The following is a 57,671-nucleotide window of genomic DNA, read 5'->3' as shown; positions in this document are numbered from 1 at the left end:
CGGAACGCCGCGATCCCGAACGGGATGCCGATGACGGTGATGCACAGGAGCACGCCCGCGGCCAGGTAGGCGAGGAACAGCCAGAAGCCGCTGAGGACGAGCCAGATGATGTTGAGGATGGTCTTCATCGGTGATGGCCTGCCATCTTCTCTAGTCGGGCGATGCGCTCCGCCATCGGCGGGTGCGTGGAGAACATCTTCGAAACCCCCTGGCCCGGCCGGAAGGGGTTGGCGATCATCATGTGGCTGGCGGTCTCGATCCGCGGCTCCGGGGGAAGCGGCAGTTGCCTGGTGCCGGCGTCGAGCTTGCGCAGCGCGCCGGCGAGGGCGAGGGGGTCGCCCGTGAGCTGCGCGCCGGAGGCGTCCGCCTCGTACTCCCGGGAGCGGCTGATCGCCAGTTGGATGAGGCCGGCGGCGAGCGGGCCGAGGAGCATGATCAGCAGCATGCCGAGCAGTCCGGGGCCGTCGTCGTCGTCCGACCGGCCGATCGGGACGAGCCAGGCGAAGTTGACCAGGAACATGATCACGGAGGCGAGGGCGCCGGCGACCGACGAGATCAGGATGTCGCGGTTGTAGACGTGGCTGAGCTCGTGGCCGATGACACCACGCAGCTCGCGCTCGTCGAGCAGGCGCAGGATGCCGTCGGTGCAGCACACGGCCGCGTTGCGCGGGTTGCGGCCGGTGGCGAAGGCGTTGGGGGCGTCCGTCGGGGAGATGTACAGGCGCGGCATGGGCTGGCGGGCCTGCGTGGACAGCTCCCGGACCATCCGGTACAGCCCCGGGGCCTCGAACTCGCTCACCGGGCGGGCCCGCATCGCGCGCAGGGCCAGCCTGTCGCTGTTCCAGTACGCGTACGCGTTCGTCCCGAGGGCGACGAGTACGGCGACGACGAGCCCCGCCCGGCCGAAGAAGCTGCCGATGACGATGATGAGCGCGGACAGTCCCCCGAGGAGTACTGCGGTTCTGAGCCCGTTGTGCCGGCGGTGCACGGTACGCCCTCCAACTCGTGCAGCAGGGGAACCTTCGCTTGCTTCTCTCGCTCGCTGTGGTTGCTTCCCGTGACTGATGCCCCTGGTCGTGCTGTCACGTCCAGTGGACCCTTCCGTACTGGTCAACGCCAGGCGGAGGCGGCCGGTTCCCCGGCGGGTACGGGCCCCGCGCGTACTCCCTCCGGGTGACGGGCCCGGTGCGCGGCACGCGCGTAGGGGGGCGGGTGCCCCGCGCGCGCGTGCCGATGCGCGTCCGGCGCTCAGAACAGGCCGGTGCCGGCGAAGCGCAGGACGAGCTGGGGCGCGCCGGAGAGGGCGACGGCGATCACCGCGGTCAGGCCGATCGCGGCCGTGATCGGGGCGGGCAGCCGGTGCCGGACGGTGCCGCCCTCGGGGGCGCGGAACAGCAGGGCCGTCCACTGGAGGTAGTAGAACAGCGCGATGACGACGTTGGCGGCCATGACGACGGCCAGCCAGCCGAGGCCCGCGTCGACGGCCGCGGAGAAGACGGTGACCTTGGCGAAGAGGCCGATGAGGCCCGGCGGCAGTCCGGCGAGGCACAGCAGGAAGAACGCCAGGAGCAGGGCGGTCAGCGGGCGGGACGCGTACAGGCCGCGGTAGTCGGCGACGCGGTTCAGGGACCGCGTACGGCCCACCAGGGCGGCCACCGCGAAGGCGCCGAGGTTCACGGCGGCGTACATCAGGGCGTAGGCGACGGTGGAGCCGATGGGCCGTTCGGGGTCGTCGGCGTACCCGGCGGCGGCGATCGGCACCAGGAGGTAGCCGGCCTGGCCGACGGACGACCACGCGAGCAGCCGTACCGCGCTGTACGCGCGCGTGGCCCCCTGGCGCAGGGCTCCGACGTTGCCGACGGTCATGGTGAGCGCGGCCAGCGCCGCCAGCGCCGGGCCCCAGGCGTCGGCGTAGGACGGCAGGGCGACGACGGTGACGAGGATCAGGCCGGAGAAGCCGACCGCCTTGCCGACGACGGACAGGTAGGCGGCGATCGGCAGCGGAGCGCCCACGTAGGTGTCGGGCACCCAGAAGTGGAAGGGCACGGCGGCCGTCTTGAAGGCGAAGCCGACGAGGGTGAGGACGACGCCGGTCTGGGTGAGGGTGGTCAGCTGCCCGTCGACGTGCTGGACGCGCTCGGCCACCTGGGTGAGGTACAGGGTGCCGGTGGAGGCGTACAGGAAGCTGATGCCCATGAGGCTGACCGCGGTCGCGGTGACCGAGGAGAGGAAGAACTTCAGGGCGGCCTCGGAGGAGCGCCGGTCGCCGTGCCGCAGGCCGACCAGGGCGAAGGCGGGCAGGGAGGCGACCTCCAGGGCGACGACCAGGGTGGCGAGGTCGCGGGAGGCGGGCAGGAGGGCCGCGCCGGCCGCGGAGGACAGCAGCAGGAACCAGAACTCGCCGTCGGGGAGTCCCCGGTCGGCGTCCTTGAGGGCGGTGACCGACAGCAGGGCGGCCAGGAGGGCGCCGCCGAGGACCAGGAACTGGATGGCGAGGGTGAAGGTGTCCGCGGTGTAGCTGCACACGCCGGGGTCGCCCGTGAGGCAGAACGTGGAGCGGTCGTCGTTCACCAGGGGCAGCAGCATGAGCGCGGAGGCGGCGAGTCCGGCGACCGCGATCCAGCCGAGCAGGGGCTTGCGGGCGTCCTGGACGAACAGGTCGGCGACGAGGACGACGAGTGCGACCACCGCGGCGACGGTGGGCGGCGCGATGGCGAGCCAGTCGACGGACTGGACCAGGTTCTGCGCCAGTGGCTGTGCCAGGGTCTCGGCCGGGAAGCTCATCGGGTGCCTCCAGAGAGGAGCTGCTGCACGGCCGGGTCGGTCAGCCCGAGCAGGGTCTTGGGCCACAGACCGGCGACGACGGTGAGGACGACGAGCGGGGTCCAGGCCGCGAACTCGTAGGTGCGTACGTCGGTGAGCTTCGGGGCCTCCCGTTCCGACGCGCCCATGCAGACCCGGCGGACCACGATCAGCATGTACGCGGCGGTCAGCAGGGTGCCGAACGCGGCGATCGCCATGAAGGTGAGGAACGCGGGGCGGCTGAGGTCCGCGTGCGGGTCGAACGCGCCGAACAGGGCGAGCATCTCGCCCCAGAATCCGGCCAGGCCCGGCAGGCCGAGGGAGGCGACGGCGGCGAAGGCGAGCAGACCGCCGAGGCGGGGTGCCTTGCCGTACAGGGCGGCGCCGGTCTCCTCGGCGAGGGTGTCGAGGTCGGTGGTGCCGGTGCGGTCCTTGAGGGCGCCGACCACGAAGAAGAGCAGGCCGGTGATGAGACCGTGGGCGATGTTGGCGAACAGGGCGCCGTTGACGCCGGTCGGGGTCATGGTGGCGATGCCGAGCAGGACGAATCCCATGTGGCCGACGGAGGAGTAGGCGATGAGGCGCTTGAGGTCGCCCTTCGCGCCGCGCTTGGCGAGGGCGAGGCAGGCCAGGGAGCCGTAGATGATGCCGACGACGGCGAAGGCGGCGAGGTAGGGCGCGAAGGTGCTGAAGCCGTCGGGCGCGACGGGCAGCAGGATGCGGACGAACCCGTAGGTGCCCATCTTCAGCAGGACGCCGGCCAGCAGGACCGAGCCGACGGTCGGCGCGGCGGTGTGGGCGTCGGGCAGCCAACTGTGCAGCGGCCACATCGGGGTCTTGACCGCGAGTCCGATCCCGATCGCCAGAACGGCGATGACCTGCACCGATGTGGTGAGCGACCGGCCGTTGTCAGTGGCGAGTGCCACCATGTCGAACGTGCCCGCCCTCAGTCCGATCAGGAGCAGGCCGAGCAGCATGACGACGGAGCCGAGCAGCGTGTAGAGGATGAACTTCCAGGCGGCCCCGGTCCGTCCCTCGCCGCCCCAGCGGGCGATGAGGAAGTACATCGGGACGAGGACGGTCTCGAAGGCGAGGAAGAACAGGATGAGGTCGAGGACGGCGAAGGTGGCGAGGGTGCCGGACTCGAGGACGAGCAGCAGGGCGACGAACGCCTTCGGGGAGGGGCCCGCGGGCATCCTGAAGTACGAGTAGAGCGCGCACAGGAAGGTCAGCAGCGCGGTCAGGACCAGAAGGGGGAGGGAGATGCCGTCGATGCCGAGGTGGATGCGCACGTCGAGTGCGGGGATCCACCTGATGTCCGTGCTCGCCTGCATCTTCGACGGGTGGTCGTGGTCGAAGCCGAGCACGAGGACGATCGCGGCGAGGAGCACGGCGCCGGTGACGGTGACGCCGTGGCGGAGCACGGCCTGGTCGGGTGACTTCCCCTTCAGTCCGGGCGGGGCGGGCAGCAGAGCGGCGGCGGCACCGAGGAGCGGGCCGACGACGACGAACGCCAGAAGGAACTGCATCACGGACTCGTTGATATCGATCACGCCTGCTCACGCTCCCGTGGCGACGAGGACGGCGGCGACCGCGAGGACGACGGTGCCGGCGAGCAGCGCGCTCACATAGGTCTGCACATTGCCGGTCTGGGCCCGGCGTACGGCGGTCCCCAGCCAGCGGGGCAGGGTGCCCGCCCCGCGTACGTAGGTGTCGACGACCTCGCGGTCGAGGAACCGCACGAGGCTCGCCCCGGCCCGCACCGGGCGGACGAAGAGGGCCGTGCAGAGGGCGTCGAGGTGGAAGCCGGCGGCCGCGTGGCGGTGCAGCGGGCCGAGCAGCAGCCGTCCGGGGTCGGCCGGGTCGGGGGCGAGGGCCACGTCTCCGTAGGCGGGCCGGTGGCTGGCGATGGCCTCGGCCTCGACCTGTCCGGCGTCGGCCTCGGGGTGGGCGGCGACGGCGCCCAGCGGGACGCGGGCCGCGAGTGCGGTGGTGTGCCGCCAGGCGGCGTAGGTGACGATGCCGCCGATCAGGGCCACGCCGGTGCCGAGCACCGCGGTGGTGAGGGTCGGGGTGAGGTCGCCGCCGTCGAACCAGTCGGGCAGCAGGCGGAAGGCGAGTCCGCCGAGGGCGAGGGAGGGGATGGCGAGCACCCAGAGCACGGCGTTCATGACCAGCGGCTGCCTGCCGTGGTCGGGGACCTCGGCGCCCCGGCCGCGGAAGGCCAGCAGCCACAGGCGCGTCGCGTAGGCGGCCGTGAGCAGGGCCGTGAGCAGGCCGGCGACCAGGACGGTCCAGCCGGCGGCGGCGGGCGCGTGCGCGCTGTGTCCGCCGGCGGCGTGCTCGGCGGCGACGAGGACCGACTCCTTGGAGAAGAAGCCGCTGAACGGCGGGATCGCGGCGAGCGCGAGGAGCGCCACGGTCATCGTCCAGTAGGCGTCCGGGACGCGGTCGCGCAGGTTGCCCATGCGGGACATGGCGGCCAGCGAGTTGGTGCCGGCGGCGTGGATGATCACGCCGGCGGCGAGGAACAGCAGCGCCTTGAAGGCGCCGTGGGACAGGAGGTGGAAGACGGCGGCGCCGCGGTCGCCGGCGGCGAGGGCGCCGGTCATGTAGCCGAGCTGGCCGATCGTCGAGTAGGCGAGGACGCGCTTGATGTCGTCCTGGGCGAGTGCGGCGAGCGCCGAGCCGGTCATCGTGACCGCCGCCATCACGGCGAGGACGATCATCGCCGCCTGGGACGCCTCGAAGAGCGGGAGGAGCCGGGCGACGAAGTAGACGCCGGCGGCGACCATCGTCGCGGCGTGGATCAGCGCGGAGACGGGCGTGGGGCCCGCCATCGCGTCGGGGAGCCAGGTGTGCAGCGGGAACTGCGCCGACTTGCCCGCGACGCCGGCCAGGAGCAGCAGGGCGATCGCGGTCGGGTGGTCGAGCGAGCCGGAGGCGACGGCGCCGAGGATCCGTGTGATGCGGAAGGAGCCGGTGTCGGAGGCGAGCGCGAGCAGGCCGATGAGGAAGGGGACGTCACCGAGCTTGGTCACCAGGAAGGCCTTGAGGGAGGCGGCGCGGGCCTCCGGGGTCTCCCAGTAGTGGCCGACCAGGAAGTACGAGCAGATGCCCATGATCTCCCAGCCGACCAGCAGCACCATCAGGTCGCCGGAGTAGACGACGAGGAACATGGCGGAGGTGAACAGGGAGACGAGCGCGGCGTACGAGGGGTAGCGCGGGTCGTGGCGGAGGTAGCCGGTGGAGTAGAGCTGTACGCAGGTGGCGACGCAGCCGACCAGGACGGCGACGAGGGCGGCGAAGCCGTCGATGTGCAGGGCCAGCTCGATCGGCACCGAGCCCGTGGGCGTGAGTTCCGTGGCGGCGTCGACGGCCGGCCCGCCCCCTTGGCGGGCGGCGACCAGGGCCGCGAGCACCAGGGACGCCAGGGTCGGCAGGACGGCGAGGGGCCGGACGAAGCCGGGTGTCCTGCGGCCCAGGAGCAGGCCCGCGGCCGCCCCGAGGAAGGGCAGGAGGGGGACGAGTACGGCGAGGGTGGTCGTGGTCACGCGGTGGCCTCAGCCTTCTCGGCCGTCCCGGTCGCGGCGGCGTCGGTGTCGGGGCCGTCCGGCTCATGGCCCTCGGCGGTGTCGCGGAGCTTGTCGATGTCCGCGGTGCCGCGGTTGCGGTGGACGGCGAGCACGATCGCCAGGCCGATGCCGATCTCGGCGGCGGCGATGGCGATGGTGAACAGGGTCAGGGCCTGGCCGGAGTGCAGGGGCTCCTCGGCGGTGCGGCTGAGCCAGACGTCGAAGGCGACCAGGTTGAGGTTGACGGCGTTGAGCATCAGCTCGACCGACATCAGCACCAGGATCGCGTTGCGGCGGGCGAGGACTCCGTACAGGCCCGTGCAGAACAGGAGGACGGAGAGGGCGGCGGGATAGGCGAGGTGCATCAGCGCTCGCCTTCCTTGCCCGCGGCGCTCGGGGTGGTCGCCCGGCCGGCGCCGGCGGCCGGGCCGGGGTCGGGAGCGGCGGCCCGCTCGGGCCCGGGGGCGCCGGTGGAACGGTCCGCCTTGGCCTTGCGGGACAGGACGATCGCGCCGACCAGGGCGGCGAGGAGGAGGACGGAGAGGGCCTCGAAGGGGAGGACCCAGTTCTGGAAGAGGCTCGCGCCGGTGACGGCGGTGGTGCCGGGGGTGGCGCCGTCGAGGTCGATCCATGTGGTCCGGAAGGCGTCGGCGACGACCCAGACCAGGGCCGCCGCGGCGGCGACGGCCACGGTGAGGGCGGCCCAGCGGTTGCCGGAGTCGGCGTCCGGGGAACGGCCGATGGGCGCCCTGGTGAGCATCAGGCCGAAGAGGATGAGGACGACGACGGAACCGACGTAGATGAGGACCTGCACCCAGGCGATGAACTCGGCGGTGAGCAGCAGGTACTCCACGGCGAGGCCGCCGAGGGCCACCACCAGCCACAGGGCGGCGTGGACGAGCTGCCGGGTGGTGACGGTGACGACGGCGGCGCCGAAGGTGACGAGGCCGACGAGGAGGAAGGCGATCTCGACGCCGGTCGGCGAGAGGAAGCCGGGGTGTGCGGCGGCGAGGGTCACGAATCTCCTTCCCGCGCGGCCTGCTGCTGGGCGGCCAGCTTGTCGGCGGTCTTGCGGGCGGCGGCGAGTTCCTTCGGTTCCTCCGCGCCGGGGTCGAGGGCGGGCGGTGCCGGGACCGTCCACATCCACTCGCGGAGCTTGTCGCGCTCGTGGGTGAGGTCGCGAATGTCCGTCTCCGCGTACTCGAACTCGGGGGACCAGAACAGCGCGTCGAAGGGACAGACCTCGATGCAGATACCGCAGTACATGCACAGGGAGAAGTCGATGGCGAAGCGGTCGAGGACGTTGCGGCTGCGCTCGCGGCCGCCGGGGGCGGCGGCGGGGACCGTCTCCTTGTGGGAGTCGATGTAGATGCACCAGTCGGGGCACTCGCGGGCGCACAGCATGCAGACCGTGCAGTTCTCCTCGAACAGGCCGATCACGCCGCGGGTGCGGGGCGGGAGGTCGGGCTGGGTGTCCGGGTACTGGTCGGTGACCGACTTCCTCGTCATGGTGCGCAGGGTGACGGCCAGGCCCTTGGCGAGGCCGCTGCCGGGGATCGGGGCCATTACTGGATCACCACCTTCACGACGCCGGTGAGGGCGATCTGGGCGAGGGAGAGGGGGACGAGGACCGTCCAGGAGAGTTTCTGGAGCTGGTCCTCGCGCAGACGCGGGTAGGTCACGCGCAGCCAGATCACGACGAAGGCGAGGAGGGCCGTCTTCAGCAGGGTCCACACCCAGCCGAGGCCGTCGGCTCCCCACGGCCCGTGCCAGCCGCCGAGGAAGAGGACGGTGGTCAGTCCGCACAGCACGACGATCCCGGCGTACTCGGCGAGGAGGAACAGGGCGAAGCGCAGGCCGGTGTACTCGGTGTAGGCGCCGAAGATGATCTCCGAGTCGGCCACCGGCATGTCGAACGGGGGGCGCTGGAGCTCGGCGAGGCCGGCGACGAAGAAGACGATCGCGCCGACGATCTGCCAGGGCAGCCACCACCACTCGAAGGCGTCGAGGATGCCGACGAGCGAGACCGTGCCGGCCGCCATGGCGACGGAGGCGGCGGTGAGCAGCATCGGGAGTTCGTACGCGAGGAGCTGGGCGGCGGTGCGCAGGCCGCCGAGGAGGGAGAACTTGTTGGCGGAGGCCCAGCCCGCCATGAGCGAGCCGAGGATGCCCACGCCCATGACGGCGAGGACGAAGAAGATACCCGCGTCGACGACCTGGCCGACGGCGCCCTCGCCGGGGCCGACGGGGATGGCGAGGAGGACGAGGAGGTAGGGCAGGAGGGCCACGGCGGGGGCGAGCTGGAAGACGCGGCGGTCGGCGTCCGCCGGGACCACGTCCTCCTTCTGCGCGAACTTCACGCCGTCCGCGACGAGCTGCGCCCAGCCGTGGAAGCCGCCGGCGTACATCGGGCCGAGGCGGCCCTGCATGTGCGCCATCACCTTGTGCTCGGTCTGGCCGACGATCAGGGGGAAGGTGAGGAAGACGGCGAAGACGATCAGGAGGCGCAGGGTGACGTCGAGAGCGTCGTTCACTGCGGGCCTCCTGGTCGGTCGTCGTTCGGGGGTTCGGTGCGGGCGGGGGGCCGGGGTCCGGCCTCCGGTGCCTGTGCCGCGTCGCGGTCCTCCGGGGTTCCGGGGGCTTCCGGGGCATGCGAAGCGTCCGGGGCCTCCGGGGCTCCGGGGGCCTGCGAAGCGCCCCGGCGCTCCGGGGTTCCGGGGGCCTGGGCGGCATCCCGGCGCTCCGGGTCTTCCCGGCTCCCCGGCGTCGCCGGAGCCTCGGTGGCCTCCGACGCCCCCGGGCCTTCGGGGGCTCGTGGGGTCTCCGAGCGCTCGGGAGCCGTGGGGCTCTCGGGGCGCTCCGGAGACTCCTGGGTTGCCGAGGTCGCCTCGTCGTCCTCCGTGCTCCCCGGGCCGCCGGGCTTCTCGACGGGCTCCGTGGGCTCGTCGAAGGCCGGACGGGCGTGGTGCCACGGTGCGTCGGAGCTGCGTGGGGGCGCGGCTGCGGGCTTCGGTGCGGCGGGCGTCTCCTCGCCGGCGCCGGACGCGCCCGCGGCGGAGCCGGTCCGCTGCGACGCCGACCCCTCACTCACACTCCGCGCCGGACGCGCAGGCCGCGCACCCGAACCAGCCGCATCCCCCGCCTCACCGGCACCCGAACGCTGCGACGCCGACCCCTCGCTCACACTCCGCGCCCGACGCGCAGGCCGCGCACCCGAACCAGCCGCATCCCCCGCCTCACCGGCACCCGAACGCTGCGAAGCCGACCCCTCGCTCACACTCCGCGCCCGACGGGCGGTCGGTGTGGGCTCGGTCGACGGGGGTGTCCGGCCGGCCGGCGTACGCGTGCGGCGTGCCGGGCGTTCGCCGGCCGCGCGGGCGGCGCCGCGGGCCGGGGCGGGCGGTAGCTGGCCCTTCAGGGGGCCCCATTCGTTGGGGTCGGGGACGCCCGGCGGCAGCATCTGCCTGCGCCGGGGCCCTCCGTGGTCGGACTCGCCGGGTTCCTTCGCCCCGGGCCAGGCCTTGGCGACGCGCGCCGCGAGGACGAAGTCCTTGCGCAGCGGGTGGCCCTCGAAGCCCTCGGGCAGCAGCAGGTGGTCCAGCGCGGGGTGGTCCTCGAAGACGACGCCGAACATCTCGTGCGTCTCCCGCTCGTGCCAGGCGGCGCCCGCGTACACGCCGACGGCGGTGGGCAGGGCCGGAGACTCGTGCGGCACCGTCGTACGCACCAGCAGCCGGCGCACCGGCCCGAGCGCGGCGACGTGCGCCGCGACGCGGAAGCCCGTGCCCGGTTCGTCGACCGCGCTCAGCCAGTCGAAGTAGGTGCAGCCCAGCCGGTCGCGGGCGGTCTCCAGGGCGGAGATCCACGCCTCGGCCGGTACGTCCACGGTCAGGACGTCGTACGACTCCTCGGCCGTGGCCCCCGCTCCGAAGAGTTCCTCGGCACCGGCGGGCAGCCAGCCGACGGTGGTCATCGTCCCTCCCCGGGAGCGGGCGGCCGCACCAGGTCGCTCTGGAGCGCGGCCGCCGACGGTCGCGGCGCCGTTCCGTACCGCTCCCCCAGGGACTCCCGCGCGATCTTCTCCTGGAGCTTCAGGATGCCCTGGAGCAGCGCCTCGGGCCGGGGCGGGCAGCCGGGGACGTAGACGTCGACGGGGATGATCTGGTCGACGCCCTTCGTCACGGAGTACGAGTCCCAGTAGGGGCCGCCGCAGTTGGAGCAGGCGCCGAAGGAGATGACGTACTTCGGCTCGGGCATCTGCTCGTACAGGCGCTTCACGGCGGGCGCCATCTTGTCCGTGACCGTGCCGGACACCACCATCAGGTCGGCCTGGCGGGGGCCCGGCGCGAACGGGATGACGCCGAGGCGGATGAAGTCGTGGCGGGCCATCGACGCGGCGATGAACTCGATGGCGCAGCAGGCGAGGCCAAAGTTGAAGACCCACAGCGAGTAGCGGCGGCCCCAGTTCAGGACCACCTTCATCGGCTCGGGGGCGAGACGGGCCAGCGCGCCGAGCCGCTTGGGCTCCGGGAGCGGGACGGGCTCGGTGGCGGGGGCGGCGGGGTTCACGTCCATGACAGGACGCCCTTCTTGTATGCGTACAGCAGGCCCACGGCGAGGAAGCCGAGGAAGACGAACATCTCGACGAGCGTCGTGGCGCCGTATCCAGGGTCGGCGAAAACCGTCGCCCATGGGAACAGGAAGATCGAGTCGACCGCGAAGACGACGTAGAGGAACGCGTAGACGTAGTAGCGGACCTGGGTGTGCGCCCAGCCCTCGCCGACGGGGTCCACGCCGCACTCGTACGTCAGGAGTTTCTCGGGGGTGGGCACGACGGGCCGCAGCAGCCGCCCGGCGCCGAAGGCGACGGCGACGAAGAGCACGCCGACGACGGCGAGCAGTCCCACGACCGCGTAGGACTGGAAGTACTCCGCCGCGACGACGGTCGATTCCCGCACGTCCGTCCCTCGCTCCCTGTCCGAACCTGCACGCTGGTTCGACGATCTGTACGCACGGGAGTCTAGGGCCTGATAAGGAGCCGGTAAGCAGCCCGTCGGACCTCGGGACGCGGGGGTGGGGTTTTCCCCCGGGGCGGGCCGCCGGTCCCCCTCATGGCGCGGTGGCTCGGAGCCGGGCACTCTGGCCCCTATGACCGAACCTCTCCCGCCCTCGCCCACGGCCGGGGACGGTGCCGCCGCGCCGTTGCCGCCGGCCCGTTTCGCCTACGACCGGCACACCTGGAAGGAGATCGCGCATCTCCTGGCGAACATGCCGATCGCGGTCTTCGGCTTCCTCTACGTCGCGGCGACGCTGTTCACGAGCTTCGCCCTGACCGTCACGGTGATCGGGTTCCCGCTGCTGGCGGCGGCTCTGATGGGCGCCCGGCAGCTCGGGAAGCTGGAGCGGGCGCGGGCCCGGGCGCTGCTCGGGGTGCACGTGGACGAGCCGAGTCCGCTGCCGCTGCGCCGCCGGGACGGGGACGGCGGCGGTTTCTTCGCGCAGTTGTGGATGGCGCTGAAGGACCCGGTGGGCTGGCGCACGGTGCTGTACGACTTCATCCGGCTGCCGTGGGGCGTGTTCACGTTCGCGATCACGCTGACGTCGCTGTTCGTACTGTGGCCGGTGCTGCCGTTCATCGCGCGGGGCATGGCCAACGTGGACCGGGCGATGGTGCGCGGGCTGCTGTCGCCGTCGGACGAGCTGGAGCGGCGCATCGCGGAGCTGGAGTCGGACCGCGGGGTCGTGGTGGACACGGCGGCGGCGGACCTGCGGCGCATCGAGCGCGACCTGCACGACGGGGCGCAGGCCCGCCTGGTCAACCTGGCCATGGGGCTGGGCCTGGCCAAGGAGAAGCTGCTGGAGGACCCCGACGCGGCGGCGGCGATGGTGGACGAGGCGCACGGCGAGGTGAAGCTCGCGCTCCAGGAGCTGCGGGACCTGGCCCGCGGCATCCATCCCGCCGTGCTCACCGACCGCGGCCTGGACGCGGCGCTCTCCTCGGTCGCCTCCCGCTGCACGGTGCCGGTGAAGGTGACGGCCGACCTGCCGGCGAGGCCCGCGGCGGCCATCGAGGGCATCGCCTACTTCACCGTGTCGGAACTGCTCCAGAACGTCAGCAAGCACAGCCGGGCCGCGTCCGCGTCCGTGGAGGTGTGGCGGTCGGCGGACCGGCTGCTCATCCAGGTGTGGGACGACGGCCGCGGGGGCGCGCGGCTCGACGGCGGGACGGGGATGAAGGGCCTCGCGGAGCGGCTGAACGCCGTCGACGGGCTGCTGGCCGTCCAGTCGCCCGAGGGCGGACCCACGGTGATCACGGCGGAGCTGCCCTGGCGCGACCGCTCGGCGCAGGACGACGCCGCCGGCGCCCCCGGCAGGCGGTAGGGACCTGTCCCGCGCCACGCCCCGACGTTCCCGCGTCGGGGCGTCCCCGTGTCGGGGCCCGGCCCGCCGGGGGTGGGGAAAACCCCCCTCCCGGAACGCCGACGGGCTCCATGGCCGCCGTACGCGCGGTCGAGGAGGGTGGAGGCAGGACGGCACAGCCACCAGGGCGAGCAGAAGGACGGCACCCATGGCCACGGAGTACGGACAGGATTACGGGTTCGGCGGCGGCCCGGGGCTTTCCGCGGACGGCGGTTCGCGGCGGCACCGGCTGCCCGCGGGGCTGCGCGCGCCGTTCGAGGCGCGGAGCATGCGGGAGTTGGGCTACGTGCTGCTGGGCCTGCCGATCGGCATCACGCTCTTCGTGTACGCCGTCACGATGATGGCGCTCGGCGCCGGTCTGCTGGTGACGTTCGTGGGTGTGCCGGTGCTGGCCGCGGGTCTCGCCGGCTGCCGGGGGTTCGGCGCGCTGGAGCGGGCCCGGGCGCGCGGGCTGCTGGGGCTCGACGTCGCCTCGCCGGAGCCGCTGCGGGTGCCGAAGGCGGGCGCCATGGCCTGGATGGGGGCCGTCCTCAAGAGCGGCGCGTCCTGGCGGAGCCTGCTGTACGGGGTGCTGTACCTGCCGTGGTCGGTGTTCTCCTTCTGCGTCGCCGTGACCTTCTGGACGGTCGGCTGGACGACGCTGACGTACCCCCTGTGGTTCTGGGTCTTCCCGACGTACGTCGGCCAGGACGGGATCCAGCTCTACGGTGACGAGACGCACCGGATCTACCTCGACAACCCCTTCGAGATCACCGTGACCGCGCTGGTCGGGCTGCTGATCACCCTGGTGACGCCGTGGATCGTCCGCGCCCTGACGACGGTGGACCGCGTGATGGTGTACGGGCTGCTGGGCCCGTCGCGGCTGGCGACGCGGGTGGTGGAGCTGGAGTCGGACCGGGGCGTCGTGGTGGACACCGCGGCGGCGGACCTGCGGCGCATCGAGCGCGACCTGCACGACGGGGCGCAGGCCCGGCTGGTCAGCCTGGCCATGGACCTGGGGCTGGCGAAGGAGAAGCTGCGCGAGGACCCGCAGGCGGCGGCGCGCATGGTGGACGAGGCGCACGGCGAGGTGAAGACGGCCCTGCAGGAGCTGCGGGACCTGGCCCGCGGCATCCACCCGGCCGTGCTCACCGACCGCGGCCTGGACGCGGCGCTCTCCTCGGTCGCCTCGCGCTGCACCGTGCCGGTGCGGGTGGAGGTGGACCTCTCCGAGCGGCCGGCGTCGGCGATCGAGGGCATCGCCTACTTCACGGTCTCGGAGCTGCTCCAGAACGTCAGCAAGCACGCGCGGGCCACGGCCGCCGCCGTGGAGGTCTGGCGCGCGGAGAACCGGCTGATGCTGCTCGTCGTGGACAACGGCGTGGGCGGCGCGGACGCGTCGGCCGGTTCGGGCCTGGCGGGACTGGCCGAGCGGCTCGACGCGGTGGACGGGATCCTCGTGGTGGACTCGCCGGTGGGCGGCCCGACCCGGATCACGGCGGAACTGCCGTGGCGTTCGGAGCCGGTGCGCCGCTAGACCCCGCCCCTCGCGGACCCCGCCGCCGCGGTCCGGCGGACGAGCCGGAGGACGGGCTGCCGGCCGGGCACGGTCGCCCCACCCGGCGCGCCGGCCGGAGGCCCCGCCGTGACCGACGGCCGGTCACAGGGTGGCCGGTTCCCGCCCGGTGCCCCCTGCGTTCCCCTTTCTCGCCCTCCCCCGACCGCGTCCGGCAGCGGATGCTGGGATGCTGGACCCGTCACACGGACGGTTTCACGGCCGCGGCGCTCGCCGCGCGGGCCGTGCGTGGACGATGTCTGGCTGTGGGGGGCCGAGGAACGTGGAGGACAGGGTGCGGGTGGTCATCGCCGAGGATTCAGTGCTGCTCAGGGAGGGCCTGACCCGGTTGCTGACCGACCGCGGGCACGAGGTCGTGGCCGGTGTCGGCGACGGTGAGGCGCTCATCAAGACCATCACTGAGCTGGACGCGCAGGGCGAGCTGCCGGACGTCGTCGTGGCGGACGTGCGGATGCCGCCGACGCACACCGACGAGGGCGTGCGGGCGTCGGTCCAGCTGCGCAAGGCGCATCCGGGGCTCGGTGTCCTGGTGCTGTCGCAGTACGTGGAGGAGCGGTACGCCACCGAGCTGCTGGCCGGCTCCAGCCGGGGCGTCGGCTACCTGCTGAAGGACCGGGTCGCCGAGGTGCGGGAGTTCGTCGACGCGGTGGTGCGCGTGGCGCAGGGCGGTACGGCGCTCGACCCCGAGGTCGTCGCCCAGCTCCTCGGACGCAGCCGCAAGCAGGACGTGCTGGCCGGGCTCACGCCCAGGGAGCGCGAGGTGCTCGGGCTGATGGCCGAGGGCCGGACGAACTCGGCCATCGCGCGGCAGCTCGTCGTCAGCGACGGGGCCGTGGAGAAACACGTCAGCAACATCTTCCTGAAGCTGGGACTGTCCCCGAGCGACGGCGACCACCGGCGCGTTCTGGCCGTTCTCACCTATCTCAACTCCTGAGGGCCGGCGCCCGAGGTCCCCGCGGGCCCCGGGCAGCGGTCCCGCCGGTGCGCGTACGAACGAAGGAGAACCACGGGAACGGCACGGGCGTCCTGTGCGGTGCGGGGGCGCGGGGCCGGGCCCGTCGGTCCGTGTCCATCATGCGAATGTCCGCCGGAAGGCAGTACCCGCGGACGTAGGGTTGATCCCGGGACGGTCGGTGGGAGACCGGTCCCCGGAGCCGCCTCTAGGGAGGTCCAGTTCAGTGACCAGCCAGGTCAGCAGCCCAGCCGAGCAGGCCGACGGAACCGTCGTGGGAGAACAGCGCAAACCCGTCGGGACGAAGGACGTCCGCCGGCTGGACCGGGTGATCATCAGGTTCGCCGGGGACTCCGGTGACGGCATGCAGCTCACCGGAGACCGCTTCACCTCCGAGACGGCGTCCTTCGGCAACGACCTGTCCACGCTGCCGAACTTCCCGGCCGAGATCCGGGCGCCCGCCGGCACCCTGCCGGGCGTCTCGTCGTTCCAGCTCCACTTCGCGGACCACGACATCCTCACCCCCGGCGACGCGCCGAACGTGCTGGTCGCCATGAACCCGGCGGCGCTGAAGGCGAACATCGGGGACCTGCCGCGCGGCGCGGAGATCATCGTCAACACCGACGAGTTCACCAAGCGCGCCATGCAGAAGGTCGGCTACGACACCTCCCCTCTGGAGGACGGCTCGCTGGACGGCTACAGCGTCCACCCGGTGCCGCTGACCACGCTGACCGTGGAGGCGCTGAAGGACTTCGACCTCACCCGCAAGGAGGCCGAGCGCAGCAAGAACATGTTCGCGCTGGGCCTGCTGAGCTGGATGTACCACCGGCCCACCGAGGGCACCGAGAAGTTCCTGCGCGCCAAGTTCGCCAAGAAGCCCGACATCGCCGAGGCCAACATCGCGGCCTACCGGGCGGGCTGGAACTTCGGCGAGACCACGGAGGACTTCGCGGTCTCCTACGAGGTCGCGCCGGCGGCGAAGGCGTTCCCGCCGGGCGTCTACCGCAACATCTCCGGGAACCTGGCGCTGGCCTACGGCCTGATCGCCGCCTCCCGCCAGGCGGACCTGCCGCTGTTCCTGGGCTCGTACCCGATCACCCCGGCCTCGGACATCCTGCACGAGCTGAGCCGGCACAAGAACTTCGGCGTGCGCACCTTCCAGGCCGAGGACGAGATCGCCGGCATCGGCGCGGCGCTGGGCGCGGCCTTCGGCGGCTCGCTGGCGGTCACCACCACCTCCGGCCCCGGCGTGGCGCTCAAGAGCGAGACGATCGGCCTCGCGGTCTCCCTGGAACTGCCGCTGCTGATCGTGGACATCCAGCGCGGCGGCCCGTCCACCGGTCTGCCGACCAAGACGGAGCAGGCGGACCTGCTCCAGGCGATGTACGGCCGCAACGGCGAGGCGCCGGTCCCGGTGGTCGCCCCGCGCACCCCGGCGGACTGCTTCGACGCGGCCCTGGAGGCGGCGCGGATCGCCCTGGCCTACCGCACTCCCGTCTTCCTGCTCTCCGACGGCTACCTGGCCAACGGTTCCGAGCCGTGGCGGATCCCGGAGCTGGACGACCTCCCCGACCTGGCCGTGCAGTTCGCCCAGGGACCGAACCACACCCTGGACGACGGCACGGAGGTGTTCTGGCCGTACAAGCGCGATCCGCAGACCCTCGCCCGCCCGTGGGCGGTGCCGGGCACGCCGGGGCTGGAGCACCGGATCGGCGGCATCGAGAAGCAGGACGGCACGGGCAACATCTCCTACGACCCGGCCAACCACGACTTCATGGTCCGCACCCGCCAGGCGAAGGTCGACGGCATCGACGTCCCCGACCTGGAGGTCGACGACCCGGACGGCGCGCGCACGCTCGTGCTGGGCTGGGGTTCGACGTACGGGCCGATCACCGCGGCCGTGCGGCGGCTGCGGGCGGCCGGGGAGTCGATCGCGCAGGCGCACCTGCGGCACCTCAACCCCTTCCCGTCCAACCTGGGCACGGTCCTGAAGGGGTACGACAAGGTGGTGGTCCCCGAGATGAACCTCGGCCAGCTCGCCACGCTCGTCCGGGCGAAGTTCCTGGTCGACGCCCGCTCGTACAACCAGGTCAACGGTATGCCGTTCAAGGCGGAGCAGCTCGCCGCGGCGCTGAAGGAGGCCATCGATGACTGACGCGGACTCGCTGCTCCAGCTCGTGCCCAAGGCCGAGGCCAAGCAGTCCATGAAGGACTTCAAGTCCGACCAGGAAGTGCGCTGGTGCCCGGGCTGCGGCGACTACGCCATCCTCGCCGCCGTGCAGGGCTTCATGCCCCAGCTCGGCCTGGCGAAGGAGAACATCGTCTTCGTCTCCGGCATCGGCTGCTCCTCCCGCTTCCCGTACTACATGAACACCTACGGGATGCACTCCATCCACGGCCGCGCGCCGGCCATCGCCACGGGGCTGGCGGCCTCGCGCCGCGACCTGTCGGTGTGGGTGGTCACCGGTGACGGCGACGCGCTGTCCATCGGCGGCAACCACCTCATCCACGCGCTGCGCCGCAACGTCAACCTCAAGATCCTGCTGTTCAACAACCGGATCTACGGGCTGACCAAGGGCCAGTACTCCCCGACCTCCGAGCTGGGCAAGATCACCAAGTCGACGCCGATGGGCTCGCTGGACGCGCCCTTCAACCCGGTGTCGCTGGCGCTCGGCGCGGAGGCGTCCTTCGTCGCCCGGACCGTCGACTCCGACCGCAAGCACCTCACCGAGGTGCTGCGCCAGGCCGCCGACCACCCGGGCACGGCCCTGGTCGAGATCTACCAGAACTGCAACATCTTCAACGACGGCGCCTTCGACGCGCTCAAGGACCGGCAGCAGGCGGAGGAGGCGGTGATCCGGCTGGAGCACGGGCAGCCGATCCGTTTCGGGGCCGACGGGTCCAAGGGCGTCGTCCGCGACCGGGACACCGGGGATCTGAAGGTCGTCGCGGTCACCGCGGACAACGAGGCCGACGTGCTGGTCCACGACGCGCACGCCGCGTCCCCGACCACAGCGTTCGCGCTGTCCCGCCTCGCCGATCCGGACACGCTGCACCACACCCCGATCGGTGTGCTGCGCTCCGTCGAACGGCCGGTCTACGACACGCTGATGGCCGACCAGCTCGACACCGCCGTCGACCGGAACGGCAAGGGCGACCTGGCCGCGCTGCTGGCGGGCGGCGACACCTGGACGGTCGTCGGCTGACGGCGGTACCGCTTCACGAGGAGGCCCGGGACGCACGCGCCCGGGCCTCCTGGCGTGCGGGCGGGGTCTGTCGCCGGGCCGCCCGGTCCTCGTCGTACGCCCGGCGGGCCCGTTCGACGTCCGCCATCCGTACGCGCGTCCACTCGGCGAGGCCGCGGACCCGCTCCGCCGCCTCGCGGCCGAGGGGGGTCAGGGAGTAGTCGACGCGGGGCGGGATGACGGGCTGGGCCTCGCGGTGGACCAGGCCGTCGCGTTCGAGGGTCTGGAGGGTCTGCGTGAGCATCTTCTCGCTGACGCTCCGGCCGACCCTGCCGATCGCCCGGCGCAGCTCGCCGAACCGGCGCGGGCCCTCCAGCAGCTCGATCAGCACGAGGACGCCCCAGCGACTGGTCACGTGTTCGAGGACGAGCCGGTACGGGCACATCGCCTCGCCGGCCCCGGGGTCACTTACTGCCACGTGGGTACCTTACTTTGAAGTGGGTACTTTCTCCAGGTTAGCGCTCGCCGTACGGTTGGTGTCATCGCACTTCGCACCCCCCACAAGGAGTCGCCATGAGCATCGTCGTCACCGGAGCCACCGGACACCTCGGCCGCCACGTCGTGGAGCAGCTGCTGGAGAAGGTCCCGGCCGGGGAGGTCACCGCGGTCGTCCGCGACCGCGACCGGGCCGCCGGCCTCGCCGCCCGCGGAGTCCGGCTGGCGGTCGCGGACTACAACTCCCCCGAGACCTTCGACGGGCTGTTCGCGGCCGGCGACCGTGTGCTGCTGATCTCCGGCAACGAGTTCGACAAGGGCCGCGTCGGGCAGCACCGCGTCGTGATCGACGCGGCGAAGGCGGCCGGCGTCGCCCTGCTCGCCTACACCAGCGCCCCCAGCAGCCTGAGGGCCGCGCTCGCCGACGACCACCGGGCCACCGAGGAGGTGCTGGTGGGCTCGGGCGTGCCGTACGTGCTGCTGCGCAACGGCTGGTACCACGAGAACTACACCGAGCAGCTCGCGCCGGTCCTGGAGCACGGCGCCGTCGTGCAGGCGGCGGGCGAGGGCCGGGTCTCCTCGGCCTCCCGCGCCGACTACGCGGCCGCCGCCGTCGCCGTACTGACCGGCGAGGGCCACGAGAACACGGCGTACGAGCTGGGTGGCGACGAGGCGTGGAGCTTCGCCGAGTACGCCGCCGAGCTGAGCCGGCAGACCGGCGAGGAGATCGTCTACCGGCCCGTCTCCGTCGAGGACTACACCGGCATCCTCACCGGCGCCGGACTGCCCGAGCCGCTGGCCGCCGTCTTCGCGGGCGTGGACGCCTCCATCGGGAAGGGGGAGCTGGTCGTCACCACCGGCGACCTGTCCCGGCTGGCCGGACGGCCCACCACGCCGCTCGCCGAGGCGATCCGCGCCGCGCTGAAGGACTGAGCCGGAACCACCCCGGCCGCCTGTCATGACCGTATGACGATACGGGCATGACAGGCGGCCGGGTGCGGCGCTACCTTCGTCCTGGCATGCCTCGTCCCCGGCGTGCCGGAGGCGAGAAGGAGGTGCCCGTGGCCGGGTCGTCGAGGAGCGAGCAGCGCATAGGCCTGCTGAACGGCATCGCGGCGTACGGGATGTGGGGGCTCGTCCCGCTGTTCTGGCCGCTGCTCAAGCCGGCCGGGGCCGCGGAGATCCTGGCCCACCGGATGGTGTGGTCGCTCGCCTTCGTCGCCCTCGCCCTGCTCGTCGTACGGCGCTGGGCCTGGGCCGGGGAGCTGCTGCGGCAGCCGCGCAAGCTGGGGCTGGTCGCCCTGGCGGCCGCGGTCATCACGGTCAACTGGGGCGTCTACATCTGGTCCGTGAACAGCGGCCACGTCGTCGAGGCCTCGCTCGGGTACTTCATCAACCCGCTGGTCACCATCGCGATGGGCGTGCTGCTGCTGAAGGAGCGGCTGCGGCCCGTGCAGTGGGCGGCCGTCGGCACCGGCTTCGCGGCCGTGGTCGTGCTCACCGTCGGCTACGGCCGGCCGCCGTGGATCTCCCTCGTCCTCGCCTTCTCCTTCGCCACGTACGGGCTGGTGAAGAAGAAGGTCAACCTGGGCGGCGTCGAGTCGCTGGCCGCCGAGACCGCGATCCAGTTCCTGCCCGCGCTCGGCTATCTGCTCTGGCTGGGCGCGCACGGCGGCTCCACCTTCACCACCGAGGGCGCCGGCCACGCGGCCCTGCTCGCCACGACCGGCGTGGTCACCGCGATCCCCCTGGTCTGCTTCGGCGCCGCGGCGATCCGGGTGCCGCTGTCCACGCTGGGGCTGCTGCAGTACCTGGCACCGGTCTTCCAGTTCCTGCTCGGCATCGTGTACTTCGGCGAGGCCATGCCGCCCGAGCGCTGGGCCGGTTTCGCGCTGGTCTGGCTCGCGCTCACGATGCTGACGTGGGACGCGCTGCGCACCGCACGCGGAACCGCGCGGAGGCTGCGGGCGCAGCTCGACAAGGCCGGGGACGGGGTGCCGGCACAGAAGCCGGGCACCGCGCGGGACGCGGGCGTCGTGGCGTCCGGAGGGCCGGACCAGGCGCCCGCGCCTTCGGCGGATCCGGCCCCGCCCGCCCCGGTGGCGCACGCCTCCGCATCCGCCTCCGCTTCCGCCGGGCCCGCGGCCTCCGCCGCACCACCGGCCGCGGCGAACGGCAAGCCGTAAGCCCGATATACGCAACCCCGTGGCCGGATAGCGGTCTTGACGGGGGATCAGCTCCGGCCACACCATCCAGGCACCCCATTCACCCGGGCGTCCCCCTCCCGGGGACTCCCCAGGAATTCGGAGCCCCCCACATGAAGCTCCTCGTTTCCGGGCGTGCGCTGGCGGCCGGTGCCGTCGCGGTCGCCACGCTGATGACCGGCGGCGCCGTGGCCGGCGCGGCCCCCGCCTCCGAGTCGGCCGCCGCCGTGGCGCCCGACATCCCGATAGCCAACGTCAAGGCCCACCTGTCCCAGTTCCAGTCGATCGCCGCGGCCAACGGCGGCAACCGCGCCCACGGCCGTGCCGGCTACCAGGCCTCGCTCGACTACGTGAAGGCCAAGCTGGACGCCGCCGGATTCACCACCACCGTCCAGCGCTTCACGGCCTCCGGCCGCACCGGGTACAACCTCATCGCGGACTGGCCCGGCGGCGACGCGTCCCAGGTTGTCATGGCCGGGTCACACCTGGACAGCGTGACCTCGGGCGCCGGCATCAACGACAACGGCTCCGGCTCGGCGGCCGTCCTGGAGACCGCGCTCGCCGTGGCCCGCTCGGGCTACCAGCCCACCAAGCACCTGCGCTTCGCCTGGTGGGGCGCGGAGGAGCTGGGGCTGGTCGGCTCCCGCTACTACGTCAGCAGCCTCACCTCCACCGAGCGCGCGAAGATCAGCGGCTATCTGAACTTCGACATGATCGGCTCGCCCAACCCGGGCTACTTCGTCTACGACGACGACCCGGTGATCGAGCAGACCTTCAAGGACTACTTCGCCGGCCTCGGGGTCCCCACGGAGATCGAGACCGAGGGCGACGGCCGCTCCGACCACGCGCCCTTCAAGAACGCGGGCGTCCCGGTCGGCGGCCTCTTCAGCGGCGCCGACTACCGCAAGACGTCCGCGCAGGCGGCCAAGTGGGGCGGCACCGTGGGCCAGCCGTTCGACCCCTGCTACCACACGTCCTGCGACACGACGGCCAACATCAACGACACCGCGCTGAACCGCAACAGCGACGCCGTCGCGTACGCGGTGTGGAAGCTGTCGGAGTGATTGCGGCGCCGCGCCCGCGGCCGCGCCCGGGTCAGTCGGCCCGGGCGTGGGCGCGGGCGCGCGCGGTGAGGCGGCCCATGCGGGCACGGGCCGACTCGAGCTCTTCGGCGTCGTCGGCGGCCGGTCCGGCCTCGGCGGCGAGGCCGTCCCACAGGTCCAGCAGATCGCGGCCCAGCTCCAGCCCCAGCTCCGGGTCGCGCACGGCGCGCCAGGCGGTGGCCGCGCTCTGGACGTTGCCGTAGGCGGCCTCCGCGTCGTCCGCGCGGCGGTGGATGCGGGCCAGGTCCAGCGAGAGCCGGAAGGCCCGCGCCGGGTCACCCGAGAGGTAGGCGATGTAGGCGGTCAGCTCGCGGAGCCGGAGCACCTCCGGGTGCTCCGGCCCCAACGTGTCCGTGGCCTCCCCCACCGTCCGCTCGGCGAGCCGCGCCGCCTCCTCGGTACGTCCTTCCTTGACGGCCTCGTTGATCCGCGCCGTCGGCCCGGCGAGGAGCGCGGGCGCGGCGCCGTCCCCGGGCGCGGTGAGCGGCACGTCCCCCAGCACGGCCTCCGCCACGGCGTCGAACCCGCGGGCGGGGGTGGGGGTGGGGCGCGATTCGGGCTCGGGATCGGTGACGGGAACGGGAGCCGGAACGGGCGCGGGAGCCGCCGGGGCGGGAGCGGGTCCCTCGGTCATGGGCGCCGGGACGGACACCGGGGCCGAGGCGGGGAGCGCAGGGGCGGGGCGGGGCGCCGGGGCGGGGCGAGGTGCCGAGGCCGTCTCGGGCGCGGAGGCGGGGGCGGGGGCGGGGGCGGGTGCGTCGGTCGCGGGCACCGCGTCCATCCGCGGTGGCGGTCCGAAGACCCCGGTCGGCGGCGCCACCGTACCGGGCGCCACACTCGCGGCCGGCTCCGGCAGGGCGCGCAGCGTGAACGTCGGCGCGGACTCCCCGGCCGGCCCACCCTCCTGCTCGGGCACTTCCTTGCGGTGAGCGGCCGCAGCCTCGGGAGCCACCGAGAGCCGGGCTTCCGGGGCAGCCGGGACCGCCGGGGCGTCCGGGGCCGGGGCGCCGGAGCCATCCTCGGCCTCGGAGGCGTCCGTCGCCTCCGGGGCCGCCGAGAGGCGGGTCATCGGCACCGGGTCGCCCGCGAGGTGGCTGGAGCCGTCCGGGTCCACGCGGAGCCGGATCACGCAGCCGACGCGCTCGTCGCGGATCGTGGCGAGGACGGAGCGGTCCTCGGCGACGGCGAAGCGGTGGAGGCGGTTCAGCACGGCGTGCTGGATCTCCTGCCCCGGGGCGGCGACGACCCGGACCCCGTCGACCGAGGCCTCCCGGACGCCCGTGCCGCCGGCGTCCCGTACACGGACGTCGATCGGTGTCTGCGCGGGGACGGGCGCACGCTCGGCGCGTCGCTGGTTCCGCTGCTCGTCGCGGCCGAGTCGAGACATCGTCCCCCCACTCTTGGGCGGCTTCCGTCGGCGGTGTCGGTTCCCGCGCCGTCCAGAGCCTCTCATGCCCGTAGTTCACCTGCTGTCGAGTCTCTCCGCTCGCCCGCGGTCCTCGCGTCACCGGGGTGTCACAGGCTCGTTCCAGGAGGTCACGGTCGTGCCCGGCCGCCCGCGAACCCCGCCCGTGAGCCCGTCCCCTCGACCCCTGGTGGCATTTACATGCACGTGCATAGAATGCACAGACAGGTATTCGCGCAACGCCGTACACCTCCGGAGGACCCCCATGAGCCGCCGTTTCCTCTTCCTGCTGGGCAGCAGCCGTCCCGACGGCAACACCGAGCTGCTGGCACGCCGCGCCGCCGAACAGCTCCCCGAGGACGTCGAGCAGCGCTGGATCAGCCTGGCCGAGCACCCGCTGCCCGAGTTCCGGGACCTGCGTCACGACAGCGACCACACCCGCCCCACCGAGGGCGCCGAGGGCCTGCTGCTCGACGCCACCCTCGCCGCGACGGACCTCGTGATCGCCTCGCCGCTGTACTGGTATGCGCTGTCCGCGCCGGTGAAGCGCTACCTCGACCACTGGTCCGGCTGGCTGCGCACCCCCGGCCTCGACTTCGGGGCGACGCTGGCCGGCCGCACCCTGTGGGGCGTCACCGCGCTCGCGCACGAGGAGCCGGAGGTCGCCGACCCGCTCATCGGCAGCCTGAACAACTCGGCGGCGTACATGGGCATGCGCTTCGGCGGGGTCCTGCTCGGCAACGGCAGCAAGCCCGGTGACGTCCTCGCCGACACCGAGGCGCTGGCCCGCGCCAAGACCTTCTTCGCCCAGGAGGCGCCGCTCGCCCGCTTCCCGTACGAGCGGGCGGACGCCGCGGCTACGAGGTGATGTCCTTCGTCGTGAACCGCGCCCAGGCCGCCGAGCCGAACACCGCCGCGTACAGGGCCTGGAGGCCGAGGTTCTTCCGCAGGTCGTCCCAGTAGACCGGTTCGCGCATCAGGTCGGCGAAGGACAGCCAGTGGTGCGGGAAGAAGTACGGCTGGACGGCGTGCAACTGCGGGATCTGGTCGAGGATCTGCACGGTGATCAGCAGTCCGACGGTGGTGGCCATCGCCGCGATGCCGCTGCCGGTCAGCGTGGAGACGAACAGGCCGAGGGCCGCGACGCCGACCAGGGAGGCGGCGACGGCCAGGGCGATCAGCAGGGTCCGGCCCAGTCCCTCGGCGTAGCTGATCCGGGTGCCGGAGATGGTGGTCAGGTCCCCGACGGGGAAGAGCAGCGCGCCGACCGCGAGCGCCGAGACGGCGACCACGAGGGTGGCCGCCAGACAGAAGGTGATCACCGTCGCGTACTTGGTGAGCAGCAGGCGGGTACGCCCGGCCGGGGCGACCAGCAGATAGCGCAGCGTGCCCCCGCTCGCCTCGCCCGCGATCGCGTCACCGGCGACGACGCCGACGGCCATCGGCAGGAAGAAGGGCAGGGTCGCGGCGAGCGCGGAGAAGACCAGGAACAGTCCGTTGTTGCTGATCTGCGAGATGAACGCCGGGCCCCCGCCGCCACCGTCCGGTCCTGTGCCGCCGACGGACGAGCCGTCGCTCGTCTCGATCTTCACGGCGATCCCCACCAGGACCGGCACCGCGGCCAGCACGCCCAGCAGGGCGAGGGTGCGCCAGCGCCGGAAGGTGATCAGCAGCTCGCTGCGGAACAGCCCGAGGGACCACAGCCGGCCCGGACGCCCGTCAGCGGCCGGCACCGCCGCGCCCGCCGGTGCCGCCTCAGCCCGCGACATCGAAGCCCTCCCCGGTCAGTGCCACGAACGCGTCCTCCAGGGAGGCCCGTTCCACTCCGAAGCCGCGGACGCGCACGCCCGCGGCGACCAGCGCGGCGTTCAGGTCGGCCGGATCGCCGTCCGGCGGTTCCGCCGTCACCCGGTCCTCGGCGAGGACCACGTCCCCGGCGCCCCGCTCCTTCAGCACCCGTGCCGCCTCTCCCGCGTCGGGCGTGGTCACCACCAGCCGGCCGCGCGCCCCGGCCGCCAGGTCGGCGACCGGGCCCTGGGTGATCAGCCGGCCCCGGGCCATCACGGCGGCGTGCGTGCACACCTGCTCGATCTCGTCCAGCAGGTGGGAGGAGAGGAAGACGGTCGTGCCGTCGGAGGCCAGTTCGCGCACCAGGGCGCGGATCTCCCGCATCCCCTGGGGGTCGAGGCCGTTGGTGGGCTCGTCCAGCACCAGCAGGCGGCGGGGCTGGAGCAGCGCCGCCGCGAGGCCGAGGCGCTGCTTCATGCCGAGCGAGTACGCCTTGGCCTTCTTGCCGGCCGCGGCGGCGAGGCCGACCCGGTCCAGCGCCGCCGCGACCCGCTCGCGCCGGGTGCGGGGGTCGGCGGTCGGGTCGGCGGCGTCGTAGCGCAGGAGGTTGTCGCGGCCGGAGAGGAAGCCGTACAGGGCCGGGCCCTCGATGAGGGCGCCGACCTGGGGCAGTACGGCGCGGGCGGCACGCGGCACGGGCCGCCCCAGCACCCGTGCCGTGCCCGAGGTCGGCTCGATCAGGCCCATCAGCATGCGGATGGTGGTGGTCTTGCCGGAGCCGTTGGGGCCGAGGAAGCCGAAGACGCTGCCCGCCGGGACGGTCAGGTCCAGGGCGTCCACGGCGAGCTGCCCGCCGCGGTAGCGCTTGGTGAGCGCGCGGGTGGCGATCACGGCGTCGTCCGCGCCGCTCGCCACCTCCGTGCGCTGCCGCTCGGCGGCGGGCGGTTCACCCATCGGCTGCCTCTCTCGTCGTACGGGCGTGTCGCGCCCTTTCCTACCGCGCGGCGTCGGCCGCCTTCACCAGGGCGTCCTTGGTGACCGCACCGGCGTAGACCGTGCCGTCGTCGGTGATCAGGGCGTTGATCAGGCGGGTCTTGAAGACGGTGCCCGAGCCGAAGTCGCCCTTGACGCGGTCGCCGAAGGAGCCGAGGAAGCCGCCGAGGTCGCCGCCCTCGGGGGCGGTGGGCAGGCCCTGGCCGCCGGTGTCGAAGGTGGCGATGGAGTTCCAGCCCTCGCCGATGACCTTCATCCCGTCCGGCCCGCCGACGGCCTCGTGGCCCGGCTCCGGTGCCTCGGGCGCCTTGTGGGCCGCCTCGTCGGCCTCGGTGACCTTCGCGCCCTTGGGCGGGGTGAAGTCGAACGTCGACGCGTCCGGCGCGGCGAAGCTGACCTGGGTGAAGCCCGCGTCCACGACGGCGGCCCCGCCGCCGGCCGGGGTCAGCGTGAACTTCAGCGGCATGCCGGTCTTCGCGTCCACGGCCACGCTGATCACGCCGACGGTGGAACCGGACTGCCTGGGCTTGATCACCAGCCGGTAGGCGTCGCGCCCCGCCACCTGGGCGGTGCCGTCGACGGTCACGGAGGTGGTCTCGTCGACCGCCCCGAGGGCCTGTTCGGCGAAGTCCTTCGGGGTGGCCGGCACCTGCCTCTCCGGCTGCCCGGCACCGTCGGGCGCGGTGGAGTGGTAGACCTCGTTGGACCGGCTGTCGTAGCCCCAGACGTCCTTGCCGTCGTGGATCAGGCTGTACTCGGCGGCGTTCTCCATCAGGGAGAGTTTCTGCCGGTCGGGGCCGTCGGCGGCGACGCGCAGCGTGTGCGTGCCGGACGCCAGCGCGGTGAGCTTGGCCGACGGGTCGGCCGCGGAGCCGCCGTCGTCGCCGCCCGCCCGGCCCGGACCGCCGGACACGCCGGACATCAGACCGCTCTCCAGGCCGCCGAGGTCGGGCAGGCCCAGGTCGGTGCTGATCTTGACGGTGCCGGACAGTCGCTGGACGTCCGACTCGGCCATCTTCTGGAGGAGTTGTCCGGCCGTCACCTTCGGCAGGTCCGGGTCGCCGGAGTCGGCGAGCGCGGGGACGAGCCCGATCGTGGCGGCCGCCACGCCCATCACCGCGACCGGGACGACGTACCGCGCGGCCTTGCGCCGTCCGGCGCGCGGCGCCTCGCCCTCCCCGGCGGTCGTGTTGTCGTCGGAATCGAACGGTGCCATGTGTGCCCTCCGTCGTCGGCGGCGGCTGTCGCGGGACCTCGCACGTGTTCACCCGTGAGCCGCCATTCTCACCCGAATCGGTGAGGAGTGGTGGTTTTCCGTGACTCCATCTGACCAAACCGGCCGCGACCAGGCGTCAGACCCCGGACTCAACTCCGCGTACTCCTGCGGGATGAGACGGAGGGGCGGCGACTCCCCCGGCCCGTAGGGGGTGGGGACCCGTCCGGGGGTGGCGGCGGACGGAAAGGGGGGTGCGGGCGACCGGGGCGGGCGGGCCGCCCGAGGCGTCAGCCGGCCCGGTGGACCACGGCGTCGCACAGCTCCACGAGCGCGGACTTCGCGTCGCACTCCCGCAGCGGGGCCAGCGCGGCCCGGGCCTCGTTCGCGTACCGGACGGTGTCGCGCCGCGCCTGTTCGAGCGCGGGGTGGGCGCGCAGCAGGCGCAGCGCCTCGGCGTGCCGGGCGTCGTCGCTCAGGTCGGAGTCCAGCAGCTCGCACAGCGCGATGTCCTCGGCGAGCCCCAGCCGGGCCGCCCGCTCGCGCAGCCGCAGCACGGGAAGGGTCGGGATGCCCTCGCGCAGGTCGGTGCCGGGCGTCTTGCCGGACTCGTGGGAGTCGGAGGCGATGTCCAGGACGTCGTCCGCGAGCTGGAAGGCGACGCCGAGGCGCTCGCCGTACTGGGTCAGCACGTCGACGACGGTCTCGTCGGCGCCGGACATCATCGCGCCGAAGCGGCAGGAGACGGCGACCAGGGAGCCCGTCTTGCCGCCGAGCACGTCCAGGTAGTGGTCGACCGGATCCCGCCCGTCCTGCGGCCCCGCCGTCTCCAGGATCTGGCCGGTGACCAGCCGCTCGAACGCGAGGGCCTGCACGCGGACCGCCTCGGGCCCGAGGTCGGCGAGGATCTGGGAGGCGCGGGCGAACAGGAAGTCGCCGGTGAGGACCGCGACCGAGTTGCCCCAGCGGGTGTTCGCGCTGGGGACGCCGCGGCGCACGGTGGCCTCGTCCATGACGTCGTCGTGGTAGAGCGTGGCGAGGTGGGTCAGCTCCACGACGACGGCCGAGGGCACGATGCCGGGGGCGTAGGGGTCACCGAACCGGGACGCCAGCATCACCAGCAGCGGCCGGAATCGCTTGCCTCCGGCCCGCACCAGGTGCTGGGCGGCCTCCGTGATGAACGGCACCTCGCTTTTAGTTGCCTCAAGCAACCCTTCCTCGACGGCCGCCAATCCGGTCTGGACATCGGCTTCCAGAGCCTGGTCCCGCACGCTCAGCCCGAACGGCCCGACGACGGTCACGAGGGGTCTCCTGTCTGCTGGTGTCTACTGGCGATTACCTGGCTTGTCGATAGGTCGCTGCCACCACTCAAGTCAGCGTATCCGGTCACGTTTCGATCACCGCTAGCGCCCACCGTTACAGGCCGGTCGGTATCGGATCATGCACGGTATGTTTTTGATCAGGTGATATGAGCAGATATCGACCGACATCGTCAGGGACGCATTCAGGACACGGCGCGCCGGGAGCCGCCACCGAAGATCCCACCACCCCTCCCGACGGAGCGCACCCCGGGAGCGCCACCCGTCCGGCACCCGCGCCCCGCCCTCTCGCCCGCACGGTCCACACCCCTTCCCCTCCCCTGCGCACTGGTGCCCGCGAAGCGCGACGGAACACCGGCGCGAGCCGCCCGCGGAGCCGCCGGCGCCGGGCGCCCCACCGGGGACGGACCACCCGCGGGAAGGGCGGCCCGGCCGAGCGGCTCGAGCGCGCCGGAACCGCCCGGACGACCCCCGGCGCCGAAGCCGTCCTCACCGAGGGCCGGTTGGCCACCAGTTGGCCCGAATGCCCGATTTGCCGAGCTTGTTGAGGCCAGTGAGTTGCCTCACGCCACAGCAGTCACACGCGGCCACCACCGAAGTGCCGCCGGCCCTTTGCTCCGTAGGCCAGTTGGCCCTTGCGGCCGCAAAGGATCAAGCACCCCAAATCCCCCAGACCAAGGTCAACTCGCCCGTCGGGTGATTCCTGCACTTGTTCCGGACATGTGCTCTCGCATACGTTCCCGGCCTGTCGGGCGGACGCCGAATCCTGCCACCGCCACGACACACCGACATTTCAGTCATCCACTCGACACACTCGCGGGCAGGAGCGGGGGACCCAGGTAAGTCGCCGCACCGGTCACCACCGGAGCGGCTCGGGGTGAAGCCGTGCCCTTCGGGGCGCGGCCGGGCACCTCCCCGCCCGAACCCGACAGCTCACCTCGCAGGCGTAGGAGAGGGACACACACATGCCTGCCAACGGTCAGAACCGTCACACCCGGACCGCTCGCCTCGCCCGCAAGCTGGCCCTCGCCGGCACCGGCGCGGCCGTGCTCGCCATGCCGCTCGTCGGCGCCGCCACCGCGTCCGCCGCCACCCCGGCCGCCGCGACCACCGCCACCACGGCGGCGACGACGTACCCGGACAACCTCGACGGCTGGATCCGCGAGTCGCTCGACGTCATGGCGCAGCACGGGATCCCCGGGACGTACGACGGCATCCACCGCAACATCATGCGCGAGTCGTCCGGCAACCCGCTCGCCATCAACAACTGGGACATCAACGCCATCAACGGCACCCCGTCCAAGGGCCTGCTCCAGGTGATCGACCCGACCTTCCGGGCCTACCACGTGGCCGGCACCTCCTGGGACCCGTACGACCCGGTCGCCAACATCACCGCCGCCTGCAACTACGCGGCCGACCGCTACGGCTCCATCGACAACGTCTTCGGCGCGTACTGAGCCGTACCACCAGGAAGTGAGCCGTGACCGGCCCCCACCGGGCGGGTCCTAACCGGCTCCGAAGACGCGTTCGAGGACGACGGCCACGCCGTCGTCCTCGTTCGTGAGGGTGACCTCGTCCGCCACCGCCTTGAGTTCGGGGTGGGCGTCCGCCATGGCGACCCCGTGCGCCGCCCAGTGGAACATCGGGATGTCGTTGGGCATGTCGCCGAAGGCGATCGTCCGCCGCCGGGTCAGGCCCAGGTGCTCGGCGGCGAGCGCCAGCCCCGTCGCCTTGGTGACGCCGCACGGCTGGAGCTCCACCGTGCCCGGCCCCGACATCGTGACCGTGGCGAGGGAACCGACCACCGCGCGCGCCGTCGCCGCCAGCTCGTCGTCGGACAGGCCGGGGTGACGCAGCAGCACCTTGCTGACCGGCTCGGCCCACAGCTCGTCGCGCCGCTCGACGCGGACGGCGGGCAGGGTCGGATGGGGCATCAGATAGCCCGGCTCGATGAGCGTCAGCCCGTCGACGCCGTCCTGGTCGACCGCGGCGTACACCTGGCCCACCTCGGCCTCGATCTTGCCGAGCGCCGTCTCGGCCAGTTCCCGGTCCAGGGTGACCGACCACAGCATCCGGTCCGCGCCGGCGTCGTAGACCTGCGCGCCCTGGCCGCACACCGCGAGCCCGGTGCAGCCGAGGTCCTCCAGCAGCGTCCGCACCCTCGGTGCCGGCCGCCCCGTCACCACCAGGTGCCGCGCCCCGGCCCGGGTCACCCGCGCGAGCGCGGCCAGCGACCGGTCGGAGACGGTGTCGTCGCCTCGCAGCAGCGTTCCGTCGAGGTCGGTGGCGACGAGTGAATATGCGGTGCGGTCCATGATCAGAGAATACGGACACCGCACCTGTCGGACTCCCCCACGACCGGTTGCGCACGAGGACGTTCGCAGGTGTCCGAATCCTGACGCAACACCGTCTAAAGGCGGTTAAAGGCCTGTGCACCAGTTGGCAACAACATGGTCTGCCTTCTACCCCGCGGACTGACCCCGGGGGTACCTTCCTGTTGACCAGGGGGACTTGATCGGGGGGTCGGGTTGAGCGCCGGACGTGTACGCGTGCTGAGGCCGGAGGAACTGGGCGAGGGGGAACGGGAACACTGGCGCGCCCTGCGGGCCGGGTCGGCGTCGCCGCGCAACCCGTTCATGGAACCGGAGTTCACCCTCGCCGTGGGCCGGGTACGGCCGCGGGCGCGGGTGGCCGTCCTGTACGACGCCGGTGAGGCGGCCGGTTTCCTCCCGTACGAGCGCGGGCCCCTGGGGGCGGGCCGCGCGATCGGGCTCGGCGTCTCGGACTGCCAGGGAGCGGTGCTGCGGCCGGGGCTGGTGCCGGACACCCGCCGGCTGCTGCGGGCCTGCTCCCTGTCGAGCCTCGCCTTCGACAACCTGGAGGCCGAGCAGGGCCTGTTCCTGCCCTGGGCCGCCGAGGAGCACACCGCCTACGTCATCGACGTGGAGAAGGGCTACGAGGCGTACGAGAACGTGCTGCGCGCCCAGTCACCGAAGTTCCTGAAGACGACGCTCGCCAAGGAGCGCCGGCTGGGGCGCCAGGTCGGGGACGTCCGGTTCGTCTTCGACGAGCGCGACCCGGCGGCGCTGCGCACGCTCATGGAGTGGAAGTCGGCGCAGTACCGCAGGACGGGGCGGCGGGACCGGTTCGCGCAGGAGTGGATCACCCGGCTCGTCGGGCGGCTCGCGGAGACCCGGGCGCCGCAGTGCACGGGCACACTGTCCGTGCTCTACGCGGGCGGCCGGCCCGTCGCCGCGCACTTCGGGCTGCGCTCGGCGTCGGTCCTCGCCTGCTGGTTCCCCGCGTACGACCCGGAGTTCGCGAAGTACTCGCCTGGGCTGGTGCTGCACCTGCGGATGGCCGAGGCCGCCGCCGCGGAAGGCGTCGGCACGCTCGACATGGGGCGGGGGGCGGCGGAGTACAAGGACTCGCTGAAGACCGGTGAACTGCCCGTGTACGAGGGGACGGCGACGCGTCCGGGGGCGGGCGCCGCGCTGCACTGGCTCGGCCGCGAACCGGCCCGCCGCGCGCACGGCTTCGTGCGCGACCGGCCTCGGCTGGCGTCGCTGGCGGCACGCACGCTGAAGGGGGCCGCACGGCTGCGCCGGCCGTGACGGAGGGGCAACCACGAGGGGGGTGGGCGCGTGGCCGGTCGGCGGCGTGCGCGGCAGGAGATCCAGAGGTTCCTGGACACGGAGGCGGTGCAGGTCGCCGAACTGGACCTCGCCGAAGGGGAGGAGCCAGTCCTCAGACCCGGCCCGGGCGGTCCGCCGGTGACGTCCGGGCCGGTGTTCGTCCTGGTCCGCAGGGCGGGGCGGCCCGTGGGCACGCTGCTGGCGCGGGTGCCGGAGGGGGCGGACCCGGCGCGGGAACTGGCCTCGCGGGCCGGGGCACTGGGTGACGGGAGACCCTCCGGGGCGTCCTCCGCGCCCGTCCCCCGTCCGCCGGCCGCCACCGTCGTCGTCGCCACTCGGGAGCGGGCCGCGCAGCTCGGCCGTGCGCTCGACTCGCTGCTCGCCCAGGACCATCCGGACTTCGACGTCGTCGTGGTCGACAACGCCCCGGTGACCGGGGAGACCCGCGAGCTGGTCGAGCGGAAGTACGGCGAACGCGTGCGGTACGTGTGCGAACCGGTCCCCGGACTCGCCGTCGCGCACAACCGGGGCCTCGCGGCCGTACGCGGCGAGGTGGTCGCCTTCACCGACGACGACGTGATCGCCGACGCGCGCTGGCTCACCGAACTGACCGCGCCCTTCACCGCCGACCCGCGTCTGGCGTGCGCCACCGGGCTGATCCTGCCCGCACGGCTGGGCACCCCCGCCCAGGTCCTGCTGGAGAGCCACGGCGGCTTCGCCAAGGGCTTCACCCCGCGCACGTACGACCCCGAACACCCGCCCGCCGACGAACCGCTGTTCCCGTTCACCGCGGGCCGCTTCGGCTCCGGCGCGAGCATGGCCTTCCGTACGGCGGTGCTGCGGGCGGTCGGCGGCTTCGACCCGGCGACCGGCGCGGGGACGCCCGCGCGGGGCGGCGACGACCTGTACGGCTTCGTGCGCGTCCTCGCCCACGGCGGGCGGCTGCACTACACCCCGACGGCCCTGGTCTGGCACCACCACCGGGAGACCTGGCGGGACCTGGAGACACAGGCGTACGGCTACGGCGCGGGGCTCACCGCATACCTCACCGCGATCCTCGTGAACCGGCCCGCGCTGCTGCCGGCGTTCCTCGCCCGGCTGCCGCGCGGACTGGCCCACGCCCGCGGGCTGACGGCCGTACGCGACACGGACGGCGGCGGCGCGCCGGGCGGCCACGACGAACGGACCCACGCGTGGCCGCGGCGGCTGTCGCGGTTGCAGCGCAGGGGGATGCTGTACGGACCGGTCGGCTATCTGCGCGCACGGCACGCCCACCGGGCCGCGGTCAGGGGGACGCGATGAGGACGACGGACCACCGCGACGGGGACGCGCCGGCCGGGGGCGCCGTCCCCGTCTTCCTCTACCACGCCGTGATGGACGACCCGCCGGACTGGATCGCCGAATTCACCGTTGGCCCCAAGGAGTTCGCGGCGCATCTCGACGCGGTCGTCGACAGCGGGCGCACCCCCGTCACCATCAGCGCGGTCGCCGACCACTTCGCCGGGCGGGCTCCGCTGCCGCCCCGCCCCGTGGTGCTCACCTTCGACGACGGCTTCGCCGACCTGCCGGGGCCCACCGCCGAGGCGCTGACCGACCGCGGGCTGCCCGCCACGGCCTACCTCACCACCGGGGCGGTCACCCCGGGCGGCCGCAGCCTGCTGCCGCCCGCCCCGATGATGACCCTGGACCGGGCCGCCGGGCTGGAGGCCGCCGGCATGGAGGTCGGCAGCCACACCGTCACCCACGCCCAGCTCGACACCCTGCGCGCCGAGGACCTGGCGTACGAACTGCGCACGTCGAAGGCCGTGCTGGAGGACGCCCTCGGCCATCCGGTCCGCCACCTCGCCTATCCGCACGGCTACAACAGCCCCCGGGTGCGGGCGATGTCGGCCCGCGCCGGCTACGAGACGGCCACCGCGGTGCGGCACGCGCTCAGTTCGCACCGCGACGAGCGGTACCGCATCGCCCGGCTGATCGTGCGGCGCGGCCACACCGTCGCCGACGTCCAGAGGTGGCTGGCGGGTGAGGGAGCGCGCGTCGCGCCCTATCCCGACGCGCCCCGGACCATCGCGTGGCGGTGGTACCGGCGGGGCCGCGCGCTGCTCCGGGGGCCCGAGTTCGCGGGATGACGAGGGGCGGCCCCGGTCATCCGTGCGGCTGGTTGAGGTACGGGTCGCCGGCCGCCCCGCGCAGCGCGGCCCACGCCTCGTCCCCCGCCACCGACAGATCGCAGTACGGTCCCGGGTCGCGGTAGTTCCACTGGAGGGCGGCCTTGACGCCCTCCAGGTTCTCGAGCACCCGGGGCACCTGCTCGTACCAGCCGGCCTGGCGGTCGGGCCGGTCCGGGTCGGAGGCGGTGCCGAACTCCGAGAGCATCAGCGGCTTGTCGTCGGAGACGTGGCGGCGGATCCAGTCGTGGCTGGCCTGCTGGGTCTCGGCGAAGGTCAGCCACTTCGCCCTGTGGCAGCGGTAGTAGTTGTACTGGTTGTAGCCGATCCAGTCGACGTACCCGTCCCCCGGGTACATGCGCCGGAAGAGGTCGGCGTGGTTCAGGTAGCCGGTGATGATCCAGGTCCACACCACGTTGTCGACGCCCAGCGCGCGGAACCGGTCGTGAACGTGCCGGTAGGCCCTGACGTACTCCTCCGGGGTGCCGTTCTGCGGGGTGCGGGTGTCCATCTCCAGGTCGAAGGAGAGGAAGACCTTCTTGCCGGTGCGCTCCCCGTACTCCTTGACCCGGCGCGCCTGGACGTCGATCACGGAGTCGTCCAGCTCGCCGTCGGCGATCTGCTTCCAGGTGGGCTGCTGCCGCTCCGTGCCGCCCCACCACTTGCTCTCCCAGGACAGCAGCAGCATGCGGTCCTCGCCCACGCGCTGCTCCTGCTCGGTGAGCAACTGGCCCTCCAGGCGGGTGCCGGTGACCGCGGACATGTCGTGGTACGTGTACACGATGTCGAGCCTGCGGCCCACGCGTTCCTCGTAGGCCGCGACCCTGTCGGCCAGGTCGGCCTTGTCGTGCGGCACGAAGGCGCCGAACCAGGCGCCGCAGGGCGGTTCGAGGAGCGCGGTGGGACGGCACCTCGGGTCGTCGGCGGGGCTCGCGGGCCCCGATGCCTCGCGCAGGGCGAGCACCGCGATCAGCACCGCGCAGATGGCGGTGACGGAGGTGACCAGCAGCCGCCGTCGGCCGGCGCCTCGCGGCCCGCGGTGCCGGCCGGTCGTCGTCGGTCTCGGCGGCGTGCGGCGGACCGGCCGGGCGAACCTCACGGAGCGGAGCCCTTCCTCGTCCCCGGCACCGTCTCGGGTGCCGCCTCCGGCGTCGTCTCCGGCGCCGGGGAGGCGCGCAGGCGCGGGCAGAGCATGGCGAGCGTGGTCAGCAGGGTCAGCACGAGCAGCGTGCGGTCCCCGCTGAAGGCACGCGCCGCGATCAGCACCGTCGCGACCAGCACGGCGGCGGCGACGCTGAGGAGGACGGCCAGCATCAGCCGTTCCAGCAGGTCGGAGTGGCGTTCGAAGTCCGCGTCGTGCCGCTCCACGGGCCCCTCGGCCCGGTGCGCGCGCAGCGCGGGGCCGCAGATCCTGACCAGGGCGGCGCCCGGGCCGACGGCCAGGAACAGCGCGACCGCCGCCCCGCGCGCCGGTGACCCGTCGGGCAGGGCGAGCGCGGCCAGCGCCAGCCAGCCGCCGAACGCGGGCAGCACCCGGATCACCAGGTCCTGGGGTTTCATGACCGGCTCCCTTCTCGGCTCGCCGGCTCGGCGCCCGGCTTCAGGACGTAGAGCACGCCGGCGCTGTTCTCCGCCACGCGGGCGAAGCGCGGCGAGGCCGCGACGGACTCGCGGATCCGGGTCAACTGGGCCCGATCGAGCTGCCCGTTCATCTCCGAGTTCGCCATCTGCCCCTGGGTGAGCAGGAAGTAGGCCCGGCCCGGCCGCTCCACCCCGGCCATGTCGCGGGCGAGGGTGGCGGCGGGGTCGCGCACGATCTCGTCGACGTGGCGCCGGTCGTCGTCGAGGAACCAGTAGTGGTCGACGCGCCAGTACGCCTCGTGGGCCAGCGGGGAGTTCCGGTTGGCGGCGACGACCAGGGAGCCGTCGGGCGCCCGGTCGAAGAGCTGCTGGACGAGGGCCACCTCCCGGGGCGGGAAGTAGCTGAGGCGGTCCTTGCCGGAGTAGCTCGGCACGAACGCGAGCGTCCCCGCGAGCAGGGCGAGCAGCGGCGCCCACACGGCGGCGCGCGGGGCGGACACGGCGGGCCGGCTCCGGGTGGCGGCGCCCTCGGCGGGCCGTCCGGCAGCGGCGTCGGCGGTCTCGGCGGCCAGTGTGCGCACCTTCGGCAGCAGCGCGGCGGCGGCGAAGAAGGCGGCTCCCGGCAGCATGAACATCAGCACCCGGAAGATCATCTCGCTGCCGTAGCTGCTGGCCGCGAACATCGGCAGCGGGGCCGCGGCGATCAGCAGCAGCGGCAGCGCCCGGCGCCGCAGCACCCGCTGGCGCAGCACCCCGGCCAGCGCCAGCAGCAGCACGGAGCCGGACAGCAGCCGGGCCGCCCAGGAGGTGGCCACCGCACCGGTGCCGGTGGGCGTGGTCCCGTACCCGGTCTCGACGTTGGCGCCGACGTCGCCGATGGAGCGGATCATGTCCGGCAGCGCGGCGGACAGGAAGGGCAGCGCGGCCGTGAGGCACCAGGCCAGGAAGATCACGACCGCGGTGACCATCGGCACCCAGTCGCGGTAGCGGCGCGCGCACGCCAGGACGACGAGGGAGACGACGAGCATGCCGGGCGTGAGCTGGTGCGAGACGACGATGGCCGTGACCAGCACGGTGAGCAGCACCGTCCACACCGCCTGTCCCTGCCGCCCGCCGGACCCGCCGTACCGGCGCAGGACGACGGCCAGGACGCCCAGGTGCAGGGCGAAGGCGACGGACTGCGGGGAGAAGTAGTCCTGGCCCACCCAGTTGGCGACGAAGAACAGCCACACGGCCGTCCAGATCAGCCTGCGGTCCTGGGTGAAGGTGCGGTAGACCAGCAGCAGCGGGAGCAGCAGCATCAGGCTGGAGACCAGCGGCCACCAGGCCATGTACGCCGCGGCGTCGTCCACGCCCAGCAGCCGCACCAGTGCCGCCTGGGCGGCGAAGAAGCCGGGCCACTGGTCGTAGACGGCCATGTCACCAAGCCGGTCGGCGCCCTGGAGCCGGCCGGAGGTGAGCAGGTGGTCGATCACCGCGTCGTGCTTCCACGCCCAGGCGTACAGCGGGGTCGGATAGAGCACGGCCTGGGTGGCCCGCTCCATCACCAGCAGTCCGAGGACGTACGCGAACGACCAGCCCTGCCCGCGGCGCGGGTCGCGGACCGTGAGCCAGAAGCCGGTGGTGAGCACCACGAGTCCGGCCCAGAAGGCGGGGTGCAGGGCGGTGACGAGTCCGTAGTCGTCGAGGCGGGACACGTCGGTGTGCCGCACCGCGAAGGCCCACAGGGCGAGCGCGGCGAGCAGGGCGACGGCGGGCAGGGCCGCGGAGGCGGCGCGCGCCGTCCGGGCGGCGGGGGCCGGGCCGGGTGCGGACGCCGTGGGCGGCTCGGCGGCGTGCTCCGGACGCGCGGACACGTCGTCCGGCGTCCTGCCGGCCGAGTCGTGCGGACCGCGGGCGGCCCCCTCGTACGCGGAGCCCGCCTCGGGCCGGGAGGCCGTCCCCTTCACCGGCGTGGCCGGGTCCGGGCCCGGCGCGTCCGGGGTCTCCTGCCCGGGCACGGGCTCTGGTGCTGATCTCTCCCGTGAAGTTGCTGGCGGACGCACGACGGTTCCCCCCTGGCGGTTCGGCTCTGTGCTCGATCAGTCCCTGGACGGGTCGTTCGGTCTGCTGCGCTGAGGGTGTCCGGTCACGGCGGCCCGGCGGCGAGGCGACGGGAGCAGGACGGCGAGGACGAGCAGCAGGAACAGCGGCGGAGCGACGGGCGCGAGATCCCGCTGCCAGACCCAGCCCGCCACGGCGGCGAGGTACAGCACCCCCCAGCGCCCCTGCCACGACAGCCGCCCGGCGGCCTTAGCGAGCAGGGGCCACAGCGCCACCGGGCACAGCAGATGGAGGACGAGCGGCGCCCAGCGCAGAAGGGGACCGGGTCCGTCCAGACCCACCGCTTCCGCCAGGAAACCGGCCGTCCTCCCGTACAGCGCCCCGTCGACCGGCTGCGGCTCCCGGCCCAGGGCGACGGGGGCGGCGTACAGGGCGAGTACGGCGGAGCCCAGCGCGGCGCCGGGCAGCCAGGGGTCGGCCCGGGCGTACAGCGTCACGGACGCCGCGAACAGCACGAGCAGGACCGCGCCCGCGACGAGCGCCGCCGGCGGCAGTCCCCGCAGGAGTGCGCGCCCCGTGACTCCGGCTGCCGCCCTCGACCCGTCCGTCAGCCACGGGAGTTCGCGCACGGCGGCCCAGAAGGCCAGGGTGGCGGCGGCGAGCAGGGCCCACAGGGCGTTCCCCAGGCGCCGCTGGGCGCGGGTGCCGGCGTCACCCTCCACGCGGTCGCCGGGCGCCTGCGCGGGCGTGGTCGCGCGGTCCGGGGCGGGGCTCGGCGCCGGGTCCGGTCCGGGGGCGGGGCCCGGGTCCGGGGCGCGGGCCGGGTCCGGCTGTCGTGTCGGGCGGACGACCAGGGCCGGCGTGTCCGCCCGCAACGCCTCGCGTTCGTAGCCGGGGCGGCCGATGAACAGCGCCGCCGTGTCGTCGTCGGGTCCCCTGCCCTCGTACGCGGCCCGGCGCGCCCAGCTCGTGCCGTACCCGGCGCCGGCGTTCAGCCGCGCCCAGCGGGTGCCGTAGTCGGGGCCCTCCGCCTCCCGCCCGCGGCCGCCCGTGCCGTCCCCGCCGCGCAGCGCGGACCGCAGACCGGGCACGCAGCCCACGGCGACCAGGGACATGCTCAACAGCACCGCCCACCCGGCGCCCGCGATCCCGGCCGGTGTGAACAGCACGGCCGCGCTGCCGAGGACGAGGGTGCACATGGCGCCCTGCACGGCGGCGAGCACGCCGGTGCGCCCCTGGACGCGCAGCACGCCGATGTACAGCTCGACGACGATCCTCGGCAGCGCCCCGACGGCGAGCAGCCGCAGCACCGTCGAACCGTGCTCGGCGTAGTCCGCGTCGAAGGGGGCGAGGATCTGCGGGGCGAGGACGACCAGGACCAGCACCACCGGCACCAGCAGCAGGATCATGCGGCGCAGTGCCCCGCGGACGCCGTCGGCGAGGCGGCGGGGGTCGTGCGAGGCGTGGGCGGTGAGCGAGGAGGCCATGTTGATGGCCATGAACTCCATGGTGCCGCCAACGGTGTACGCCACGTAGAAGTAGCCGTTCTCCGCGGCGCTGAAGCGGACCGCGACCATCACCGGCAGCAGGTTGATCATGGCCAGGCTGAACAGCGCGCCCAGCGAGTCCCCGGCCAGGAAGCGGCCCATCTCGCGGATCCTGGGCGGTTCCACGTCGCGGTCGGCGGCGGCCTGGCGCGGGATGAGTCTGCGGAAGATCAGCCAGCCCAGCGGCAGCGTGGAGAAGGCGATGGCCACCGCCCAGGACACGAAGATGCCGAGCACCGGCAGCGCGGAGGCGAACACGGCCAGCAGGATCAGCTTGCCGACCGAGAACACCGCGTTCCCGGCCGGCACCCACTCGGCCTTGCGCAGCCCCGTCAGCACCCCGTCCTGGAGGGTGAGCAGCGCCCACGCCACGCAGGCGGCGACGAACAGGGCCCCCGCGGCGGGCGTGCCGAGCGGCGCGTACGAGGCGCCCCACAGGTCGAGGGTGAGCAGGAAGACGACGGCGGCGAGGGCCACGACCACCGAACTGGCCACGTACGCGCGCCACACCAGCGGCGCGGTCGCCCTCCCGGCGCGCGGCACGAAGCGGACGACGGCACCGATCATCGTGGTCGCCGTGATGCTCGCCAGCAGCCGCATCGCGGCGATGGCGGCCGAGCCCTGGCCGACGGCCTCCTCCGAGTAGTAACGGGCGGCCACGAGCCAGAAGCCGAGGCCGAGCACGGCCGAGACGCCGGTGCTGAGCATGAGGAAGTAGGCGTTCTTGAACAGCGAGTCGGCGCCCTGCCCGCCCACGGCCGGCTCCGGCCCGCCGCCCGCGGGTGCCTCGGCGGCCTCCCGCACCCGCGTCTCAGCCACGGGACGGACCCGGTCCTCGTGGCGCCTCGGCCGGCCGCGCCCCCGACTCCTCCAGCGCCTTCACGACCGTACGGGCGCGCAGCGGATCCACGGGCAGCGCGTGCCGCGCGAACCAGCGCGCCCCCTCGGGGCTGGGCGAGAGGTCGGTGAACTCCGCGCCCGCGTAGTCGTCCAGCGGCGGGTCGTAGAGGTATCCGACGACGATGCCCCGCCGGGCCAGCGCGCCGATCGCCGCGTCCCGGTCCGCCACGAACAGCGGCACCCGGAACAGCGGCTGCGCGCCCTCCGGCCGCCGGCCGCCGGGCGGACGGGCCCAGCGCGTCGACAGCAGCAGTTCGGTGCCCGCGCGGCAGCCCGCGAGCACGTCGTCCAGCCGGTCGAGCCGGCGCCCGACGCGCCCGAGCCGGAAGAGGCCCGACCGCAGCCGGTAGTCGTGCATGTCGACGCGGACCCACGGATCGTGCGCGTCCAGGTCCGGGGCGGCGGCGGCCGCGCGGGCCAGCTCGCGCGGCCGCAGCGGCATCCGGATCTCCTCGCGCTCCACCCTTCCCAGCAGCCGCATCGTGGCCCAGGCCGCCCGCCGCAGCCGCAGCCCACGCACCGCGGCCTCCGCGTACGGGCGTACCGCGTAGGCGGCCTCGGCCGTGGACCGGCGGGGCAGCAGCAGGTCCTCGCAGGACTTCGCCAGCGCCTCCCGGAGCCCCGGGTCGGCGACCGAGAGGATGCCGCCGGCCTTGGCGCCGACGTGCTTGGAGAGGCTGAACACGGACGCGTCGCCCCAGGTGCCGACGGGCCGCCCGCCCACCTCGCTGCCGATGGCGTGCGCCGCGTCCTCGAACAGCGGGATGCCGAGCGCGTCGCAGCGCTCCCGCAGGGCCGGTGCCGGGTCCGGGTTGCCGTACAGATTGGTCGTCAGTACGGCGGACAGCGAACCCCACACCTCCTCGGGCACGGCGTCGACGTCGAGGGACGCGTCCAGCGGGTTCAACGGCGCCTGCACGGGCCGCAGTCCGGCCGCGAGGACGACGAAGAAGATGACGTCGTCGTTGACCGGCGACATCAGCACCCGGCCGCCCGGCGCGCACCAGTGGCGCAGTGCCGCGTACAGCCCGAAACGGCACGACGGTACATACACGCATTCCCGGCCGAGCCGTCCGCGCATGGTCTCTTCCAGCCGCCGTGCCGGCTGCGAACCAGACCGCGCAGGACCCGGACCGGCCTCCCCTGTGGCCATCCGCCCCCCTGATGTGCCATCGGACGGCCCCCTCCCCGAGGCCTCCCGGCACCCGCCCAGAGTCTCCCCGTTCGCACCGCTCCGTCAAGATTGCCTCCCGGCCTGTGGACAACTTCCCGCACACGCGCGGCAGCGGAGCGCGACGTACCCGAATCCCCGTGCGGACGGCGGCGGGCGCCCCGGGGCCCGCCCGCTTCCCCACCCGTAACGGCACCGGCTCCCCCGCGCGCACGCCGGCCCGTCCGTCCCCGGCCGCCCCGCCCGGCGCCGCCACCTCGTCGGACACTGCCCAAGACCCCCGCGGCACCCGTAACGTGTGGCCCGGCCACGGATCACGTGGCGCACGGCGAGCACGAAAGCGAGGCAGCACCCGATGCCCCCCTTCGACGTCCCCGAGGGCGACCCCTTCGGTCCGCACAACCTCCCGTACGGCGTGTTCTCGATCCCCGGCAGGCAGGAGCGGACGGTGGGCGTCCGGCTCGGCGACCACGTCCTGGACGCGGGCGCGGCGGCCCACGCACTGGGCTCGCCGTACGCGTCCCTGCTGGCGCGGCCGACCCTGAACCCGCTGCTGGCGGCGGGCCGCACCGCCTGGTCGGACGTGCGGCGCGCGGTGACGGCCTGGGTGACGGTCCCCGCGCACCGGGAGACCCTGGAGCCCCTGTTCCACCCCCTGTCGTCCGTGACCCTGCACCTGCCCTTCGAGGTCGCGGACTACGTCGACTTCTACGCGTCGGAGAACCACGCCCGCAACGTCGGCCAGATCTTCCGCCCCGACGCCGCCGACTCCCTCACCCCGAACTGGAAGCACCTCCCCATCGGCTACCACGGCCGCTCGGGCACGGTCGTCGTCTCGGGCACGGACGTCGTACGGCCCTCCGGGCAGCGCAAGGCCCCCACCGACCCGGCTCCCGTCTTCGGCCCGTCCGTCCGCCTCGACATCGAGGCCGAGGTCGGCTTCGTGGTGGGCACGCCGTCCGAGCAGGGCCGGCCGGTGGCGCTCGGCGACTTCCGCGAGCACGTCTTCGGGCTGTGCCTGCTCAACGACTGGTCCGCGCGGGACATCCAGGCGTGGGAGTACGTCCCCCTCGGTCCGTTCCTCGGCAAGTCCTTCGCCACCTCGGTGTCGGCCTGGATCACGCCGCTGGACGCCCTGGACGAGGCACGGGTGGCCCCGCCGCAGCGCACCCACGAACTGCTGCCCTACCTGGACGACGCGCAGGAGGAACCGGGCGGCTACGACCTGCGGATCTCCGTCTCGGTCAACGGCCAGGTGGTCTCCGAGCCGCCGTTCTCCACCATGTACTGGACCGCCGCGCAGCAGTTGGCCCACATGACCGTCAACGGCGCCTCGCTGCGCACCGGCGACCTCTACGGCTCCGGCACGGTGAGCGGGCCCGCCGAGCGGGAGCGGGGCTCGCTGCTGGAGCTGACCTGGAACGGCCGCGACCCGCTGGAACTCCTGGAGGGCAAGCGGGCGTTCCTGGAGGACGGGGACGTGGTGACCCTGTCGGCCTGGGCTCCGGGCCCGGACGGCGCGCGGGTGGGGCTGGGGGAGGTGACGGGGCGGATCGTGGGGCGGTGAGCCGCCTCGGGGGGCGCCTCGCCCGCCGCGGCTGTGGCGGGCCGGTGGTCGACGGGTGCCCGGCGTCCGTGCCGAGGCCGGGCGGGCGCCCGGTCCCGGCGTCGTGGACGCCTGGTCCCGGCGTCGCGGGCGCCCGGCGTCGGCGCCGGGGACGGACGGGTGCGCGACCCGGCGCGGACCGGGCGCATCCCGGGCCGTCCGGACGCCGGGGGAGGCTCAACTGCCCCGCGGCTGTGCGGAGATGCCGTGGATTGGTGACCGTCGGGGCCTGACTCGGGTCGCCGGCACCGTCATACTGGGGCGGGCGGTGTTCGCCGGCGGGTCGCGGGGCACCGATCGCGGACCGGCGCCGCGGCACCGCCGAACCAGCACAGCACCACAGCACCACAGCCAGAGCCGCCCCTTCCGACCCAGGATCCGGAGCCCGTGGCATGACCGTCTGCCTGCTCCTGCTGTTCGTCGTCGCCGTGACCGCCGCCGTGCCGGTCCCGCGTGCGCTGACCAGGGCCTCGTGGCCCGAACGGGATCCCGTGGTCGGGCTGTGGGTCTGGCAGTGCCTGGTAGCCACCGTTCTGCTGTGCTGCCTGACGTCCCTCGTGCTCGGCGCCGCCGCCGTGTTCGGCACCGTGCGCGCCCAGCTCTTCGCACCGGCGCCGCCCGCGGTGACCGCCGCCTACAACCTCTCCGCCGGCCCGCCCTGGACGGCACTCCTCACCCTGCTGCTGGCCGGCGGGGCCGCCTGGACCTCCGCGATGCTCGCGCGCGAACTGGTCGAGGCCCGCCGGCGCCGCGCCCGCTCCCGCGCGCACCTGCGCGAACGCGCCCCCGACCTGCCCGCGGGACTGCCCGCGGCCCGCGGTCCCCTGCTGGTCCTGGAGGACGAGTACCCGGACGCCTGGTGGATGCCCGGCAGCCCGTCCCAGCTCATCGTCACCACCGGCGCCCTGCACCGCCTCACCGACCGTCAGCTCGACGCCGTCCTCACCCACGAGCGCGGCCACGCCCGGGCCCGCCACGACTGGCTGCTGCACCTGTCCACCGCCCTGGCCACGGGTTTCCCGCGCGTCCCGCTGTTCGCCCACTTCTGCGACCAGACCCACCGCCTGGTCGAACTCGCCGCCGACGACACCGCGTCGCGCCGCTGCGGCCACCTGACCACGGCCCTCGCCCTGATCGAGCTCAACCAGCACCGGGGCGTCCTGTCCTGCGCCTCCAGCCACCGCCTCCTCGGCGAGCGGGTCGACCGCCTCCTGGAGCCCCGGCCCCGCCTGGAGCCCCGCCACCGGGCCCTCACCACGGCGACGGCCGCTCTGGTCCCCCTGCTCCCCCTCCTCATCACCTTCGCCCCCGGCCTCACCGCCCTGGCCTGACCGGGCCCGCGACGACGGCCGCGACACCCTCCGGGGAAGCGCCGGACACCCCGCGGCGACGCCCGGCCGACTACGTCCAGTCGTCGGGCTCCGGCTCCTCGTCGGGCCACTCGTCCGGCCCGAAGCCGGAATCGGAACCGGAGCCGGAACCGGTATCGGAACCGGCACCGGTATCGGAACCGGCACCGGCACCGGCACCGGCACCGGCCGGAGAGTCCGGCGCCGGTGACGCCTCACCGGCCAGACCGGCGAGCACCGCCAGCACCCCCTCCCCGTACGTCGCCAGCTTCTTCTCGCCGACGCCGCCGACCCCTCCGAGCTGACCGATCGAGGTGGGCCGGACGGTGACGATCTCCCGGAGCGTGGCGTCGTGGAAGATGACGTACGCCGGGACGCCCTGCTCACGGGCCTGCTCCGCACGCCAGACCCGGAGCGCCTCGAAGGCGGGCAGCAGCTCCTCGGGCAGTTCGGCCGCGGCGGCGGACGCCTTGCGCTCCCCGCGGGCCCCCGCCGCCCTGGCGGAGGCCGGCTTCTTCGGCTCCTTGCGCAGCGGCACCTCACGCTCCCGCCGCAGCACCGCCCCGCTGGCCTCGGTCAGCACCAGCGTGCCGTACTCCCCCTCGACCGCGAGCAGTCCCTGGGCCAGGAGCTGCCGGATGACCCCGCGCCACTCCCCCTCGCTCAGCTCCTCGCCGATGCCGAACACGGAGAGCTGGTCGTGGTCGAACTGGATGACCTTGGCGGTGCGCCTGCCCAGCAGGATGTCGACGATCTGCCCGGCGCCGAACTTCTGCCCGCGCTCCCGCTTCAGCCGCACCACCGTGGACAGCACCTTCTGCGCCGCGACCGTGCCGTCCCAGGTCTCCGGCGGGGTGAGGCAGGTGTCGCAGTTGCCGCAGCCCTCCGCGTCCGGGTCCTGGCCGAAGTAGGCGAGGAGCTGGCCCCGGCGGCACCGGACCGTCTCGCACAGGGCGAGCATCGCGTCCAGGTGGGACTGGGCCCGCCGGCGGAACGCCTCGTCGCCCTCGCCCGACTGGATCAGCTTGCGCTGCTGTACGACGTCGTTCAGGCCGTACGCCATCCAGGCCGTGGACGGCAGTCCGTCGCGTCCGGCGCGGCCGGTCTCCTGGTAGTAGCCCTCGACCGACTTGGGCAGGTCGAGGTGGGCGACGAACCGCACGTCCGGCTTGTCGATGCCCATGCCGAAGGCGATGGTCGCCACGACGACCAGGCCCTCCTCCCGCAGGAACCGGGACTGGTGGGCGGCGCGGGTGCCCGCGTCCAGACCGGCGTGGTACGGCACCGCCTCGATGCCGTTGCGCGACAGGAACTCGGCGGTCTTCTCGACGGAGTTGCGGGAGAGGCAGTAGACGATGCCCGCGTCCCCGGCGTGCTCCTCGCGCAGGAAGCTCAGGAGCTGCTTCCTCGGATCCGACTTGGGCACGATCCGGTACTGGATGTTGGGCCGGTCGAAGCTCGCCACGAAGTGCCGCGCCGCCGGCATGTTCAGCCGCTCGGTGATCTCGCGGTGCGTGGCGTGCGTGGCCGTCGCGGTCAGCGCGAGGCGGGGCACGTCGGGCCAGCGGTCGCCGAGCAGCGACAGCGTCAGGTAGTCGGGCCGGAAGTCGTGGCCCCACTGGGAGACGCAGTGCGCCTCGTCGATCGCGAAGAGGGAGATCTTGCCTCGGGACAGGAGGTCGAGGGTGGACTCCAGCCGCAGCCGCTCGGGCGCCAGGTACAGCAGGTCCAGCTCGCCGGCGAGGAACTCGGCCTCCACCACGCGCCGCTCGTCGAAGTCCTGCGTGGAGTTCATGAACCCGGCCCGCACACCGAGCGCCCGCAGCGCGTCGACCTGGTCCTGCATCAGCGCGATCAGCGGCGAGACCACGACGCCGGTGCCGGGGCGGACCAGGGCCGGGATCTGGTAGCACAGCGACTTGCCGCCCCCGGTCGGCATGAGCACGACGGCGTCCCCGCCCGCGACGACGTGCTCGACGATCGCTTCCTGCTCGCCGCGGAAGGAGTCGAAACCGAAGACCCGGTGCAGCGTGGCCAGCGCCTCGCTGTCCATGTCCCTCGTCTGTGCCATCTCGCCGATCACGCCCGTCCCGCCCATCGTCCCGTCCCCCGTACGCCCTGCCTGGTCCGTCCTGGTCCGCCCTGCCCCGACCACTGCCTCAACGATAGGCGCCCGCACCGACAGCCCAGGAGTTGTCCACAGGCTCCACCCGTCGCGTCCCGTGGCCGCCCCGTGGCCCGGAGCGACATCCGCCTGCCGGCGCGGGGAGCCCGTGCGCCCGCACACACGGCGGCGGCCCGGCACCCCCCGAGGGTGCCGGGCCGTCGTCACGGGTGATCCGCGGGCGCGTTGTCAGCGCACGAACACTCCCGCCTGTCCCGCGAGGTCCAGGAAGTACTGCGGTGCCACACCGAGGACCACCGTGACCGCCACGCCGACGCCGATCGCCGTCATGGTCAGCGGCGACGGCACGGCGACCGTCGGACCCTCGGGCCGCGGCTCGCTGAAGAACATCAGCACGATCACGCGGATGTAGAAGAACGCCGCGATCGCCGACGAGATGACACCGACCACGACCAGCGGGGCCGCGCCGCCCTCCGCCGCCGCCTTGAAGACGGCGAACTTCCCCGCGAACCCGGAGGTCAGCGGGATGCCGGCGAAGGCCAGCAGGAAGACCGCGAACACGGCCGCCACCAGCGGCGACCGCCGCCCGAGCCCCGCCCACTTCGACAGGTGCGTCGCCTCGCCGCCCGCGTCGCGCACCAGCGTGACCACCGCGAAGGCGCCGATCGTCACGAACGAGTACGCGGCCAGGTAGAAGAGGACCGACGAGATCCCGGAGGGCGTGGTCGCGATGACACCCGCGAGGATGAAGCCCGCGTGCGCGATCGACGAGTACGCCAGCAGCCGCTTGATGTCCGTCTGCGTGATCGCGACGATCGCGCCGGCCAGCATGGTGACGATCGCCACCGCCCACATCACCGGCCGCCAGTCCCAGCGCAGGCCGGGCAGCACGACGTAGAGGATGCGGAGCAGGGCGCCGAAGGCCGCGACCTTGGTCGCCGCCGCCATGAAACCGGTCACCGGCGTCGGCGCGCCCTGGTACACGTCCGGCGTCCACATGTGGAACGGCACCGCGCCCACCTTGAACAGCAGGCCCATCACGATCAGCGCGGACCCGACGAGCAGCAGCGCGTCGTTGCCCATGGTGTTCGCGAGCGCCGGGGTGATGTTCTGGACGGTGCCGTCGACGACCTGCGCGATCCTTCCGTAGGACATCGAGCCCGCGTAGCCGTACAGCAGGGCGATGCCGAACAGCGTGAACGCGGAGGCGAACGCGCCGAGCAGGAAGTACTTGACCGCCGCCTCCTGCGACATCAGCCGCTTGCGGCGGGCCAGCGCGCACAGCAGGTACAGCGGGAGGGAGAAGACCTCCAGGGCGACGAAGAGCGTCAGCAGGTCGTTGGCCGCCGGGAAGACCAGCATGCCGGCGACGGCGAACATCAGCAGCGGGAACACCTCGGTGGTGGTGAACCCGGCCTTCACCGCCTTCTGCTCGCTCTCGCTGCCCGGCACGGCCGCGGCCTGCGCGGCGAAGGAGTCGACCCGGTTGCCGTGCGCCGCGGGGTCGAGCCGCCGCTCGGCGAAGGTGAACAGGGCCACCAGGCTCGCCAGCAGAATGGTGCCCTGAAGGAACAGGGCCGGTCCGTCGACGGCGATGGCGCCCATCGCCGCGATGCCCGCCTTGGTCGTGCCGTACCCGCGCGCCGCGAGCGCGACGACCGCGGCGAACGCGGCGACCAGCGCGACGGCGGACACGAACATCTGCACGTAGTGGCGGGACCTGCGCGGCACGAAGGCCTCGACCAGGACGCCGACGATCGCCGCGCCGATGACGATGAGCACGGGCGAGAGCTGTCCGTACTCGATCTTCGGTGCGTCGATCTTCGCGATCGGGTCGGCCGCCGTTGCCGCCGTTGTCCACAGGCTGTGGACGGCTGTTGCGCTCACTTGGCCGCCTCCACCTCAGGCTGGGGGTCCTTCTTGTGTACGTCGGACATGGTCTGCTGCACCGCGGGGTTGACGATGTCCGTGAGGGGCTTCGGGTAGACGCCCAGGAAGAGCAGCAGCGCCACCAGCGGGGCCACGACCACCAGCTCGCGCACCCGCAGGTCGGGCATCGCCGTGACCTCGGGTTTCACCGGCCCGGTCATCGTCCGCTGGTACAGGACGAGGGTGTAGAGCGCGGCGAGGACGATGCCGAGGGTGGCGATGATGCCGATCACCGGATAGCGCGTGAACGTGCCGACCAGCACCAGGAACTCGCTCACGAACGGTGCGAGACCCGGCAGGGACAGCGTGGCCAGGCCGCCGATCAGGAAGGTACCGGCCAGCACCGGGGCGACCTTCTGCACACCGCCGTAGTCGGCGATGAGCCGCGAGCCGCGCCGGGAGATCAGGAAGCCGGCGATCAGCATCAGCACGGCGGTCGAGATGCCGTGGTTGACCATGTAGAGCGTCGCGCCCGACTGGCCCTGGCTGGTCATCGCGAAGATGCCCATGATGATGAAGCCGAAGTGCGAGATCGACGCGTAGGCGATCAGCCGTTTCATGTCGCGCTGGCCGACCGCGAGCAGCGCGCCGTAGATGATGCTGACGACCGCCAGCACGAGGATCACCGGCGTCGCCCACTTGCTGGCCTCCGGGAAGAGCTGGAGGCAGAAGCGGAGCATGGCGAAGGTGCCCACCTTGTCGACGACCGCCGTGATCAGCACGGCGACCGGCGCGGTGGACTCCCCCATGGCGTTGGGCAGCCAGGTGTGCAGCGGCCACAGCGGCGCCTTCACCGCGAAGGCGAAGAAGAAGCCGAGGAACAGCCAGCGTTCGGTGCCGGTCGCCATGGACAGCGAGCCGTTGGCCCGCGCCTCGGCGATCTCCGTGAGGGAGAAGCTCCCGGCGACCACGTACAGCCCGATCACCGCGGCCAGCATGATCAGTCCGCCGGCCAGGTTGTAGAGGAGGAACTTCACCGCCGCGTACGACCGTTGCGTGGCCGCCGTCTTCTCGCCGTGCTCGTGAGCCCGGTCCCCGAAGCCTCCGATGAGGAAGTACATCGGGATCAGCATGGCTTCGAAGAAGATGTAGAAGAGGAAGACGTCGGTGGCCTCGAACGAGATGATCACCATCGCCTCGACGGCCAGGATCAGCGCGAAGAAGCCCTGGGTCGGCCGCCACCGGCTGCTGCCGGTCTCCAGCGGGTCGGCGTCGTGCCAGCCCGCGAGGACGATGAACGGGATCAGCAGGGCGGTCAGCGCGATCAGCGCCACCGCGATGCCGTCCACGCCCAGCTCGTACCGGACGCCGAACTCCGCGATCCACGCGTGGGACTCGGTGAGCTGGTAGCGGTCGCCGCCCGGGTCGAAGCGGATCAGGACCGCGATCGCCAGCACGAGCGTGGCCAGCGAGAACAGCAGCGCCAGCCACTTGGCGGCGGTGCGTTTCGCGGCCGGCACGGCGGCCGTGGCGATGGCCCCGACGGCCGGGAGCACCGCCGTCGCTGTCAACAGGGGAAAGGACATCGGTATCAGACCGCCCTCATCAGCAGGGTCGCGGCGACGAGGACCGCCGCACCGCCGAACATCGAGACCGCGTACGAGCGCGCGAAGCCGTTCTGCAGCTTGCGCATCCGCCCGGACAGGCCGCCGAACGAGGCCGCCGTGCCGTTGACGACCCCGTCGACCAGGGTGTGGTCGACGTAGACCAGCGAGCGCGTGAGGTGCTCGCCGCCGCGGACCAGGACGACGTGGTTGAAGTCGTCCTGGAGCAGGTCGCGCCGGGCGGCCCGGGTGAGCAGCGAACCGCGCGGGGCGACGGCCGGGACCGGCCGCCTTCCGTACTGCGCCCAGGCGATGGCGACGCCGATGACCATGCAGGCCACGGTCGCCCCGGTGACCACCCCGGCGCTGATCGGCGCGTCACCGTGGGAGTGCCCGGTGATGGGCTCCAGCCAGTGCACGAAACGGTCGCCGATGCTGAAGAAGGCACCGCCCGCCACGGACCCGACGGCCAGCACGATCATCGGGATCGTCATGATCCTCGGGGACTCGTGCGGGTGCGGCGGCGTGTACGCGCCGCGCGTCTCGGCCGCGGGCTCCACGTCGGGCTGCGCCGGGGACGGCGTCGGGGCGTTGCGCCAGCGCTCCTCGCCGAAGAAGGTCATCAGCATCACGCGCGTCATGTAGTACGCGGTGATGGCCGCGCCCAGCAGGGCGCAGGCGCCGAGGATCCAGCCCTCGGTGCCGCCCTTGGCGAACGCCGCCTCGATGATCTTGTCCTTGGAGAAGAAGCCGGACAGGCCCGGGAAGCCGATGATCGCCAGGTAGCCGAGGCCGAAGGTGACGAAGGTGACCGGCATGTACCTGCGCAGGCCGCCGTAGCGCCGCATGTCGACCTCGTCGTTCATGCCGTGCATGACGGAACCGGCGCCGAGGAACAGGCCGGCCTTGAAGAAGCCGTGCGTCACCAGGTGCATGATGGCGAAGACGTAGCCGATGGGGCCGAGGCCCGCCGCCAGCACCATGTAGCCGATCTGCGACATGGTGGAGCCGGCCAGTGCCTTCTTGATGTCGTCCTTGGCGCAACCGACGATCGCACCGAACAGCAGCGTGACCGCGCCGACGACGGTGACGACCAGTTGCGCGTCGGGGGCGCCGTTGAAGACGGCCGCCGAACGGACGATCAGGTACACGCCCGCGGTCACCATGGTCGCGGCGTGGATGAGGGCCGAGACCGGGGTCGGGCCCTCCATCGCGTCCCCGAGCCAGGACTGCAGCGGCACCTGGGCGGACTTGCCGCAGGCGGCGAGCAGCAGCATCAGGGCGATCGCGGTCAGCTTGCCCGAGTCGGCAGAGTCGGCGAGTCCGGGGTCCCCGTGACCGCCGAGCACCGGCCCGAAGGCGAAGGTGCCGAACCACAGGAACATCAGCATGATCGCGATGGACAGGCCCATGTCGCCGACGCGGTTCACCAGGAAGGCCTTCTTCGCGGCGGTGGCGGCACTCGGCTTGTGCTGCCAGAAGCCGATCAGCAGGTAGGAGGCGAGACCGACGCCCTCCCAGCCGAGGTACAGCAGCAGGTAGTTGTCGGCGAGGACGAGGATCAGCATCGCCGCGAGGAACAGGTTCAGGTAGCCGAAGAAGCGGCGGCGCCGCTCGTCGTGCTCCATGTACGCGACCGAGTACAGGTGGATCAGCGAGCCGACGCCGGTGATCAGCAGCACGAACGTCATCGAGAGCTGGTCGAGCCGGAAGGCGACGTCGGCCTGGAAACCCTCCACCGGGACCCAGCTGAACAGGTGCTGCGTCAGCGTGCGTTCGTCGGCACCGTTGCCGAGCATGTCGGTGAACAGGACGACGCCGACCACGAAGGACGCCGCGGCGAGCAGCGTGCCGACCCAGTGGCCGACGGCGTCCAGCCGGCGGCCGCCGCACAGCAGGACCACCGCTCCGAGCAGAGGCGCCGCCACCAGCAGCGCAATCAGATTCTCCACGATTCAGCGACCCCTCACAGCTTCATCAGGCTGGCGTCGTCGACCGAGGCCGAGTGGCGGGCACGGAACAGGGACACGATGATCGCGAGCCCGACCACGACCTCCGCGGCGGCGACGACCATCGTGAAGAAGGCGATGATCTGGCCGTCGAGATTGCCGTGCATCCGGGAGAAGGCGACGAACGCGAGGTTGCAGGCGTTGAGCATCAGCTCGACGCACATGAACACCACGATCGCGTTGCGCCGGATCAGCACACCCGTGGCACCGATGGTGAACAGCAGGGCCGCGAGATACAGGTAGTTGACCGGGTTCACTTCGACGCCTCCTCGGCCCGCTTGAAGGTGGCCGGCAGCTCCGGTTTGCGCTCCAGACGCTCCTCGGCGCGCTGCTCCAGGGCCTTGAGGTCGGCCAGCGCCTCCATGGAGACGTCGCGGATCTGGCCCCGCTCGCGCAGCGTCCTGCTGACCGTCAGCTCGGACGGGGTGCCGTCGGGCAGCAGGCCCGCGATGTCGACCGCGTTGTGCCGGGCGTAGACACCGGGCGCCGGCAGCGGCGGCAGGTACTTGCCGTCGCGGACGCGCTGCTCGGACAGTTCGCGCTGGGTCCTGGCCCGCTCGGTGCGCTCGCGGTGCGTGAGCACCATGGCGCCGACGGCGGCCGTGATCAGCAGGGCGCCGGTGATCTCGAAGGCGAAGACGTACCTGGTGAAGATGAGGGACGCGATGCCCTCGACATTGCCGTTCGCGTTGGCCTGGGCGAGACCGTCGAACTCCTTGATCGACGCGTTGCCGATGCCGGCGATCAGCAGGATGCCGAAGCCGAGACCGCTGGCCAGGGCCAGCCAGCGCTGTCCCTTGATGGTCTCCTTCAGGGAGTCCGCCGCGGTGACGCCGACGAGCATCACGACGAACAGGAACAGCATCATGACCGCGCCGGTGTAGACGACGATCTGCACGATGCCGAGGAAGTAGGCCCCGTTGGCCAGGTAGAACACCGCCAGGACGATCATGGTCCCGGCGAGGCAGAGCGCGCTGTGCACGGCCTTCTTCATGAAGACGGTGCACAGGGCTCCGATCACCGCCACCGTGCCGAGGATCCAGAACTGGACGGCCTCTCCGGTGGAGGTGGAGTACGCGGCGAGCTGCGCGGTCATCGTCGGATCACCTTCTCCGACGCCGGTTCGCCCTCGCCGAAGGTCGAGGCCGCCTCCTGGACGACCTCCCCCTTGGAGTGGGCGACCTGGCGCTCCGTGCCGGGCGCGGCCTCGGTGACCAGGCCGCGGTAGTAGTCCTGCTCGTCCGTGCCCGGGTAGATGGCGTGGGGCGTGTCGACCATGCCCTCCTCGAGGCCGGCGAGCAGTTGCTCCTTGGTGTAGATGAGGTCGGCTCGGCTGGAGTCGGCCAGCTCGAAGTCGTTGGTCATCGTCAGCGCGCGCGTGGGGCACGCCTCGATGCACAGGCCGCACAGGATGCAGCGGGCGTAGTTGATCTGGTAGACGCGGCCGTACCGCTCGCCCGGCGAGTAGCGCTCCTCGTCCGTGTTGTCCGCGCCTTCCACGTAGATGGCGTCGGCGGGGCACGCCCAGGCGCACAGCTCGCAGCCGACGCACTTCTCCAGGCCGTCCGGATGGCGGTTGAGCTGGTGCCGTCCGTGGAAGCGCGGAGCGGTGGTCTTCTGCTGCTCCGGGTACTGCTCGGTGAGCCGCTTCTTGAACATGGCCTTGAAGGTCACGCCGAAGCCGGCCACGGGGTTCAGGAAACCGGGGTTGGTCTCCTTGGGTTCCTCAGCCATCGGACGCCTCCTTTCCCTGCGCGGATCCGCCGACCGATCCGTCACTGTGAGTATCGGTCCCGCCACTGACAATCAGCTCCCGCTCGCGGCGCGGGCGGCGGCGCGGCACCGGCGGCAACTCCTGTCCGGGCAACGGCGGTACGGGGAATCCGCCCGCCATGGGGTCGAAGGCGGCCGGTTCCTCGGGCGGGGCCTCGGCCCGCTTGCCCTTGTCGCGGTAGAGGTCGGCGACGAAGGACAGCACCAGCAGGGCCAGGACGGCGCCGCCGATGTAGAGGGCGATGTCGGTGAATCCGTAGTTCTCGTTCCTGAGGGCCCGCACGGTGGCGACGAGCATCAGCCACACCAGGGAGACCGGGATGAGTACCTTCCAGCCGAGCTTCATGAGCTGGTCGTAGCGGACCCTGGGGAGGGTGCCGCGCAGCCAGATGAAGAAGAACAGCAGGAGCTGGACCTTGACGACGAACCAGAGGAGCGGCCACCAGCCGTGGTTGGCGCCCTCCCAGAAGGTGCTGACGGGCCACGGTGCCCGCCAGCCGCCGAGGAAGAGCGTGGTGGCGACCGCCGAGACCGTCACCATGTTCACGTACTCGGCGAGCATGAACATCGCGAACTTGATCGACGAGTACTCGGTGTTGAAGCCGCCCACCAGGTCGCCCTCGGACTCCGGCATGTCGAAGGGGGCGCGGTTGGTCTCGCCGACCATCGTGACGATGTAGAGGATGAAGGAGACCGGCAGCAGCACGATGTACCAGCGGTCGCTCTGCTGGGCGACGATCTCCGACGTCGACATCGACCCCGAGTACAGGAACACCGAGGCGAACGCGGCGCCCATGGCGATCTCGTAGGAGATCATCTGCGCGCAGGACCGCAACCCGCCGAGCAGCGGGTACGTGGATCCGGAGCTCCAGCCGGCGAGCACGATGCCGTAGATGCCGACGGAAGCGACCGCGAGGATGAACAGCAGCGCGATCGGCAGGTCGGTGAGCTGCATCGCGGTGCGGTGACCGAAGATCGACACCTCGTTGCCGGCGGGCCCGAAGGGGATCACCGCGATCGCCATGAAGGCCGGGACGGCCGCGACGACCGGCGCGAGGACGTACACCGCCTTGTCGGCGCGTTTGACGACGACGTCTTCCTTGAGCATCAGCTTGATGCCGTCGGCGAGCGACTGGAGCATGCCCCAGGGGCCGTGCCGGTTCGGGCCGATGCGCAACTGCATCCAGGCGACGACCTTGCGCTCCCACACGATGGAGAAGAGCACGGTCACCATCAGGAAGGCGAAGCAGAAGACCGCCTTGAGGACGATCAGCCACCAGGGGTCGGTGCCGAACATCGAGAGGTCTTCAGCGGCGAGGTACGGGCTCATGCCTCCACCTCCTTGGGGGCCTCACCGGCGGGCGTGGCCGGGCCGATGCGGACGAGGGAACCGGGCAGCGCCCCGGCGTCGGAGGCGACGCCGGTGCCGGCCGAGTTCAGCGGGAGCCAGACCACCCGGTCCGGCATCTCGGTGATCTGCAGCGGGAGTTCGACGACGCCGGCGGGGCCGGTCACGGCCAGCACGTCGCCGTCCTTGACGCCGGCCTCGGCGGCCGTGGCGGGCGACACGCGTGCGCGTGCGGCGTGCCGGGTGCCGGCCAGCGCCTCGTCGCCCTGCTGGAGGACGCCGTGGTCGAGCAGCAGCCGGTGCCCGGCGAGCACGGCCTCCCCGGCGGCCGGCCGGGGCAGCGCGCTCGCCGTGTGCGACGCGTCGTCGGCCCGCGCCCCGTCCCAGGCGCCGAGCCGGTCGATCTCCGCCCGCGTGGTGCGCAGGTCCGGCAGGCCGAGGTGGACGTCCATGGCGTCGGCCAGCATCTGCAGGACGCGCCCGTCGGTGGGCGCGAGACGGCGGGTCATCTGGTCGGGCTTGAGCGCGGCCCCGAAGGAGCGCGCCCTGCCCTCCCAGTTGAGGAAGGTCCCGGCCTTCTCGGCGACCGCGGCGACGGGCAGGACCACGTCGGCGTGCTCGGTGACCTCGCCGGGCCGCAGCTCCAGCGACACCACGAAGCCGGCCTCGGCCAGTGCCGCACGCGCGCGTGCCGGGTCGGGCAGGTCGGCGACCTCCACGCCCGCCACCAGCAGCGCCTGGAGCTCACCGCGGGCGGCGGCCTCGATCATCTCGCCGGTGTCGCGGCCGTAGCGGTGCGGGAGGTCGGCCAGGCCCCAGAGCGCGGCGACCTCCTCCCGCGCCCGCGGGTCGGTCGCCGGGCGCCCGCCCGGCAGCAGCGACGGCAGCGCGCCGGCCTCGATCGCGCCCCGCTCCCCGGCCCGGCGCGGGATCCACGCCAGGTGGGCCCCGGTGGCGGCGGCGGTCCGTACGGCCGAGGTGAGTCCGCCGGCCACGGCCGCGAGCCGCTCGCCGACGACGATCACGGCGCCCTCGGCGCGCAGCGCCTCGGCGGCGCGGGCCCCGTCGTCCTCCAGGCCGACGCCGCTCGCCAGCGCGTCCAGCCACTCGGTCTCGGTGCCGGGAGCGGCGGGCAGCAGCGTGCCGCCGGCCTTCTCCAGGCCCCGCGTGGCGTGGGTGGCCAGCGAGAACACCTTCAGCCCGTGCTTGCGCCAGGCCTTGCGCAGCCGCAGGAAGACGCCGGGCGCCTCCTCCTCGGCCTCGAACCCGACCAGCAGCACGGCCGGCGCCTTCTCCAGCGCGGTGTACGTGACGCCGGTGCCGTCGAGGTCACGGCCGCGTCCGGCGACGCGGGCGGCCAGGAAGTCGGCCTCCTCGCCGCTGTGCACGCGCGCACGGAAGTCGATGTCGTTGGTGTCGAGCGCCACGCGCGCGAACTTGCTGTACGCGTAGGCGTCCTCGACGGTGAGCCGGCCGCCGGTCAGCACGCCCGTCCGCCCGCGCGAGGCGAGCAGTCCCTGCGCGGCGATCTGCAGGGCCTCGGGCCAGGAGGCGGGCTCCAGCTCGCCCTCCGCGTTGCGCACCAGGGGCGTGTCGAGCCGGTCGCGCTGCTGCGCGTACCGGAAGGCGAACCGGCCCTTGTCGCAGATCCACTCCTCGTTGACCTCGGGGTCCTCGGCCGCGAGCCGGCGCATGACCTTGCCGCGCCGGTGGTCGGTGCGCATCGCGCAGCCGCCGGAGCAGTGCTCGCACACGGACGGCGAGGAGATCAGGTCGAAGGGGCGGGAGCGGAACCGGTAGGCCGCCGAGGTGAGCGCGCCGACCGGGCAGATCTGGATGGTGTTGCCGGAGAAGTACGACTCGAAGGGGTCGCCCTCACCGGTGCCGACCTGCTGGAGCGCGCCCCGCTCGATCAGCTCGATCATCGGGTCGCC

At 73.0% G+C, this 57,671-nt stretch carries 48 protein-coding genes and 1 riboswitch (2 of these 49 only partly in view); of the genes, 15 read left to right on the top strand and 33 right to left on the bottom strand.

Going from position 1 to position 57,671, the window contains the following annotated elements:
• The 12 genes from ACH499_RS21545 to ACH499_RS21490 all read right to left on the bottom strand — a co-directional run.
• Positions 1-128, bottom strand: the start of a protein-coding gene (locus ACH499_RS21545; RefSeq protein ID WP_356197681.1) for a YccF domain-containing protein. 289 nt of this gene lie to the left of the window's left edge; only the first 128 of its 417 coding nucleotides appear in the window; its start codon is at positions 126-128; its stop codon lies off the left edge, out of view.
• The gene (gene htpX, locus ACH499_RS21540; protein WP_356197679.1) at positions 125-988 is read right to left on the bottom strand and encodes a zinc metalloprotease HtpX; all 864 of its coding nucleotides are present in this window, start codon (positions 986-988) and stop codon (positions 125-127) included. The genes ACH499_RS21545 and htpX overlap by 4 nt, the downstream gene beginning before the upstream one ends.
• A gap of 260 nt (positions 989-1,248) precedes the next feature.
• Positions 1,249-2,784, bottom strand: coding sequence for an NADH-quinone oxidoreductase subunit N (locus ACH499_RS21535; RefSeq protein ID WP_399017627.1), 1,536 nt, complete (start codon positions 2,782-2,784; stop codon positions 1,249-1,251).
• Positions 2,781-4,355: an NADH-quinone oxidoreductase subunit M gene (locus ACH499_RS21530; RefSeq protein ID WP_356197677.1), complete on the bottom strand. Its 1,575-nt coding sequence runs from the start codon at positions 4,353-4,355 to the stop codon at positions 2,781-2,783. Before ACH499_RS21530 ends, ACH499_RS21535 begins: the two co-directional genes overlap by 4 nt.
• A gap of 6 nt (positions 4,356-4,361) precedes the next feature.
• Complete coding sequence (locus tag ACH499_RS21525; RefSeq protein WP_399017624.1) at positions 4,362-6,356, bottom strand: NADH-quinone oxidoreductase subunit L; 1,995 nt, start codon at positions 6,354-6,356, stop codon at positions 4,362-4,364.
• Positions 6,353-6,742, bottom strand: a complete 390-nt coding sequence (nuoK, locus tag ACH499_RS21520) for an NADH-quinone oxidoreductase subunit NuoK (protein WP_399017622.1) — start codon at positions 6,740-6,742, stop codon at positions 6,353-6,355. Before nuoK (ACH499_RS21520) ends, ACH499_RS21525 begins: the two co-directional genes overlap by 4 nt.
• The gene (locus ACH499_RS21515) at positions 6,742-7,395 is read right to left on the bottom strand and encodes an NADH-quinone oxidoreductase subunit J (RefSeq protein ID WP_399017620.1); all 654 of its coding nucleotides are present in this window, start codon (positions 7,393-7,395) and stop codon (positions 6,742-6,744) included. Before ACH499_RS21515 ends, nuoK (ACH499_RS21520) begins: the two co-directional genes overlap by 1 nt.
• Positions 7,392-7,943, bottom strand: a complete 552-nt coding sequence (locus tag ACH499_RS21510) for an NADH-quinone oxidoreductase subunit I (protein WP_356197671.1) — start codon at positions 7,941-7,943, stop codon at positions 7,392-7,394. The genes ACH499_RS21515 and ACH499_RS21510 overlap by 4 nt, the downstream gene beginning before the upstream one ends.
• On the bottom strand, positions 7,943-8,911 hold the full coding sequence (locus tag ACH499_RS21505; protein WP_356197669.1) for a complex I subunit 1 family protein: 969 nt from the start codon (positions 8,909-8,911) through the stop codon (positions 7,943-7,945). The genes ACH499_RS21510 and ACH499_RS21505 overlap by 1 nt, the downstream gene beginning before the upstream one ends.
• Positions 8,908-10,350, bottom strand: a complete 1,443-nt coding sequence (locus ACH499_RS21500; protein ID WP_399017617.1) for an NADH-quinone oxidoreductase subunit C — start codon at positions 10,348-10,350, stop codon at positions 8,908-8,910. The genes ACH499_RS21505 and ACH499_RS21500 overlap by 4 nt, the downstream gene beginning before the upstream one ends.
• Positions 10,347-10,952, bottom strand: a complete 606-nt coding sequence (locus tag ACH499_RS21495) for an NADH-quinone oxidoreductase subunit B family protein (protein WP_356197666.1) — start codon at positions 10,950-10,952, stop codon at positions 10,347-10,349. Before ACH499_RS21495 ends, ACH499_RS21500 begins: the two co-directional genes overlap by 4 nt.
• Positions 10,943-11,335 (bottom strand): NADH-quinone oxidoreductase subunit A, encoded by a 393-nt coding sequence (locus ACH499_RS21490; RefSeq protein WP_356197665.1) that lies wholly within the window; start codon positions 11,333-11,335, stop codon positions 10,943-10,945. Before ACH499_RS21490 ends, ACH499_RS21495 begins: the two co-directional genes overlap by 10 nt.
• A gap of 190 nt (positions 11,336-11,525) precedes the next feature.
• Here ACH499_RS21490 and ACH499_RS21485 point away from each other — a divergent pair, with 190 nt between their 5' ends.
• The 5 genes from ACH499_RS21485 (at position 11,526) to ACH499_RS21465 (ending at position 18,510) form a co-directional block, all read left to right on the top strand.
• Positions 11,526-12,758 (top strand): sensor histidine kinase, encoded by a 1,233-nt coding sequence (locus ACH499_RS21485; RefSeq protein ID WP_399017615.1) that lies wholly within the window; start codon positions 11,526-11,528, stop codon positions 12,756-12,758.
• 187 nt (positions 12,759-12,945) lie between these two features.
• Complete coding sequence (locus ACH499_RS21480; RefSeq protein ID WP_399017613.1) at positions 12,946-14,313, top strand: sensor histidine kinase; 1,368 nt, start codon at positions 12,946-12,948, stop codon at positions 14,311-14,313.
• Positions 14,314-14,587: 274 nt separating this feature from the next.
• On the top strand, positions 14,588-15,286 hold the full coding sequence (locus ACH499_RS21475) for a response regulator transcription factor (RefSeq protein WP_356197661.1): 699 nt from the start codon (positions 14,588-14,590) through the stop codon (positions 15,284-15,286).
• 244 nt (positions 15,287-15,530) lie between these two features.
• Entirely contained in the window at positions 15,531-17,459 is a 1,929-nt protein-coding gene (locus ACH499_RS21470) for a 2-oxoacid:acceptor oxidoreductase subunit alpha (protein WP_399017611.1), read from the top strand.
• Positions 17,452-18,510, top strand: a complete 1,059-nt coding sequence (locus ACH499_RS21465) for a 2-oxoacid:ferredoxin oxidoreductase subunit beta (RefSeq protein WP_356197656.1) — start codon at positions 17,452-17,454, stop codon at positions 18,508-18,510. Before ACH499_RS21470 ends, ACH499_RS21465 begins: the two co-directional genes overlap by 8 nt.
• A gap of 13 nt (positions 18,511-18,523) precedes the next feature.
• Here the strand turns inward: ACH499_RS21465 and ACH499_RS21460 are convergent, their stop codons facing one another.
• Positions 18,524-18,934 carry a winged helix-turn-helix transcriptional regulator gene (locus ACH499_RS21460; RefSeq protein WP_399017794.1) on the bottom strand — a complete coding sequence of 137 codons (411 nt, stop codon included), beginning with the start codon at positions 18,932-18,934 and terminating at the stop codon, positions 18,524-18,526.
• A gap of 128 nt (positions 18,935-19,062) precedes the next feature.
• Between ACH499_RS21460 and ACH499_RS21455 the strand changes: the two genes are divergently transcribed.
• From ACH499_RS21455 to ACH499_RS21445, 3 genes are all read left to right on the top strand, one after another.
• Positions 19,063-19,917, top strand: coding sequence for an SDR family oxidoreductase (locus ACH499_RS21455; protein ID WP_356197654.1), 855 nt, complete (start codon positions 19,063-19,065; stop codon positions 19,915-19,917).
• Between the two features lie 128 nt (positions 19,918-20,045).
• Positions 20,046-21,170, top strand: coding sequence for an EamA family transporter RarD (gene rarD, locus ACH499_RS21450; RefSeq protein ID WP_399017609.1), 1,125 nt, complete (start codon positions 20,046-20,048; stop codon positions 21,168-21,170).
• A 131-nt stretch (positions 21,171-21,301) separates the two neighbouring features.
• On the top strand, positions 21,302-22,252 hold the full coding sequence (locus ACH499_RS21445; RefSeq protein ID WP_356197651.1) for a M28 family metallopeptidase: 951 nt from the start codon (positions 21,302-21,304) through the stop codon (positions 22,250-22,252).
• Between the two features lie 31 nt (positions 22,253-22,283).
• On the opposite strand, the gene ACH499_RS21440 is transcribed toward ACH499_RS21445, so the two are convergent.
• On the bottom strand, positions 22,284-23,678 hold the full coding sequence (locus tag ACH499_RS21440) for a tetratricopeptide repeat protein (protein WP_399017607.1): 1,395 nt from the start codon (positions 23,676-23,678) through the stop codon (positions 22,284-22,286).
• Between the two features lie 283 nt (positions 23,679-23,961).
• On the opposite strand from ACH499_RS21440, the gene ACH499_RS21435 reads away from it, so the two are divergent.
• Positions 23,962-24,564 carry an NAD(P)H-dependent oxidoreductase gene (locus tag ACH499_RS21435; RefSeq protein ID WP_356197648.1) on the top strand — a complete coding sequence of 201 codons (603 nt, stop codon included), beginning with the start codon at positions 23,962-23,964 and terminating at the stop codon, positions 24,562-24,564.
• On the opposite strand, the gene ACH499_RS21430 is transcribed toward ACH499_RS21435, so the two are convergent.
• The 4 genes from ACH499_RS21430 to ACH499_RS21415 form a co-directional block, all read right to left on the bottom strand.
• A complete protein-coding gene (locus tag ACH499_RS21430) occupies positions 24,554-25,465 on the bottom strand; it encodes an ABC transporter permease (RefSeq protein WP_399017604.1) in 912 nt (303 codons plus the stop codon). The genes ACH499_RS21435 and ACH499_RS21430 overlap by 11 nt on opposite strands.
• Positions 25,452-26,438, bottom strand: coding sequence for an ABC transporter ATP-binding protein (locus ACH499_RS21425; RefSeq protein ID WP_356197645.1), 987 nt, complete (start codon positions 26,436-26,438; stop codon positions 25,452-25,454). The genes ACH499_RS21430 and ACH499_RS21425 overlap by 14 nt, the downstream gene beginning before the upstream one ends.
• A gap of 40 nt (positions 26,439-26,478) precedes the next feature.
• On the bottom strand, positions 26,479-27,693 hold the full coding sequence (locus tag ACH499_RS21420; RefSeq protein ID WP_399017602.1) for an outer membrane lipoprotein carrier protein LolA: 1,215 nt from the start codon (positions 27,691-27,693) through the stop codon (positions 26,479-26,481).
• A gap of 287 nt (positions 27,694-27,980) precedes the next feature.
• Complete coding sequence (locus tag ACH499_RS21415) at positions 27,981-28,991, bottom strand: polyprenyl synthetase family protein (protein ID WP_356197642.1); 1,011 nt, start codon at positions 28,989-28,991, stop codon at positions 27,981-27,983.
• A gap of 806 nt (positions 28,992-29,797) precedes the next feature.
• Positions 29,798-29,971: riboswitch (cyclic di-AMP (ydaO/yuaA leader) on the top strand.
• Between the two features lie 3 nt (positions 29,972-29,974).
• Between ACH499_RS21415 and ACH499_RS21410 the strand changes: the two genes are divergently transcribed.
• Positions 29,975-30,466 carry a transglycosylase SLT domain-containing protein gene (locus ACH499_RS21410; protein ID WP_356197640.1) on the top strand — a complete coding sequence of 164 codons (492 nt, stop codon included), beginning with the start codon at positions 29,975-29,977 and terminating at the stop codon, positions 30,464-30,466.
• Positions 30,467-30,514: 48 nt separating this feature from the next.
• On the opposite strand, the gene ACH499_RS21405 is transcribed toward ACH499_RS21410, so the two are convergent.
• Positions 30,515-31,324 carry an HAD family hydrolase gene (locus ACH499_RS21405; protein ID WP_356197639.1) on the bottom strand — a complete coding sequence of 270 codons (810 nt, stop codon included), beginning with the start codon at positions 31,322-31,324 and terminating at the stop codon, positions 30,515-30,517.
• Between the two features lie 213 nt (positions 31,325-31,537).
• Here ACH499_RS21405 and ACH499_RS21400 point away from each other — a divergent pair, with 213 nt between their 5' ends.
• Genes ACH499_RS21400 through ACH499_RS21390 form a run of 3 tightly spaced genes read left to right on the top strand, consistent with a single transcriptional unit; the run spans position 31,538 to position 34,773 of the window.
• Entirely contained in the window at positions 31,538-32,623 is a 1,086-nt protein-coding gene (locus ACH499_RS21400; RefSeq protein WP_399017599.1) for a GNAT family N-acetyltransferase, read from the top strand.
• A gap of 30 nt (positions 32,624-32,653) precedes the next feature.
• Positions 32,654-33,946 carry a glycosyltransferase gene (locus tag ACH499_RS21395; protein ID WP_399017597.1) on the top strand — a complete coding sequence of 431 codons (1,293 nt, stop codon included), beginning with the start codon at positions 32,654-32,656 and terminating at the stop codon, positions 33,944-33,946.
• On the top strand, positions 33,943-34,773 hold the full coding sequence (locus ACH499_RS21390) for a polysaccharide deacetylase family protein (RefSeq protein ID WP_399017595.1): 831 nt from the start codon (positions 33,943-33,945) through the stop codon (positions 34,771-34,773). Before ACH499_RS21395 ends, ACH499_RS21390 begins: the two co-directional genes overlap by 4 nt.
• A gap of 16 nt (positions 34,774-34,789) precedes the next feature.
• On the opposite strand, the gene ACH499_RS21385 is transcribed toward ACH499_RS21390, so the two are convergent.
• From ACH499_RS21385 to ACH499_RS21365, 5 genes are all read right to left on the bottom strand, one after another.
• The gene (locus ACH499_RS21385) at positions 34,790-35,911 is read right to left on the bottom strand and encodes a glycosyl hydrolase (RefSeq protein ID WP_399017593.1); all 1,122 of its coding nucleotides are present in this window, start codon (positions 35,909-35,911) and stop codon (positions 34,790-34,792) included.
• The gene (locus ACH499_RS21380; protein ID WP_399017591.1) at positions 35,908-36,372 is read right to left on the bottom strand and encodes a hypothetical protein; all 465 of its coding nucleotides are present in this window, start codon (positions 36,370-36,372) and stop codon (positions 35,908-35,910) included. The genes ACH499_RS21385 and ACH499_RS21380 overlap by 4 nt, the downstream gene beginning before the upstream one ends.
• Positions 36,369-38,393: a glycosyltransferase gene (locus ACH499_RS21375; protein ID WP_399017589.1), complete on the bottom strand. Its 2,025-nt coding sequence runs from the start codon at positions 38,391-38,393 to the stop codon at positions 36,369-36,371. Before ACH499_RS21375 ends, ACH499_RS21380 begins: the two co-directional genes overlap by 4 nt.
• 81 nt (positions 38,394-38,474) lie before the next feature.
• A complete protein-coding gene (locus tag ACH499_RS21370; protein ID WP_399017587.1) occupies positions 38,475-40,802 on the bottom strand; it encodes a lipopolysaccharide biosynthesis protein in 2,328 nt (775 codons plus the stop codon).
• Complete coding sequence (locus ACH499_RS21365; RefSeq protein WP_399017586.1) at positions 40,795-41,964, bottom strand: DegT/DnrJ/EryC1/StrS family aminotransferase; 1,170 nt, start codon at positions 41,962-41,964, stop codon at positions 40,795-40,797. Before ACH499_RS21365 ends, ACH499_RS21370 begins: the two co-directional genes overlap by 8 nt.
• A gap of 445 nt (positions 41,965-42,409) precedes the next feature.
• Here ACH499_RS21365 and fahA point away from each other — a divergent pair, with 445 nt between their 5' ends.
• Together fahA and ACH499_RS21355 are read left to right on the top strand one after the other, a co-directional pair.
• The gene (fahA, locus tag ACH499_RS21360; protein ID WP_356197621.1) at positions 42,410-43,621 is read left to right on the top strand and encodes a fumarylacetoacetase; all 1,212 of its coding nucleotides are present in this window, start codon (positions 42,410-42,412) and stop codon (positions 43,619-43,621) included.
• A gap of 431 nt (positions 43,622-44,052) precedes the next feature.
• Entirely contained in the window at positions 44,053-44,991 is a 939-nt protein-coding gene (locus ACH499_RS21355; RefSeq protein ID WP_399017584.1) for a M56 family metallopeptidase, read from the top strand.
• 70 nt (positions 44,992-45,061) lie between these two features.
• Here ACH499_RS21355 and recQ read toward each other — a convergent pair whose 3' ends face one another.
• The 9 genes from recQ to ACH499_RS21310 all read right to left on the bottom strand — a co-directional run.
• Positions 45,062-47,107, bottom strand: a complete 2,046-nt coding sequence (recQ, locus tag ACH499_RS21350) for a DNA helicase RecQ (RefSeq protein ID WP_399017582.1) — start codon at positions 47,105-47,107, stop codon at positions 45,062-45,064.
• Positions 47,108-47,362: 255 nt separating this feature from the next.
• Complete coding sequence (gene nuoN, locus ACH499_RS21345; protein WP_399017580.1) at positions 47,363-49,021, bottom strand: NADH-quinone oxidoreductase subunit NuoN; 1,659 nt, start codon at positions 49,019-49,021, stop codon at positions 47,363-47,365.
• Positions 49,018-50,589, bottom strand: coding sequence for an NADH-quinone oxidoreductase subunit M (locus ACH499_RS21340; protein WP_356197612.1), 1,572 nt, complete (start codon positions 50,587-50,589; stop codon positions 49,018-49,020). The genes nuoN and ACH499_RS21340 overlap by 4 nt, the downstream gene beginning before the upstream one ends.
• Before the next feature lie 5 nt (positions 50,590-50,594).
• The gene (gene nuoL, locus ACH499_RS21335) at positions 50,595-52,559 is read right to left on the bottom strand and encodes an NADH-quinone oxidoreductase subunit L (RefSeq protein ID WP_399017577.1); all 1,965 of its coding nucleotides are present in this window, start codon (positions 52,557-52,559) and stop codon (positions 50,595-50,597) included.
• A gap of 14 nt (positions 52,560-52,573) precedes the next feature.
• Positions 52,574-52,873: an NADH-quinone oxidoreductase subunit NuoK gene (gene nuoK / locus ACH499_RS21330; RefSeq protein WP_062928520.1), complete on the bottom strand. Its 300-nt coding sequence runs from the start codon at positions 52,871-52,873 to the stop codon at positions 52,574-52,576.
• Positions 52,870-53,712 (bottom strand): NADH-quinone oxidoreductase subunit J, encoded by an 843-nt coding sequence (locus ACH499_RS21325; protein ID WP_399017575.1) that lies wholly within the window; start codon positions 53,710-53,712, stop codon positions 52,870-52,872. The genes nuoK (ACH499_RS21330) and ACH499_RS21325 overlap by 4 nt, the downstream gene beginning before the upstream one ends.
• Positions 53,709-54,350, bottom strand: coding sequence for an NADH-quinone oxidoreductase subunit NuoI (gene nuoI, locus ACH499_RS21320; protein ID WP_399017573.1), 642 nt, complete (start codon positions 54,348-54,350; stop codon positions 53,709-53,711). The genes ACH499_RS21325 and nuoI overlap by 4 nt, the downstream gene beginning before the upstream one ends.
• Positions 54,343-55,719 (bottom strand): NADH-quinone oxidoreductase subunit NuoH, encoded by a 1,377-nt coding sequence (gene nuoH / locus ACH499_RS21315; protein WP_356197605.1) that lies wholly within the window; start codon positions 55,717-55,719, stop codon positions 54,343-54,345. Before nuoH ends, nuoI begins: the two co-directional genes overlap by 8 nt.
• Positions 55,716-57,671, bottom strand: the 3' portion of a protein-coding gene (locus ACH499_RS21310) for an NADH-quinone oxidoreductase subunit G (RefSeq protein ID WP_399017571.1). It continues 549 nt past the right edge of the window; the window shows 1,956 of its 2,505 coding nt (coding positions 550-2,505); its start codon lies beyond the right edge, outside the window — the gene reads right to left on this strand; the stop codon is at positions 55,716-55,718. Before ACH499_RS21310 ends, nuoH begins: the two co-directional genes overlap by 4 nt.

The organism is Streptomyces sp. NPDC018947, from assembly GCF_044390505.1.
Taxonomy (GTDB): domain Bacteria; phylum Actinomycetota; class Actinomycetes; order Streptomycetales; family Streptomycetaceae; genus Streptomyces.
Note: the sequence above shows the minus strand (reverse complement) of the source record. Positions and strands in the feature narration are given on the sequence as shown.

Bases quoted from the DNA above. Each gene is read 5' to 3' on its own strand.
- ACH499_RS21430 (WP_399017604.1), bottom strand. From the start codon at position 25,465: ATGTCGCGGGCTGAGGCGGCACCGGCGGGCGCGGCGGTGCCGGCCGCT.
- ACH499_RS21535 (WP_399017627.1), bottom strand. From the start codon at position 2,784: ATGAGCTTCCCGGCCGAGACCCTGGCACAGCCACTGGCGCAGAACCTG.
- ACH499_RS21390 (WP_399017595.1), top strand. From the start codon at position 33,943: ATGAGGACGACGGACCACCGCGACGGGGACGCGCCGGCCGGGGGCGCC.
- ACH499_RS21465 (WP_356197656.1), top strand. From the start codon at position 17,452: ATGACTGACGCGGACTCGCTGCTCCAGCTCGTGCCCAAGGCCGAGGCC.
- ACH499_RS21425 (WP_356197645.1), bottom strand. From the start codon at position 26,438: ATGGGTGAACCGCCCGCCGCCGAGCGGCAGCGCACGGAGGTGGCGAGC.
- ACH499_RS21485 (WP_399017615.1), top strand. From the start codon at position 11,526: ATGACCGAACCTCTCCCGCCCTCGCCCACGGCCGGGGACGGTGCCGCC.
- ACH499_RS21475 (WP_356197661.1), top strand. From the start codon at position 14,588: ATGTCTGGCTGTGGGGGGCCGAGGAACGTGGAGGACAGGGTGCGGGTG.
- ACH499_RS21340 (WP_356197612.1), bottom strand. From the start codon at position 50,589: ATGTCCTTTCCCCTGTTGACAGCGACGGCGGTGCTCCCGGCCGTCGGG.
- ACH499_RS21325 (WP_399017575.1), bottom strand. From the start codon at position 53,712: ATGACCGCGCAGCTCGCCGCGTACTCCACCTCCACCGGAGAGGCCGTC.
- ACH499_RS21420 (WP_399017602.1), bottom strand. From the start codon at position 27,693: ATGGCACCGTTCGATTCCGACGACAACACGACCGCCGGGGAGGGCGAG.
- recQ (WP_399017582.1), bottom strand. From the start codon at position 47,107: ATGGGCGGGACGGGCGTGATCGGCGAGATGGCACAGACGAGGGACATG.
- ACH499_RS21440 (WP_399017607.1), bottom strand. From the start codon at position 23,678: ATGTCTCGACTCGGCCGCGACGAGCAGCGGAACCAGCGACGCGCCGAG.
- ACH499_RS21355 (WP_399017584.1), top strand. From the start codon at position 44,053: ATGACCGTCTGCCTGCTCCTGCTGTTCGTCGTCGCCGTGACCGCCGCC.
- ACH499_RS21460 (WP_399017794.1), bottom strand. From the start codon at position 18,934: ATGTGCCCGTACCGGCTCGTCCTCGAACACGTGACCAGTCGCTGGGGC.
- nuoK (WP_399017622.1), bottom strand. From the start codon at position 6,742: ATGCACCTCGCCTATCCCGCCGCCCTCTCCGTCCTCCTGTTCTGCACG.
- fahA (WP_356197621.1), top strand. From the start codon at position 42,410: ATGCCCCCCTTCGACGTCCCCGAGGGCGACCCCTTCGGTCCGCACAAC.
- ACH499_RS21480 (WP_399017613.1), top strand. From the start codon at position 12,946: ATGGCCACGGAGTACGGACAGGATTACGGGTTCGGCGGCGGCCCGGGG.
- ACH499_RS21380 (WP_399017591.1), bottom strand. From the start codon at position 36,372: ATGAAACCCCAGGACCTGGTGATCCGGGTGCTGCCCGCGTTCGGCGGC.
- ACH499_RS21365 (WP_399017586.1), bottom strand. From the start codon at position 41,964: ATGCGCGGACGGCTCGGCCGGGAATGCGTGTATGTACCGTCGTGCCGT.
- ACH499_RS21510 (WP_356197671.1), bottom strand. From the start codon at position 7,943: ATGGCCCCGATCCCCGGCAGCGGCCTCGCCAAGGGCCTGGCCGTCACC.
- ACH499_RS21445 (WP_356197651.1), top strand. From the start codon at position 21,302: ATGAAGCTCCTCGTTTCCGGGCGTGCGCTGGCGGCCGGTGCCGTCGCG.
- nuoI (WP_399017573.1), bottom strand. From the start codon at position 54,350: ATGGCTGAGGAACCCAAGGAGACCAACCCCGGTTTCCTGAACCCCGTG.
- ACH499_RS21495 (WP_356197666.1), bottom strand. From the start codon at position 10,952: ATGGACGTGAACCCCGCCGCCCCCGCCACCGAGCCCGTCCCGCTCCCG.
- ACH499_RS21500 (WP_399017617.1), bottom strand. From the start codon at position 10,350: ATGACCACCGTCGGCTGGCTGCCCGCCGGTGCCGAGGAACTCTTCGGA.
- ACH499_RS21455 (WP_356197654.1), top strand. From the start codon at position 19,063: ATGAGCATCGTCGTCACCGGAGCCACCGGACACCTCGGCCGCCACGTC.
- nuoH (WP_356197605.1), bottom strand. From the start codon at position 55,719: ATGAGCCCGTACCTCGCCGCTGAAGACCTCTCGATGTTCGGCACCGAC.
- ACH499_RS21435 (WP_356197648.1), top strand. From the start codon at position 23,962: ATGAGCCGCCGTTTCCTCTTCCTGCTGGGCAGCAGCCGTCCCGACGGC.
- ACH499_RS21405 (WP_356197639.1), bottom strand. From the start codon at position 31,324: ATGGACCGCACCGCATATTCACTCGTCGCCACCGACCTCGACGGAACG.
- ACH499_RS21410 (WP_356197640.1), top strand. From the start codon at position 29,975: ATGCCTGCCAACGGTCAGAACCGTCACACCCGGACCGCTCGCCTCGCC.